This is a genomic window from Ruegeria sp. AJ12, from assembly GCF_056536245.1.
Genome location: NZ_JBQFJJ010000001.1, coordinates 743,721 through 797,812 on the forward strand (window position 1 = coordinate 743,721; position 54,092 = coordinate 797,812).

Genomic DNA, 54,092 nt, shown 5'->3' on the forward strand with positions numbered 1-54,092 from the left:
GCAGGTCCAAGCGAGTTGGATATCCTAATGGAAATCCGCGACGCGCTGAAAAGGTAGTTGGGCCCGGCAGCCTTTCGAGCCTCGCCGCGATGGCGGGCTCGAAATATGCCGAAGACATATCATCAATAGCACATAGGGAAGAGCGAAATGGATCAGGCAGTCGATATGGCCAACCAGTCGTGGCCGATTCTGTTGAATGCGGGAAAGGCCCTGATTGTTCTTGTTTTGGGCTGGATCGCTGCGAGCGCTATCTCCGGCGTCGTACGCAAGCGGATCAACAAAACGCCTCAGATTGACCCGACGCTTGGGAACTTTGCGGCCAGCGTGGTGAAATGGGTCATCCTCGCGATAGTTCTGGTCGCCGTACTGGGCATATTCGGGATCGAGGCCACCAGTATCGTTGCCATTCTGGGTGCCGCATCCCTGGCCATCGGTCTGGCGCTGCAAGGCACGCTGAGCGATCTGGCGGCTGGCGTGATGCTGGTGGTTTTCCGCCCCTACAAGCTGGGCCAATATGTCGACATTGGCGGCACCGCCGGTACGGTCAAAGACCTCAATCTGTTCACGACCGAGTTGGTGACCCCTGACAACGTTCAGATCATTGTCCCGAACGGTCAGGCCTGGGGTTCGGTTATCACAAACTATTCGGCTCATGACACCCGTCGGGTCGACCTCGTTTTCGGCATCGACTATGGGGACAGCGCGGATGAGGCGATGAAGATCATTCTGGACGTCGCCAATGCCGACAGCCGTATCATGGGCGATCCGGAACCGTGGGTGCGGGTCACCAATCTGGGTGACAGTTCGGTTGACCTGACGGCCCGCCTGTGGTGTGCGGCGGCGGATTACTGGGACGTGAAGTTCGAACTGACCAAGACGGTGAAAGAAGCCTTCGACGCCAAGGGTGTATCGATCCCTTACCCGCATTCGGTAGAGATTCAGAAACAGGGGTAATTTCTCCCGCCGGTCAATCGGGCATGAGATGCCCTCTTCCCGTTGGGCCTGGCGCCGCGCAAGTGCGCGGCGCCAGGCCCAACACTGTAACTGATCCTTGTAAAAGGGTCAGTTCAGGGGCGGGAGCCCTTATGTCTTGATGATGACATTTGGCGAAACGACGTCGATCCCCAACGCTTTGCCGACTGCATAGTAGGTCAATTGCCCGGCATGTACGTTCAAGCCCGCAAGCAGATGCGGGTCGTCCTGGCAAGCCTGTCTCCAGCCTTTGTCTGCCAATGCCAGCATAAAGGGCATTGTCGCGTTCCCCAAGGCGATGGTCGAGGTCCGCGCAACCGCGCCGGGCATGTTGGCGACGCAATAATGCATGATGCCATCCACGTCGTAGATCGGATCGGCGTGGGTTGTGGCCTTTGACGTTTCGAAACAGCCACCCTGATCGATGGCCACATCCACCAAAACGGCACCCGGTTTCATTGTGGAAAGCTGCGCGCGCGTCACCAGTTTGGGGGCTGCTGCGCCCGGTATCAGAACAGCACCGATGACCATGTCAGCGGTCTGTATCAGTTCCGCCGTAGCCCCGGCGGTCGAATACTGGTTCTTGAACTGACCGCCAAACACATCGTCGAGATAGCGCAGACGCGGCAGCGACCGGTCGAGCACGGTGACATCCGCGCCCATCCCGGCCGCGATTTTTGCCGCATGTGTGCCGACGACACCGCCACCGATCACGACCACATTGGCAGGGCCGACACCGGGCACGCCACCCATCAGAACACCGCGACCTCCATTGGCTTTCTGCAGGGTCCACGATCCGACCTGCGGTGCCAGACGACCTGCGACTTCGGACATCGGTGCCAAGAGAGGCAGGCCGCCATTTGCATCTGTGACGGTCTCATAAGCGATTGCTGTGCAGCCCGACGCCAAAAGGTCATGTGTCTGATCCGGATCCGGTGCCAGGTGCAGATAGGTGAACAGCAGTTGTCCTTCGCGCAGCATCTTGCGCTCGACCGCCTGAGGCTCCTTGACCTTGACGATCATATCGGCGGTCGCAAAGACCTCTTCCGCAGTGTCCACGATCCGGGCGCCGGCGGCGACATAGGCGTCGTTGTCAAAACCCGCGCCGATCCCTGCTCCGGTCTCAATCAGAACCTCATGACCGCGCGCCACCGCTTCCTGTGCGGCGTTGGGGGTCATGCCAACGCGGAACTCCTGGGGTTTGATTTCCTTGGGGCAACCGATTTTCATACATGGTCTCCGTTTATACATTGCCTAAATTATGGGCATATATTCGTGCAATTTCTGTGAAACATCACGTGCCAAAGGGCTTTTTTCCAGGAGAATCTCCTGTATTATATGGTTTTCTTGCAATGGATGTGTGTTGATGAGCACTGACACGACCGATCGAAAGATTCTGGCGGCGCTTCAGCGAAACGGTCGAATGTCGAATGCTGAACTGTCGGAACAGGTCAACCTGTCGCCGTCAGCCTGTCACCGACGGGTGCAGCGGCTGGAGGTTGAGGGCTATATCCGCAAGTATGTTGCGCTTCTGGATGCCCGCAAGATGAACGTCCCCACGACGGTGTTTGTCGAGATCACACTGCAAGGCCAGGCCGAAGAGGTTCTGGATGCCTTTGAAAAAGCGGTGGCACGGATACCCGATGTGCTGGAATGCCATCTGATGGCCGGAACCGCAGACTACATCCTGAAGGTTGTTGCCGAAAACACCGAAGACTTTGCTCGTATCCATCGACAATACCTGTCGCGCCTGCCGGGCGTGGCGCAAATGCAAAGCTCGTTTGCACTGCGTACCGTCTTCAAGACAACCGCTTTGCCGGTGTGATCCTCAAGCCGGGCCGGGATAGGTAAACAGGGTGAGGTGCACAAGGTTGAACCCGAAATGCATTGCCACGGGCACCCAGAGCCGACCGGTTGCGTAGTATCCCAGCGCGCATCCCAACCCCAGTATCGTGGCAAAGGCCACCAAGGCGGGACCACCTGCAAAATGCGCAAGGCCGAACAGAATGCTGGCTGCGGTGATCCCTACAGCAGTTCCGAGTTTGGATGAGATTGCAGACTGCAAATAGCCGCGAAAAAAGATCTCTTCGGTCAGGCAGGTCAAAAACAGGTTGGAAACCGCAAAGACCAGCCACCAGGGCGGCAGACTGAACTCTGGGCGAACGGCACCCGCCGAAAGGCCCAGTACAAATAGCAGAGGCAGAATCCCGATCCCGATCAGCAATGGCGTCCGCTTTACTGCCGTCGGGGTACTGAGAACTGCGGGCCAGGCCAGCAGAACCGCAAACAAGACAATAGGTTTGTCCACATTCAGGAACATCGTGAATGCGCTGCTGTCCGGCCCTGACTGTACCTCGTCCAACACCCGCAGGTTGTTGAATCCGGGCACAAGATGCGCACCCAGAGCCAAGCACCATAGGATCAGCGCCAAATGGCCGACGCCGGCGCGCCATCCGGTCAGTTGGGGCAGGCGGGATGCACCCAGCACGCCGGCGCCAGCAAATATCGCAGCCAAGGGCGACATCAGTCCGGTGATCACGGCGACACCGGCAAATACCGCAAGAAACGAGAGGCCCAGCCCGGTCCGGCCAGCGAGAGTGACTATTTGGGCAGTGATCAGGATCAGCCAAGGCCAGATCGTCGGCAATAGGTTAAGAAAGAGTATCACGCCCGCCTCCGTGCTTTGCTGCGGATGGTGTTGCAGTACAATTGTGTTCCGGCGCAAGATATCTTGGCGGCCTGCCGGGCCAAGCTGTTGGCATTGCGTCAATTCTATCGCTTGTATCCCGGGCGCGGCGTGTCCACATTCAGGGCAGGACCGCGTAGACGCCGGTATTGTGGTATGGTTACTGGCCCGTGAGGCCGCGGTGTAACAGCAGCGTTGGTTACCTCGATGACATTGGGCGTTTACACATGCCCGCTACGGTCCGAACCCGACGAATACGAAGGAGCTGACCTTGGACTATAAAAACGATACTCCCAAAGATTGGCTTGAGGCTGAACTGGAAGACACTCTGGACGAAGATTTCGAGATCGAATTCAGCGAGCCGATGCTGTCGATGGAAATTCGCAAGATCTACAAGGATCAGCATCCTGACATGTTGGACCGCAAGGTCTATTTCAGAAACCTCCTGCGTCTTCAGGCTGAACTGATCCGGGTGCAGGACTGGGTTCAGCATACCGGTGCCAAGGTCTGTATCCTGTTCGAAGGGCGCGACAGTGCCGGTAAGGGTGGCGTGATCAAACGGATCACTCAACGCCTCAACCCGCGTGTCGCCCGCGTCGTGGCCTTGCCAGCGCCTAGTCGGCGTGAGCAGAGCCAGTGGTATTTTCAGCGATACGTCCCCCATCTGCCTGCCGCAGGCGAGATCGTGCTGTTCGACCGGTCCTGGTACAACCGCGCCGGCGTTGAACGGGTGATGGGGTTTGCGACCGAGGATCAGGTTGAGCAGTTCTTTCAGGACGTTCCCGAATTTGAACGGATGCTGGTCCGCTCGGGTATCATTTTGCTCAAATACTGGTTCTCGATCACGGATGAAGAGCAGCAATTGCGCTTTCTGATGCGCATTCACGACCCGATGAAGCAGTGGAAACTGTCACCGATGGATCTGGAATCCCGCATCCGCTGGGAATCCTACACCAAGGCGAAAGAGGACATGTTCTTTCGCACCAACATCCCCGAAGCGCCCTGGTACATCGTTGAAGGCAACGACAAGAAACGCGAGCGGTTGAATTGCATCGAGCACCTTTTGACCAAAATCCCGTATGACGACGTTCCGCAGGAAAAGGTGAATCTGCCAGACCGGCGCTACAACCCGGACTACGAACGCCGGGTCCTGCCCGACGAGTTGCACGTGCCCAAGATCTACTGATTCCGCCGGGTGGCGCGCGCCATTGGCCGTCTACATATCGTCGATCAGGTCGAGCATTTCAGGCGGAAGCTGATCTTCGCGCAGCTCAAAGACCTGTCGTTCATCGCCGTCACCGGTCACGACGATGCGATAGGTCACCATATCCGCAGCGTGTTCTGAGACGGCCTTGGTTCCAAGCTGGTCGAGATGATCAGGGGCAAATGCGTCACAGATCTTTTGCGCCTGTTCAGGCGGTCGAGCGGACGCGTCAACGGTCTTGCTCACGCCTGCTGCGGCCAGTCCGCCGAACCCGCCGCTTGAGGTGATTTCGATGATCATCGCGCAGCACCCTGCAATTGCCCCTGTCATGTCTCGGACCTTTTACACCATTCAGACCGGGATGCCCACAAGCCGCCAAGCGCGGCGCAGCATCATGACCTCGTAACTTCCGACGCTGTGCAGGTCGATGGCCGCATCCATTGTCTGTGCGGCCCAATCCCCGAACGTCGCCATCGGATTGTTCAGGTTTTGCAGGGCGCGATACCAGATGTGTCCCGGTCGGTCCCAGGAGTTTCCGCCCAGATACATGCAATACAGATAGAAGGCGTGGTTCGGGATGCCCGAGTTGATATGAACGCCGCCATTGTCAGAGGTCGTATTCACATAAAAATCCATGTGGTAGGGCTGCGGATCCTGGCCCAGCAGACTGTCGGAATACGCCGTGCCCGGCGCCTTCAGACTGCGCAGCGCGACTCCGTTGATGCCCGGGCCCAGGATTCCTTTGCCCATCAACCAGTCGGATGCGTAAACATCCTGCCCCAGTTGGCGTTGCAGGGTCATTGCACCAAACACATCGGCGAAACTCTCGTTCAGCGCGCCGGACTGCCCTTGGTAGATGAGACCACCCGAAAACTGAACGACCCCGTGCGACATCTCGTGGCCGACCACGGACAGCTCGGTAAAGGTCTGGAATATCTGGCCATCACCGTCGCCATAGGCCATTTGCTGGCCATTCCAGAATGCGTTGTTGTAGTTGCGTCGATGATGAACGGTCGCAATCAACGGAAGGCCCTGACCATCCAGCGAATTGCGGCCGAATTCGGTGGAATAGAGATCAAAGACCTCTCCGGCGCCATCGTAGGCCTGATCGACTTCTGCATCACCGGTTGGCGGATCGCCTTCGGCCCGGGCAAGGGTCCCGGGCAAAGCAGCTTTTTCCTCGCCGTCATAAATACGGCGATCACATACATGTGGCACTGCGGCGGCTTGCGCCAAGGCCGTGCTGACAAAGGCTCCGGCCCGAGCCTCGTTTGGCACCATGCCGCCCGAGCTTTGCTCGGCGCGTTCCTCGCGCACTTCCTCATTCTGCTTCAGCATGCTCCGGGCCATCTTCTGAACCGAGGCGTCACCCCGAAGGGCAAGAACACGCAGCATATGGGGTGGGACAATACAATTTATGGGGTTGGGATGGTGCAGGCACATTGTCAAATTCCTTCACTAAAAAAGGAAATGATAGCACAAAATGCCTGATTTGTTTAGAACGCGCCCGTTCACCCCGCGCGACTGCCTAAAAAGACAAACCCCCGGGCGGGGCCTCGGGGGTCGTCAAATAGTGCCATCCAAAGCTGGAGGAGGAGTGCTTAGAGCAGACCTTCGCGCTGGGCTTTCTTGCGTGCCAGTTTACGGGCACGGCGGATCGCTTCAGCTTTCTCGCGCGCTTTCTTCTCGGACGGTTTCTCGAAATGTTGCTTGAGCTTCATTTCACGGAACACGCCTTCGCGCTGCAGCTTTTTCTTCAGGGCACGAAGCGCCTGATCGACATTGTTGTCGCGAACACTAACCTGCATGTGGTTGTCACCACCTTTCTAGATTCGAGTTGCAAGGAAATTGCAGGAGTTGGCCGTATAGCAAAGCCCACCTATCTTGTCTAGTACTGGCCCGAGAACCGGAGAACTGCCATGACCGTGACCTACGAAGACGCAAAACAGCAGCTTTTGGATGCAATGCTGATCCACGTTCCGTTCGACGGCTGGTCCGAGACGAGCTTTCGTGCTGCCATTGCCGATTGCGATCTGGATGACGGGCTGGCCCGGGCGGTCTGCCCGCGTGGGGCGGTTGACCTGGCCTTGGCCTATCACGCGCGCGGCGATGCTGCCATGCTCGAACGGTTGAAATCCGAGGACCTGAGCGATCTGAAGTTCCGCGAGAAAATTGCGGCCGCTGTACGCTTCCGGTTGAGTGCGGTCGAGGACAAAGAACTGGTGCGCCGCGGTTTGACCCTCTTTTCGCTGCCGACCCACGCGCCAGATGGTGCCAAGGCGATCTGGGGAACCTGTGATCTGATCTGGGACGCGCTGGGCGATACCTCCGAGGATGTGAACTGGTACACCAAACGCGCCACGTTGTCTGGCGTCTATTCTTCGACGCTTCTGTTCTGGCTGGGGGATGACAGTCCGGATCATCAACGCACGTGGGAGTTTCTGGATCGCCGCATCGAGGACGTGATGCAGTTCGAAAAACTCAAGGCGCAGGTGAACGACAACCCGCTGTTCAAGCCGTTTCTTGCGGTGCCGAACTGGCTGGCGTCACAGGTGCGCGCTCCGATGAAAATGCGGGCTGATCTGCCGGGGCTGCTGAATCCCAGAAAGTAGGTTCCCGTTCCCGCTGGGCCTTTCCGTGGATGCCTGCTAGGCATTGGCAAAAGGAGATGTGCCGATGACCCAGATGATGCGCGCCGTTGAAATCACCTCACCGGGCGGCCCGGATGTTTTGCAGATGACCGAACGCCCGATGCCGGTCGCGGGCCAGGGTCAGGTTGTCCTTAAAGTCGCTTATGCTGGTGTGAACCGGCCTGACGCCCTGCAGAGGGCCGGTGCCTATGATCCACCGCCCGGTGCAAGCGACTTGCCGGGGCTGGAGGCGTCGGGCGAGGTGGTGGCCGTGGGGCCCGGTGTTGATGGTGTGTCGGTCGGTGACAAGGTGTGTGCGTTACTTCCCGGTGGAGGGTATGCCGAATATGTTGCAACGCCTGCCGCGCATTGCCTGCCGGTCCCATCCGGTATGGGTATGAAAGAGGCAGCCTGCTTGCCCGAAACCTTCTTTACGGTCTGGTCCAACGTTTTCTCGCGCGGTGGCCTGAAGGCGGGTGAGCGGTTTCTGGTTCACGGCGGGTCCAGCGGCATTGGCACAACGGCGATCCAACTGGCGAATGCCTTTGGTGCCCGTGTGTTCGCCACCGCCGGGTCGGACGAAAAATGTCAGGCTTGCACAAGGCTCGGGGCAGAGCAGGCGATCAACTACCGCGATGAGGATTTCGTCGGTGTCATGCGGGCCGAAGGCGGAGCGAACCTGATCCTTGATATGGTTGGCGGCGACTACATCCCGCGAAACGTCAAGGCTCTGGCCGAAGACGGGCGGCTGGTGCAGATCGCCTTTCTCCAAGGGCCGGTGGTCGAGCTGAATTTTGCGCTGATGATGGTTAAGCGTCTGACACTGACCGGCAGCACCTTGCGCCCGCAAAGCGACCTGGCCAAAGCGAGAATTGCGCAGGACCTGTACGAGGCGGTCTGGCCGCTGCTTGAGGCTGGCAAGGTTGCCCCGGTCATGGACAGCGAATTTGAATTGTCCCAGGCCGCAGCGGCGCACACCCGCATGGAAAGCTCGGACCACATTGGCAAGATCGTTCTGAAAGTGTTCGGCTAACGCGTCCGGTTTGCGGAAGCGTCTTGGGGTCAGCGTGCGCTCAGGCTACGGCGCGGCGGTAGAGATGCCAGGTTGCGTGACCCAACACCGGCATCACCACGATCAGGCCCAGCAACATCGGAATTGCCCCGAGAACCAAAAGGGCCGCTACGATGAAGCCCCAGGTCAGGATCACGCCGGGGTTGTGGCGCAACACCCGGACAGAGGTGACCACCGCGACGGGCAATCCCACTTTGCGGTCGAGCAGCAAGGGAAAGCTGACGACACTGACCGCTAATGCGCAGAGCGCAAACAGGAACCCTACGGCGGTGCCGACAATGATCATGACCCAACCGGCTCCGGTGGTGAAGACCTGCGTCACAAATGCACCGGTGGACGAGGGCGGTTCTGGGCCGAGTGTCTGCACATAGATGCTCTGCGCAACCATCAGCCAGACCAAGAGCAACATGACCAGATAGAACCCCAGCGCGAGAATGGCTCCGAAGGATGGAGACCGGAACACGCCGAAGGCGTCCAGCCAATGGGCGGTCTCGCCTTGTTCGCGTTTGCGGCTGATCTCGTAGAGGCCGACGGCGGCCACCGGACCTATTAGAGCAAAGCCCGCTACCAAAGGCGCAAACAGCGGTATCAGGTTCATGTTCAGCCCTATGGCGAACATCAGGAGACCGGCGATGGGATAAATAAGAACCACGAAAATCGCATCGGCGCGGGTTTCCAGAAAATCGTTATACCCCGCCCGCAGACAGGCGCGCAGGTCCTGCAGGGTCAGCGTCTGCACCATCGGCAGGTGTTTGGTGTCGGAACTGCCGATCCGGGATACGCTTTCCGAGACGTGATCGCTTGTCGCGCCGAGGCTTTGGGCTATCCAACTTATTGGATTACCGATCGTTTTTGCCATTGTTCATCCCCTTCCCTGGCGAGTGTACGCCGCGGAACGGATCCGGCATCAGGTTGCCCGTGGCCGGACCAGCCGGCAACGCCTTGGCCAAGTATACCACAGTTTCGAAAACCGCCGAAGCCGGGCCGACAGGCCCGCCAATTGCCCTGCCGGTCAGGCATGGTAGCTTGGTACCAGGTAAGAGGAGGTCAGCATGCAGCAAACCGCGCGTACAGTTGTCATTCACGATTTCGGAGGTCCCGAGGTTCTAAGGATCGAAGACAGACCGCTGGGCGATCCTGGGCCGGGTGATGTCCGCATTCGACACCATGCCTGCGGATTGAACTTTATCGATGTGTATCAACGTACAGGGCTCTATCCGCTCGACCTGCCGCACGCATTGGGGATGGAGGCCGCCGGTGTGATCGAGGCCGTCGGCGAGGGTGTCACGCATTTGCAGGTTGGTCAACGCGCGGCCTACGCCGCCGCGCCCTCTGGCGCATATTGTGAGGCCCGTGTGATGCCTGCGGCGCAGGTCTGCCCCTTGCCGGACGATGTGACCTTTGAGGCCGCGGCCGCAATGATGCTCAAGGGTATGACCGTGGAATACCTGTTTCACCGGACGACGCCGCTGAAGCGCGGGGACACGGTCTTGTTTCACGCAGCCGCCGGAGGGGTTGGCCTGATCGCCAGCCAGTGGGCAAAATCCGAAGGCATCACGCTGATCGGAACGGCGGGGACCGATGAGAAATGCAGCCTGGCGCAGTTCAACGGCGCCGCGCATTGCATCAACTACCGGACCGAAAACTTCGCTGAACGGGTGGCCAAAATCACCGGTGGCAAAGGTGTGGATGTGGTGATGGACTCGGTAGGGGCCGATACGTTCGAGGGGTCTTTGGATTGCCTCAAACCCTTGGGCATGCTGATTTCATTCGGCAACGCCTCGGGGCCGGTCCCGCCGTTCAACATCGGTATTCTTGGGCAGAAAGGCTCGCTCAAGATTACCAGGCCGACGCTGTTCACACATATTTCCGATCACGCTGTTTGTCAGGCGATGGCGCGCCGTCTCTTCAGCAAGGTCACGGGTGGAGAGGTCAAGATCCATATTGACCAGCGGTTTCCGCTGGAACAGGTCGCGGATGCGCATCGCGCGCTTGAGGCGCGCCAGACGACCGGCAGTACCATTCTGGATGTCTGAAACGAAAGGACCCGGCGCTGAGCGCCGGGCCTCTTTCATGTCTCAATGCAGGCCTCAGAACCGGTAAGCCGCCCGGATCTGGAACGTGGTTGCATCCACATCGATTCCGGTTGAGTTGAAATTGTCGAATTCATGGTACAGCAATTCACCGGCGATGCTGACATTGGGAGCGACGATCTGCTCGTAGCCCGCACCGATGAACCAGCCATCATCACTGCCCAGAGTGTCGGTGCTTGCTTCGGCGTACCCTGCGGTTCCGTACAACAAGCCCTGAGGGTTCACCTTGTAACCCGCGCGTGCCTTGAGGCGCCAGACGTCTTCCACTGTGGCAGCACCGGACAGGTCCACATCGGTCCAGTCATAGTCAAAACCACCACCGACGACCCAGTCACCGAGGTCAACGTCATATCCGAGGATGATACCGCCGATCACGCCATCGCCGTCGATACCCGACAAGTTGGTATCAACATCGGCGTAACCGATTTGCGCACCACCATAAAACCCTGTCCAGTTGCCCGAGGACTGCGCCATGGCCGAGCCGGCCGCCAAGGTCGCGATAGCGGTGACAAGTGCAAATCTTCCCGTCATCTGATGTATCCTTTCGTTCGAAACGAGCGACCGCAGAGTCCAATCCGCCTGCGGTCTTGTATTGTTTTTACGGTCCGATCTTGCGACCGGATCACTTCAGATCCACTAATCCCGACCCGTATTGCGCGTTGCGGAACTGCTTTATGAGGCAACGCTGGTCCATTTGAGTTGGACGCTTGTTTGTTCTGAGAGATAGGTTGCGAATGCGCTGTTTTCAAACGACAAGCGGCGGCGGATCCCTCCGCCGCCGACTTGCCTAGTTTTTTCAGCGGATTATTGCTGCAATTCTGCCGGGTCCTTGTCGGCGATGTCGTCCCAGTTCGCGCTGGCTTTTTCGATAAAGCCCGGAATGTCGCCTTCCCAGCGCTGCTGGATGTCCTGAGACAGGTTCAGGTACAGCTTGTTGTCCACGATTTTCCAATAGGTGGGGTCACCGTCGAACTTGAAGCCCATCGCAGCACCAAAGGCACAATATCCGCCATAGGCCGGAAGATAAGCCTCGGGGTTGGCTTCGAATGCGGCTTTGTTGTCTTCCGATGCAAAGCGGTACATCGCGTCATTGTGCAGCGCGGTAATCTGCCAGTTGCCCTTGGTCGCTTCGCCCTCGGTGAAATAGGCGACCGGGTCGTAACCCTGCATGGCCAGACCGGTGGGGGTTGCGTTGATTTCAACGCCGGCTGCCATAGCCGAGCTTGCGATTGCGACGGACAGCGCGACACCGCCGAGGATGGATTTGAACTTGTTCATTGGTTCACCTTTCGTGAAATGGGCCACCATATGCCTTCGAAACTGAGACGAGCGTTCCCGAGATTATGTAATGTGCGGTCGGTAATTGGCCGTCACGAAATCCGAATTGGGAAGCGTTCGGATCACGTTCAAAGCAATCAATCGTGATTGTGCATGTATGAAGAGGCCGTGTTCATTCATGCACCGCTAGGGGTTCCGGTCCGGAGCCAGTGAGACCACGAACTCCGTGACTTTTTGAGCGGACATCTCGCAAGGCCGCAACAAGCACCCGCTGTTTTGTGTGTGGTACAGATTCAGGCTGATGTAATCTGTACCGCCTAGCTCATGTGCGACCAGCTTGTGCGACTTGCCGCCTGCCATCACCTGACGCGAAATGACATAGCGCCGGTCGCCTGCAGATCCTGTGAATGTGCCGATGGGCAAGGCAAAAAACGCATTCAGAAACCTATCTGGCGGATTCACGACTTGCCGATTTTTGGTTCGGTTCCAGCCTTGATGCGCGCGACGTTGGTGCTGTGGCGCCAGTACACAAGCACTGTCAGAACGATCCCCAAAAGGAACGCGGACCCGTCGCTCAGAACCACGACCCATGTGGTCGACAACGCGGCTGCTGCCAGGGCCCCAACCGACGAGATCCTCCAGATGGCGGCCGCAACCAGCCAGGTCAGGCAGCACGCAACGCCGACGCGCCAGTCCAGCGCCAGCCACAATCCCAGAAAAGTCGCAACGCCCTTGCCGCCCTTGAAACCCAGCCAGACCGGGAAGCAATGGCCCAGAAACGCCATCAGCGCAGCAATCTGCGCGGCATCATCTCCGGCAAAAGCCCGGGCCAACAAGACCGCCACTGCGCCTTTGGCACCGTCAAACAGCAAGGTGAGCGCCGCAGCCCCCTTGTTGCCAGTGCGCAGCACGTTGGTGGCGCCGATATTGCCAGACCCGATCTGGCGCAGATTGCCCAGCCCCATGACCTTGGCGACAATCATGCCAAAGGGGATCGACCCCATCAGGTAGCCAACGGCAGCCCACAGGATGAGCTGGGTCATGGTACTGTCGATCAGCGGCATCAGCTTCTCCGGTAGACTTCTTTTCCTGCCACATAGGTGGCAGTGACCTTACCTTGCATCCGCTGCCCGTCAAACGGCGTATTCTGCGACTTGGATTTCAGTGTGAACCGGTCCAGCACAAATGGCACATCCGGATCGAACAGCACCAGATCAGCAGGTGCGTCCTTGGAAAGGCGCCCACTGTCCAGCCCCAGACGTTTTGCCGGGTTGAGTGCCATGGCGCGAAACAGGGTTGGCAAGTCAAGCTGCCCCGCGTGGTACAAACGCAAGGCTGCCGGCAACAGGGTTTCCAGCGCGACCGCACCCGAGGCGGCCTCTTCAAACGGCAGGCGCTTGCTTTCTTCGTCTTGCGGGGTGTGCATCGAACTGATCGTGTCGATCAAACCGCTGCGCACCGCTTCGATCACCGCCTGCCGGTCATCTTCGGACCGCAATGGCGGCTTGACCTTGAAGAAGGTGCGATAGTCGGCCACGTCCAGCTCATTCAGTGTCAGATGGTGGATCGACGTGCCTGCTGTGATATTCAGCCCGTTGCGCTTTGCGCGTTCCAGCGCGGGCAGTGCACGCGCGGTTGTGATCTGGTCGGCGTGATAGGCAGCCCCGGTCATTTCCAGCAGGGCAATATCGCGGTCCAGCCCCATCCGTTCGGCCATTGGCGATACGGTCGGTAGGCCCCGCAGTGCGGCGAACTTGCCGCTGGTTGCGGCTGCACCGCTGCTGAGGCCCGGCTCCTGCGGATGGGCGATCACCAGCGCTCCGCAGGATCGCGCATAGGTCAGGGCGCGTGAAAAGACTTTGGTATTGGCGGCAACGTGGTCGCAATCGGTGAATGCAACCGCGCCCGCATCCAGCAAAAAGCCGATCTCGGTCATCTCGCGCCCTTCGCGACCCTTGGTGAGGGCGGCCATGGGCAGCACGTTGACCGGCGCATCTGCTTGCGCGCGCCGCGTGGCAAATTCCAGCGTTTCGGGCGTGTCAATGGCCGGGATCGTGTCCGGTCGGGTGACGATGGTGGTGACACCCCCGGCCGCCGCAGCAAGACCCGCCGATTTGTAGCTTTCCTTATGCCGCTCGCCGGGTTCGCACACCTTGACGCCGATATCGACAATTCCCGGGGCGAGGCATTTGCCACCACAATCGATGGTCCGCCCTTCTGTCGCTGGTGCGTCGCCGTCGCCCATCGCGGTGATGCGGCCGTTGGCGACGTGCAGCCAACCGATACTGTCCGTTCCAGTTTCCGGATTGATCAGGCGGGCGTTGGTGAAAATCATGTCGCTCATGGCAACGCCCTTTCAATGGCGGCTTTTGTGGCTGCGGGGTCTGCCTGGTATTTGATCAGGTGTTTATCGCCGCCCTTGGTAACGATCTGGACAAAGCTGCCCATCGTGTTGACCGCCGAAATCTGTTTGAGCGGTACGGTTCGTGGCCCGGGGCCGGTGAGCGTGTCGTCGCTCATTGTCCATCTGGTGGCAAGTTCTTCCGACGCCAGATACCATGCGCGCAGCCCGATGGCCGCCAGACCAGCCGGCGCACCGGTCCAGACATAAGGATTTCCGATCAACCACAGGACCAGCATGGCGGCCGCCATTGCTCCGGCAGCGATCCACGCATTTGTGCGAACATAGGCGCCTTTGTCGGGCACGAAGGTCACAGGATCAGCCACAGGGCACCTCCGATCACCAAGAGAATTACCAGTGCCAGCACGGCCGACCCGATGCGTCGCGGCTTGTCGCCGCCATCAATCGGGCCTTGCGGGGCGGAAAAGGGTTTGGCGCTTTCCGCCGCGATCACACCCCCGGTCCAGTTTGTGGCCTGTTCGGTGTAGAGACCTATGAGCTGCAGCCTTGCATCGAGCTCCAGCGTGACGGCCCTGCCTTTGAATGCGGCGCTGCGCACGACCATCACCCAGCCTTCGACACCCTCCAGGGCTGCGCGGTCCAACTGATCCTCTGACACACCGCAGCCATCGTTCAGGTACCCGAACAGTCCCAGATCCTCGAGGTCCGACACCGGAAAGATATCGATCTGTTCGTGGTCCAGATCGGGAACACCCAGAACCTGCTCAGCAGCGCCGGGTTCGCGCAGGAACTTTGCCTCTTGGGGACGCATATCCAAAGAGAAGACGCGTAGCACACCACGCTCATTCAAGGCGACGTCCATATCCCTCATGCCGCTTCACCCAGATTGCGGGCCAAGAGTTCCATAGCCGCCATACGCACCGCGACCCCCATCTCCACCTGTTCCTGAATGACCGACCGGTTGATGTCGTCGGCCAGCGTTCCATCGATTTCGACACCCCGGTTCATGGGGCCGGGGTGCATGACGATGGCATCGGGCTTGGCCAGGGCCAGTTTGGCCGCGTCCAGCCCGTAGCGATGATAGTATTCCCGTTCAGAGGGGATAAAGCCGCCATCCATTCGTTCCCGTTGCAGGCGCAGCATCATGACGACGTCGACGTCCTTCAGACCTTCGTTCATGTCGTCATAAACCTCGGCTCCGAACTCGGCGAAATGCGTGGGGACAAGTGTCGGCGGTCCGATCAGGCGGATGCGGTTCTCCATCTTGCCCAGCAGGATCAGGTTTGACCGGGCAACGCGGGAATGTGCGACGTCGCCGCAGATGGCGATGTTCAACCGATGCAGCCGACCCTTGGCGCGACGAATGGTGAGCGCGTCCAGTAGGGCCTGGGTCGGGTGCTCGTGACGCCCGTCGCCGGCGTTCAGTACGGCGCAGTTCACCTTCTGCGCCAACAGATCTACCGCGCCGGATTGCGGGTGCCGCACCACCAGCAGATCGGGATGCATCGCGTTCAGTGTCATCGCGGTGTCGATCAGCGTTTCGCCTTTTTTGATCGAACTGGCCTGCATCGCCATGTTCATCACATCCGCGCCCAGACGCTTCCCAGCAATCTCAAAGCTGGCCTGCGTGCGTGTCGAATTTTCAAAGAACATATTGATCTGGGTCAGCCCCGCCAGAACATCCGAGTGTTTTGCTGACTGTCGGTTTAGGTCGACGTACTTTTCGGCCAGATCCAGAATGGCGATAATATCGGATTGCGACAGGTGCTCAATGCCAAGAAGGTGACGATGGGCGAAACGCATGGGGCGGGCTCCTGTCTGACAGTCCGGCCGCTTATAGAAAGGACGGCGCGGCGGGGCAACCTAGGGGTCCGTGTCTTGAGGTAGTTTCTCGCACCCGCCTTCGGGCCGGCATTCCTCGCCCGGTCGACACCATGTGCCATATCCGCAGTCAATCGCTTTGACCGGCACGCATCCCTGATGCTTGGAACATTTGAAACCGGGTCGACATTGCGAGCCGGTCTCCTCGCACAAGAACCAACCGGGGCGCGCGCATCCGCCGCCCGGCAGGCAGGACGATCCCCGCGCACAAGTGCGCCCGTCTTCGCAGGTTGTCGGCGGGCTTGGGTCGAACTCGGGTGTGATCCGTTCACATTCGCCGCGCCCGTTACAGAAGCTGCCGCCCGGACAGTCCAAACGCGACGTGCACTTGTTCGCCCCCGCAGGCGCGCAGCGGATTCCGCCGGAGACGCATCGCTCGAAGGGGCCACAGGACCGACCGCCGCCGCAATATGTGACACCCGGGCGGATGCAATGACCGTCGAAACTGCATCTTTGACCCGCCGAGCAGCATCTGCTGCCGCATTTGAGCTGCCCCGCCCGACACTGGCCAGGCTTGTCGTGAAAAGTTGCCTGCGCCGGTTCGCCGCCAGCTACGGCAAACAGCAGTCCGATCAGAAGGAATCGCAGGGTTGGCAACATGAATGCCGCCATGGTCGGTGCGGCAGAGCGCCGTGGCAAGGTCTATTCGCTTTCCCTCAGCCCAAAGGTGAGTAGATTGAAGGGCATGGAATCGGCCTTGGACTTTCATACAGCGCGGGCTCTGCTGGAATGGCAGGTCGAACTTGGCGCGACCGACGCGATCGGGGATGCGCCCGTGGACCGGTATACGCTGCCCGAGACCGCCCCCAAGGCCAAGAAGCCTGTTCAGGTCCAGAACGCAGCCGAAAAACCGGAAGATGTTGACCCGGTTCGGATCGCGCAGAATGCAGCGCGCGGTGCCGGTTCGCTGGATCACCTGCGCGCAGCGATGGATGCGTTCGAGCATTGCGATCTGAAACGTGGGGCGAAACAGCTTGTGTTTGCTGACGGTACCCCCGGTGCACGCGTGATGATTATTGGTGAGGCGCCGGGCCGGGATGAAGACCGCGAGGGCAAGCCTTTTGTCGGGCGTGCAGGGCAACTGTTGGATCGGATGCTGGCGGCGATTGATCTGAACCGGGCCGAGAACGTTTACATTACAAATGTTCTGCCCTGGCGGCCGCCGCAGAATCGCGACCCCAAGCCGGAAGAGATTGGCATGATGAAACCGTTTCTCGAACGGCACGTCGCGCTGGCCAAACCGGAAATACTGATCGTTATGGGTAATATCAGCTGTCAGGCGGTACTGGGCAAACGCGGCATCACCCGATTGCGCGGGCACTGGGATCAGGCGATGGACCTGCCGGTTCTTCCGATGTTCCATCCTGCCTACCTGTTGCGCCAGCCTCAGATGAAACGACAGGCCTGGGCGGATCTGCTGGAGTTGAAAGCCCGGCTGGAGGCAAAAGGATGAGGATACTGGCTTTCTCTGACCTGCATATGGCCCGCAACCGGGCCGTCGATCTGGTCGAGGCCAGCGCCAAGGCCGATCTGGTGATCGGGGCGGGCGACTATTGCAACATGCGGCAGGGGCTGGACGAGGCGATGCAGATGCTGGCGGGGGTTTCCGCGCCTCTGGTTCTGGTGCCCGGCAACGCCGAAAGCGCCGGAGAGCTTACAGAGGCCGCCCCTGAAGGTGTCCATGTCTTGCACGGCGCCGGGATGACGCTGGACGGGTTGCGCATGTTCGGGCTTGGGTACGGTGTTCCCCTCACGCCTTTTGGCGACTGGTCCTGCGACCTGACCGAGGCTGAAGCCGCGGAAATGCTGGACCGTTGCAACAGTGCAGATGTCCTGATCGTTCATTCACCGCCAAAAGGGCATGGGGATAAGACGTCGCAAGGCGTTTCCGTGGGATCGGTGGCCGTCAGAGATGCAATCGAGCGTATTCAGCCAGGGTTTGCCCTGTGCGGCCATATTCATGACAGCTGGGGGTATCGAGGCACACTCGGTCGCACGCAAATCGCAAATCTCGGTCCGAAAGTGAACTGGTTCGAGGCCAAAGTATGATCGAAACCGTGACACTGCTGGCCTTTGTGCCTGCTGCTGTGGCCTTTAATTTCACACCCGGGGCGGATATGATGTTCTGCTTTGGACAGGGTCTGCGATCCGGGGCCAAACCCGCACTGGCCGCAAGCGCCGGAATTTCGGCTGGACTGCTTGTGCATGTTCTGGTGGCCGGGCTGGGTCTTGGCGCGGCCGTCGCAACCATGCCCTGGGTGTTTGATGTCGTTCGCTGGGTGGGGGTCGGGTATCTGCTGTATCTGGCCTGGGGCGCAATCCGGAATGGCGCCGTCTCGACAGAAGGTCCGGGCCAAGCCACTCGGTTCGCCTTTCGGGACGGCTTGGTGGTGAACCTGACCAATCCCAAGGTCATCCTGTTCGTTCTGGCCTTCATCCCACAATTTGTCGATCCGGCTGCGGGCTCGATATTGACGCAGTTTCTGATCTTTGGCGTCATCATCGCGCTGGGCGGATTTGTAGTGAACGGTTTGGTCGGCACATTTGCCGGCGGCGCCGGGCGGGTTCTGATTTCAAACCCCCGCGCCTCACGCATCATGGGTTGGGTCACCGGGGGTGTCTTCACCGCCCTGGCGATCCGGCTTGCCATCATGGAAAGGGCCTGAGCGGTATGTCGCGCATAGACGAAACCATGGAGTTCATTCCGGTCCGGATCGCCGTTTTAACCGTTTCGGACACCCGAACCTTGGACAAAGATCGCTCAGGCCAGACCCTGGTCGATCGGATTGAACGGGCGGGCCACACGGTTGCTGACCGAAAAATCATTCGTGACGAGCGTGTCCAGATCGCGGGTCAGCTGCGCAACTGGATTGCGGACCCCGAAATCGATGTCGTCATCTCCACCGGAGGCACCGGGCTGACGGGCCGGGACGTGACGGTCGAAGCCCATCGCGACGTATACGAAAAGGAAATCGAGGCGTTTGGAACCGTCTTCACAATCCTGTCGATGGAGAAGATCGGAACATCCGCGGTGCAGTCCCGTGCCACGGGCGGAGTTGCGGGCGGGACCTATCTGTTTGCGCTCCCGGGCAGTCCCGGTGCGTGCAAGGACGCATGGGATGGAATTCTGGAAAAACAGTTCGATTATCGCCATCGTCCCTGCAATTTTGTGGAAATAATGCCCAGATTGGACGAACATTTGCGACGGAAGTAGACTGGTCGTACGTTTAATGTCTCGTAACCGCTTTGTGGCTTGGCATATTTCCGGGTTCGGCTACATCTTGCGGCAGGCAGCCTAGTGCAACCGGGAAGAATGATTGATGCGATTTTTGCGACAGAGTCTTGTCGGTGTGTTTCTGGCGTCATTAACGCTGGCGCTGCTGTTTGTTGCGGCGCAGATGATCGTCGGCGCGGTGCAGGACGTCATCACCCGTGAAAATACACAGCCCGAAGCAAGGGAACGGGTTTTTGCGGTCACGGTGCAGACGGCCGAGTTGGAAACCGTCACACCCTATCTCGAAGCGTTTGGCGAGGTTCAAAGCCGTCGCCGCCTGGAATTGCGCGCCGCGCTGGGTGGCCGCGTGGTGGCCCTGGCGGAGGATTTTGAAGATGGCGGAACCGTCACCGCCGGCGAAGTTCTGGTCGAGCTTGATCCCGCAGACACCCAATCGGCACTGGACCGGGCCAAGTCCGATCTGCTGGACGCACAGTTCGAAGAACGGGACGCGGAACGCTCGTTGCTGTTGGCACAGGATGAACTGAAGTCTGCCGAGGCGCAGGCAGAGCTGCGCGAGCGGGCATTGCAAAGACAGCGCGATCTGGAATCCCGTGGTGTTGGCGCAACGGCCAGCGTGGAAGAAGCTGAACTGACGGCCGCGTCTGCCCAGCAATCGGTTTTGGCACGCAGGATTGCTCTGGCGCAGGCGGAATCGCGCGTCGATCAGGCGACGACCCTTCTGGCGCGCGCGCGCATTGCATTGGAAGCGGCGGAGCGGGATCTGGATGACATGACCATCCGTGCCGGTTTTGGCGGGACGTTAACGGATGTCACGCTGGTCGAAGGACGGCTGGTATCAGCAAACGAGAAACTGGCTGAGCTTGTGGATCCCGACGCGCTGGAGGTGGCGTTCCGGGTCTCGACCGCACAGTATGTGAGGCTGCTGGACGAGGATGGCGAACTGATCAACGCCCCGGTTTCCGTGTCTCTTGAAGTGACAGGTGCCGACCTGCTGGCCACAGGTCGGATCAGCCGCGACAGCGGTTCGGCCGGCGAGGGCCAGACCGGGCGTTTGATTTTTGCCCGGCTGGACGACGCATCGGGGTTCAAGCCGGGGGATTTCGTCACTGTCTCGGTACAGGAGCAGGCGCTGGCCAATGTCGTGCGTTTGCCCTCCTCGGTGCTGGATGCAACGGGTACCGTTCTGGTTCTGGGTGCGGATGACAGACTCGAGGCGGTGCCGGTGCAACTGATCCGCCGCCAGGGGGATGAAGTCTTGCTGCGCGGCCCCGCTCTTGAGGGGCGTGAGGTCGTGATCGGGCGCACGCCATTACTGGGCTCGGGCGTGCGGGTGCGCCCATTGCGGCTGGAAGCCAGCGCAGCGGCGGAACCGGACATGGTCGAACTGACAGATGAGCAGCGCGCGGAACTGGTGGCGCAGGTCGAGGCAAGCGATCGCATGCCTCAAGACGTCAAGGCCCAGCTGCTTGGCCAGCTTGACGAAGCGAAGGTTCCGGCCTCACTCGTGCGGCGTATCGAAGGTCGCTTGGGAGGCTAGATGCCATGATGCGCGAGATACCCGGCGCGGCGGGCGGCATCCTGAGTTACTTCACGCGGCACCGGACGGTGGCCAACCTGCTGCTGCTCGTGATGCTGGTGCTGGGCGCGGCGGCGATTCCGAATATGCGGGCGCAGTTCTTTCCTGATGTCATTCTGGAGCGGGTCGATGTCAACGTCGAATGGGAGGGCGCAGGCCCCGAGGACGTCGACAACGGGATCGTTCAGGTGCTGGAGCCGGCGTTGCTGGCGGTCGAAGGCGTGGCCAGCACCGATGCGACATCCCGCGAAGGCTCGGCGAGCATCCGCTTGGAATTTGAGCCCAACTGGGACATGTCCCGTGCGGTTGAAGAAGTCAGAACCGCTGTCGACGGCGTGACCAACCTGCCCGAGGATGCCGAGGAACCAAGCATCCGGCGCGGTGCCTGGCGGGATCGCGTTACCGATGTTGTGGTGACCGGGCCGGTTGCACCAGATCAACTGGCAAAGTTCACGGATGAACTGATCAACCGGTTGTTTGCTGTCGGCGTCACGCGAACCACGATCCGTGGTCTTGCGGCGCCGCGCGTCGTGGTCGAAGTGCCGACCGCACAGCTGATCGCAAATGATATCGCGCTGTCGGAGATTGCATCTGCCATTGCTGCCGAAGTGAATGCCAGCCCGGCAGGGGATGTAACCGGGGCCAATGCCCGTATTCGCACCGGTGCGGAAAAACGCACGCCCGAGGAAATCGAGGGCATCGCACTGCGCAATTTTTCCGATGGATCCAAGCTGTTTGTCGGCGATGTGGCGCAAATTCGGGTTGAGGGTGTCAACCGCAATCGCAGTTATTTTGTCGGCGATGATCCGGCCATGTCCATCCGTGTGGATCGCTCGAACCTGGGGGATGCCATCGACATCCAGCACACGGTCGAGGATGTCGTGACCGAGATGCAGGCCAGCCTGCCCGACGGTGTCACGGTCGAACTGATCCGAACGCGGGCGCAGGCCATCACTGACCGTTTGGATATACTGATCGACAACGGCCTTGTCGGCCTGGGCCTTGTTGTCTGCCTGTTGTTTCTGTTCCTCAACGCACGGATCGCGTTTTGGGTTGCGGCAGGTATTCCCGTGGCAATGTCGGCCGCCATTGCGCTGATGTATCTCGGCGGCCTTTCAATCAACATGGTGTCTCTGTTCGGCCTGATCATTACCTTGGGCATCGTCGTTGATGACGCCATCGTTGTGGGGGAACATGCCGACTTTCGTGCCCGTCGTCTGGGTGAGGCGCCCATGGTCGCCGCAGAGCGCGCCGCGCGCCGCATGGCGATGCCTGTCTTTGCGGCAACTGTCACCACTGTAATCGCATTTTTTGGCCTGACCCTTGTCGGAGGCCGGTTCGGAGAACTGATCCGCGATATTCCGTTCACGGTCATCGCGGTTTTGATCGCATCTTTGATCGAGTGTTTTCTGATCCTGCCCAACCACATGGCGCACGCGATTGCGCATTCGGCCAAGGAACATTGGTACGATCTGCCCAACCGGGTTGTAAATCGCGGCTTCCGCTGGGTGCGTGATAACCTGTTCCGCCCCTTCATCGCCTGGGTTGTCTGGGCGCGGTACGTGGTTGTCGCGCTGATGGTCGTGATCCTGGCCAGCCAAATTGCCCTGTTCATTCGGGGGGATGTGAACTGGCGGTTCTTCAACGCGCCCGAGCGCGGCTCTGTCACCGGAAACTTCATCATGGCCGAAGGCGCCACCCGTGCCGACACGCTTGAGATGATGCATCAGCTGCAGCGCGCTGCTGACGAGTTGGGTCAGATTTATGAAGAGCGCCATGGTCGAAATCCCATCGACTATGTCTTGGCTGAGGTTGGCGGCAGCGCCGGGTTTGGTCTGGCCGCAGCCGAGGGCAAGGACGAAGATCTGCTCGGCGGTATCTCCATCGAACTGATCGACGCTGACCTGCGCCCCTATTCCAGTTTCGAGTTTGTGGGTGAGCTTCAGGATTTTGTTCCACGCCATCCAAAGGTCGAGTTGTTAACCTTCCGGGGTTGGCGGTCTGGTCCGGGGGGTGACGCCATTGACGTTCAGTTCTACGGCGCTGACGTGAACACGCTAAAGGCCGCGTCCGAGGACCTTCAGACGGAACTTTCGAAATACACCGAAGTGTCGGCGCTTGAGGATAATCTGGCGTATGACAAGGAAGAGTATATTCTGGATTTGACTGCGCAGGGGCAAGCGCTGGGCTTTCGGATTGAAACGCTGGGCCGGGTGCTGCGCGACCGTCTGAACGGGATCGAGGCTGCGACCTATCCGGACGGACCACGCAGCGCCGAGATCCGTGTGGAACTGCCCGAGGGTGAGCTGACGGCGGACTTCCTCGAACGCACGTTGATGCGCACGCCGGATGGCGTCTATGTGCCGCTGGCCGATATTGTTTCGGTCGAACGAAAAGCCGGTTTTTCGACGGTGCGGCGCGAAAACGGTCTGCGGGTGATCTCGGTGAATGGCGACATTTCCGAGGATGATCCGGTGCGAGCGGCAGAAATCGAACGCGCTCTGAACGAAGAGATCCTGCCCAATATTGCAGCCGAACGGCAGGTCGAGTGGCGCATGTCGGGCCTGAGTGAGCAAGAGGACGAATTCCTGTCCGAGGCCCGGACGGGTCTGATCCTGTGTCTGACAGGAATCTATCTGGTGCTGGCCTGGGTCTTTGCGAGTTGGAGCAGACCGTTGGTGGTCATGGCCATTATCCCGTTTGGACTGGTTGGGGCCATCTGGGGCCACTATATCTGGGAGGTGCCGCTCAGCATGTTCACCGTCGTGGGCCTGTTGGGTATGACCGGGATTATCATCAACGACTCTATCGTGCTTGTGACAACCATCGACGGGTACCAGCAAGAGCGTGGATTGGTCCCATCCATTGTAGAAGGCACGGCCGACAGGTTGCGTCCTGTGATGCTGACAACGCTGACAACGGTTCTGGGACTGACCCCGCTTCTGTACGAAGGGTCTCAGCAGGCGCAGTTCCTCAAGCCGACAGTGATCACGTTGGTCTACGGCCTTGGCTTCGGGATGTTGCTGGTGCTGGTTCTGGTGCCCGCGCTGTTGGCCATTCTGAATGACGTATCCCGCCCGATGACGGCCATGCGCCGTGCGATGCGGGCCCCGGACCGGGTGGTGCAGGGGGCGCTGGTCGTCACCGGCTTGGCCATGATGATATGGTTCGCGGTGACAATGATCTGGCCAGCCGTTTTTGGTACACCAGTTGGATTGTTGTCGAGCCTTTATCCCGGTAACGACGGCTTCGCGGTGCTCCAGATGGGGCTGGGGGCGTTTCTTGCGGGTGCGATTCCAATTGTGGTTCTGAGCGTTCTGTTCTCCGGACTGCTCTATGTCCGCTTCAAAGCGAGGGTTGGCGCCTAACGCGCGTTCAGCGCGGTTTCGAGGAGGTCCGGGACCCGCGCGCTCATCGGCAGGTCGCCCAGCCGTATCTGGTCCACCGGAAACCATCGGGCATCCAGCGCATCATCCCCGGCAACCGGCTCGCCCGATTGGAACCGACAGGCCACGCCCACCAGCAAATAATGGGACACCACGTCACCACTGTCATTCCGGCGCAAAAGGTCCAGATTGTTCAGATAGTGTGACGGGTGCGCGGCCACCGACGTTTCCTCCATCAGTTCCCGCTGGGCGGCCTGCAATACGGTTTCGCCCCATTCGACATGACCACCGGGAAAACCCCAGAGCCCGGCATCCGGCTGCTTGCTGCGTTGAACCAGCAAGACCTGATCCTGATGCAGGACAACCGCCAGCGCGCCGATCTTTGGGGTTTGGATCATGCGATCAGCCAGCGCTGCAGCCCCTGATGTCAACGGCGTGATTGGACCCCAGAACCGTGATCCGGATCTCGGATCGGTCAAGCGCAAAGGGTGCACCCGAGGCATTGATGATTTCGGAGCGCGCGATCAGAGTATCGCCTTGCCGGACAGTTTCGGGCTGGGAAGCCCAGAGAACCGGATTGCCCGGCTCGATCACCGCTACTTCATGACCACCGGCCGACGGCATGGTTACACGGGCTTCAATCTGCATACCATCTGATGTGGGCGTGAGACGGCAACTGGCGTCGGTCACGTTGGCCTCGCGGGCAGAAAAGGGCCGCTGGGCCAGCGCCGCAGCGATGGCGGGATTGCGTTCGGCATCGGCGTCGAGCGTGTGATCAAAATCCAGCCGCTCGGGAATGCAGACGTCTTTGCATACGCCAAGATCCATCTCGCCCCGAAGTCTTACGGGCCTGGCCGGGTTCTTAGGCGTGATTTCGACCGGCAGCACCAGTTGATCCTCATAGCCTATTGATTGCAGGCCGTTTTGATCAAATATCTCCGGTGCCGGCCACGTGATTGAAACATCGCCAACATTTCCAGACCCGCTCCAGTCGAATTGCGGAGGAATACCCGCGTCTCCGGGCGCGCGCCAGTAGGTTTTCCATCCGTCCTTCAGAGTCAGCCGCAACGCGCCCAGATATGTGCCGCTGGCCGTGCGACCGCCGTCCAGAACATCCAAGTTCACGACACCGTTCAGGTCCTGCGCCGGGGCAGGTGCAGCGAAGGCTATGCAGGCCGTTAATACGGCAGCGGAAGATCTCATGAAACGCATCATACGCCATAAATGCGCGGTGTGCTCGTGGATTCCAAGTCACGTTCAGGTCACCAAGATGAAATCTCACGAAATATCGGCTGATCCCTTGCCAATTCCCACACTGCAGGGTCATTGTTGATGGGCGCAGAGAAAGAGTTATTCACACATGGATCTGACCGGAAAACTGTTGATTGCGATGCCCGGCATGGGTGATCCGCGCTTCGATCATTCGGTCGTCTACATGTGCAGCCATGGCGATGACGGTGCGATGGGCTTGATCGTGAACAAACCATCGGATTTGCGGCTCAAGACACTGTTGGGGCAATTGAATATTCCCTGCCGTATCCCGGTGATGGGTGAAAGGCTGGTGCATTTCGGAGGGCCCGTCGAAATGTCCCGGGGTTTTGTCCTGCACAGCGCGGATTATGAGGCGAACCTGCATTCCATGCAGATTTCCGACGATTTCAGCATGACGGCCACGCTGGATGTGCTGGAAGATCTGGCCTCGGGCCAGGGGCCGCTGAACTCGATGTTGGCGCTGGGGTATTCCGGCTGGGGTCCCGACCAGCTTGAGGACGAGATTGCCATGAATGGCTGGCTGACGACGGAGGCAAGCTCGAAACTGGTATTCGATGTGCCGGATGATGAAAAGTGGGAGGCCGCCCTTGCGACGCTGGGCGTCGACCCGCTGACCCTTTCGGCCAGCGCCGGCCGCGCCTGATCAGCTGTCGCGGGGGGCTGCGGCGCGGTTCAAACGATCATTGATGGCTGCGCCGATCCCATGGCTGGGAATCGGGGAAACGGCAATTGGTCGGCCGGTCGCATTGAGCTGATGCAAAGCGGAAAACAGGTTCGCGGCTGCCTCGATCAGGTTGCCATCGGCGGACAGGTTCAGATCACAGTGGACCGGACCAAATCCCAGCAGGATTTCGTCGCCTTCACGGGACACGGCGTTAAGCCGAACGGGCGCATCGGGGGCATAGTGCGATTGCAGTTGTCCCGGTGCCGTCAGCACGTCGTTCGCTTGGTGCATGTGCAACCGCGTGTTCAGGACCTCTTCGACCTGCTCCAGCGCGACGCCCCCTGGCCGAAGCAGCGTGGGCTTTCCTGCCAGGCCGATGATGGTCGACTCCAGCCCAACCTGGCAGGGTCCGTCGTTTAGAATCGCCGCGATGCTCTGTCCCAGGCCTGAACGGACGTGCTCGGCTGTGGTTGGGCTGATCTGTCCGGACGGATTGGCCGAAGGCGCGGCCACCGGGCCATCAAAGGCGGTCAGCAGCGCCCGCGCAGTGGCATGTGCGGGTACCCGAACCGCCAAAGTGTCCAATCCTGCGGTCACAAGAGAAGACACGCCATGCCCGTCGCGCAGCGGCAATACCAGTGTCAGGGGACCGGGCCAAAAGGCATCGGCGAGTTGCCCGGCGTGATCGGACCATTCTACAAACCTTTGCGCGGCCTCGACGGATGCGACATGGGCGATCAGCGGGTTGAAGCTGGGCCGTCCTTTTGCCGCGAAAATGCTGGCAACGGCCTCGCCATTGCAAGCGTCCCCTCCCAGGCCGTAAACCGTCTCGGTTGGAAAGGCGACCAGCAGCCCCTGCCGCAACAGGTCCGCCGCGCGGTCGATCCCGGCCGGGTCTGCGGACAGATCAAAAGGAGTGGGGATCATAGCTGGTGACGCCGCGTTTTGGTTGCTTGCAACATAAGGAAGGATAGTTAATTCATCCAAGCCCAGATGCATACCGGCGCAGGCCGGAGAATCCAAGCCCACCTGCGCATACCGTTCAGACAGACCCCGAGGGAAGCCATGCCATATCGCGCCCCAATCTCCGACTATGAATTCCTTTTGAAAAATGTCGTGGGATTCGACCAGATCGCGGCGACCGAGACTTTTGCCGATGCCAGCCCCGATGTGGTCAGCGCGATCCTTTCTGAGGCCGGAAAGATGTGCGAAGAGGTTCTGGCCCCGCTGCAGCGCCCCGGTGATCTGGAACCCGCGCGACTGGAGAATGGCATTGTGCGCACGCCGCCCGGATACGGCGCCGGATGGAAGGCAATTGCCGAAGGCGGCTGGATCGGCATGAGCGGTAATCCGGACTATGGCGGTATGGGGCTGCCAATGACCGTGACGTCCGCCGTGAACGAGATGATGAGCGCCGCCTGCCTGTCGCTGCAGGTGGCCCCGCTGATGACTCAAGGGCAGATCGAGGCGCTGGAACTTCATGCCAGCGAAGACCTAAAGGCCCTGTACCTGCCCAAATTGATATCCGGTGCCTATGCAGGCACGATGAACCTGACCGAACCGCAGGCGGGTTCGGATGTGGGCGCGTTGACCTCAAAGGCCGAACCAAATGGCGACGGCACTTTCGCGGTGACCGGGCAAAAGATCTACATTTCCTGGGGGGACAACGACTTTTGCGAGAACATCTGCCATCTGGTCCTGGCACGCCTGCCGGATGCAGGGCCGGGGACCAAAGGGATTTCGCTGTTTCTGGTGCCGAAATATCTGCCGGACGAAAACGGAAACCCCGGTTCCGCCAATGACCTCAAGGTGGTGTCGCTGGAACACAAGATGGGTTTGCACGGCTCTCCGACCTGCGTGATGCAGTATGACGGGGCAACCGGCTGGCTGGTCGGCAAGGAAAACGGCGGCATGGCTGCGATGTTCACCATGATGAACAACGCGCGGTTGGGTGTTGGCGGTCAGGGTATCGGGTCGGCGGAAGGTGCCTACCAACACGCATTGGCCTACGCGTTGGACCGCAAGCAGGGCAAAACGCCGTCGGGTACGATCATCGATCATGCGGATGTACGCCGGATGCTGACCGAAATGCGGGCTGATATCTTTGCCGCGCGGGCAATCATGCTGGCCAACGCCGCAGCAATCGACATGGCGCATGCCACCGGTGATACGGACTGGACGGCGCGCGCAGCGCTGTTGACACCGATTGGAAAAGCATTCGGCACACATACAGGGATGCGCGTGGCTGAAACCGGTGTGCAGGTGCACGGGGGCATGGGTTTTGTCGAAGAGACCGGTGCAGCGCAGTATTACCGCGACGTCCGGGTGACCGCGATCTACGAAGGAACCAACGGCATTCAGGCCATGGACCTTGTGGCCCGCAAGATGATGGACGGGGGTGATGCAGCGTCGCGCCTTCTGGACGAGATCGAAGATCACGCCGAGCGCGCACGCACCACAATGCCGGATCTGGCTGGTCCCGTTTGGGAGGCAAGCGAGTCGCTGCGCGAAACCACGGAATGGCTCGTGTCGCAAGACAACATGAATGACCGATTTGCTGGCGCGGTCGCCTATCTGCACGCCTTTGCGCGCGTTCTGGGGGGGCATTATCACTTGATGGCCGCGCTGGCCGATCCGGACGGGCCGCGCGCAAAGCTTGCGCGCTATTACATCAATGCGCTGCTGCCCGAGCACACCGGCCTGCTGGTGCAGGCGCAGAATGGCGCTGACGATCTGTTCGCGCTCAGCGCTGACGATCTGGCCGCGTGATGGACGGCGAGCACGCTTCGTCAATCCGGTATCCCTGGTCCCAGCCACCGGCACCGGGCGAGGCTATCGAGATTGCTGATGGGGTTCTGTGGATGCGCCTGCCGCTGCCCATGGCCCTGGATCACGTCAATATCTATGCGCTGGACGATGGTGACGGCTGGACGGTGATCGACACCGGTGTGTCCTCGAAAAGAACACGTGGCATCTGGAATACGCTGATGGCTGGGCCGCTGTCGGGCAAGCCCGTGACCCGGGTCGTGGTGACCCATCATCACCCGGACCATGTCGGCAATGCGGGATGGTTTCAGTCCGATCACGGTGCCGAGCTGGTCTCCAGCCGCAGCGCTTGGCTGTTCGCGCGGATGCTGACTCTGGACGTTCAGGAAAGCTGGCCTCAGGAAACGCTGGATTATTATCGCAGCGCGGGAATGGGTGCTGACATTTTGATCAAACGCATGGCGGATCGCCCGTTCAATTTTGCCGATGTTGTTTATCCGATGCCCCTGGGATTTACCCGGATCAAACAGGGCGATGTGATCCGGATGGGCGGGCGTGACTGGGACGTTCACATGGGCAATGGCCATGCGCCCGAGCATGCAACATTCTGGAGCCGCGACGACAACCTCGTCCTGACCGGGGATCAGATCCTCAGCTCGATCAGTCCGAATCTGGGTGTGTATGCCACGGAACCCATGGCCGACCCGGTGGCAGATTGGCTTGAGGCCTGCGAGCGGCTGCAACACCTGGCCCGGCCCGATCAGCTTGTTCTGGGCGGGCACAAGTTGCCTTTTGTTGGATTGCCGACGCGCATGCGGCAGCTCATTGAAAACCACCACGGCGCGTTGGAGCGTCTGTTGGATGATTTGAACACGCCAAAAGCTGCGGCGGAGTGCTTTGCCCCGCTGTTCAAACGGTCGATCAAAGAGGGCGAGTACGGGCTGGCGCTGGTCGAAGCGGTTGCACACCTGAACCATCTTTATCACATTGGGGCTGTAACCCGGACGCGGCGGGCGGACGGGGCTTGGGTGTATCAGCGCAAGGGATGAGGAATGCAGGACAAGATCGAAACCTCAGCCGAGGCTGCCGAAGCAGCCGCATTGCCGCGCTGTCACGAGGTGCATTGCAATCCCGAGGCCGAGTCCGGGACGAAGGATTTGCCCGAAACTCTGCAAAAGCCGGTTGCAAGCAAAAGCCCGGCGCAATGGGCTTATGAACGCCTGATCCTATACATTCAGAATTTCGAAGAGACACTGGATGGCGACCAGGAAGTTGCCATGGGATTTACCGGCGGAGATGCGGGTGTGATGCGGATCGAAGGGATGGGATACTTCGATCCCGATATCATCACCTTTTATGGCTCGGACGGGACCGGTGCACGTACCCAACTGGTGCAGCATGTCAGCCAGTTGAACGTCATGCTGCGCGCCCTGCCCAAGTCCGTCGAGGACAAACCGGCCAACCGCATTGGGTTCCGTCTTGCGGCGGATCTTGAGGACAGCTGACCGCGCGACTTGCATTTGACGCTCGCCCGGCCTTGAATGACCGGATCGTTTCGGAGGCCCGCGCGTGACTTATTTCTCAACCGTTACAACTGCCTACGCAAGGGCGTGGGCCCGGCGTCGCGTCTTTTTGCCAATCTATGTTGCGGTACGATTGCTGCTTGTTGCCTTGATCGCACCGGGCGTCGCAATGGCGGTCAATCTGGCGGTGTCCCTGTCAGACCAGTCGGCGCTGACGGATCAGGACATTGCGATGTTCCTCTTTTCGCCAGTTGGGTTCATAGCGGCCCTCGTTGTGCTTGGGCTGTTTTTGATGGCCGAAGTCTTTGTCTTTTCCGTCATGGCGGGATCATTGCGAATGACCAAAACGGACCCGTGGCGCGCGGGGAGCGCAGCTATCGCTCTGATCCTGTCGCGCCTGCCGGCCCTGTTTGTTTTCGCCGTTCGCTTCATATTGCGCCTGTTGGCCCTTGCGTTGCCCTTTCTCGCTGTGGCGGGTGTGATCGCGTGGTGGACGCTGACCGAATATGACATCAACTACTACCTGACGTTTCATCCACCCGTCTTTTGGGTCGCGAGCATTCTGATCGGTATTCTGGTTCTTGCCTTGGCCTGGGTCCTGATCCGTCGATTGTCGGGTTGGGCACTGGCCCTGCACCTTGTCCTTTTTGAAAACTGCGCGCCAAAATCGGCATTCCAGACCAGTGTCGCGCGGATGGACGGCAGGCGCGGTCGCCTCAAGATCGAACTGGCTTTGTGGCTGGGCCTTCGTTTTGTGATTGCGGCACTGATTGCCTCTGTAGCCGGGCTGTTGTTTGCCCTTGTGCCGCTGCAGGACGGTGTGAACCTGCGATTTGCTTTGACGCTCAGTTTGATCGTCGCTGCGGTCTGGTCTTTGGCGGGCCTTGTCCTTGCTGCGACAGCCTTGGGCGCATTGGCCGTTTTGCTGGATGGATTTTTTGATACGGATCCCAAAAACCTGCCGCATCCCGAGCCGAGGAAGCTGAATGCCCCGGTTCTCGCCACCGTCGGCGGGGCCGTGGCTGCTCTGTTGCTGGGATTGTGGTTCGGACAGAGCCTTTTGGAGCGCGTGCAGGCACCGGATCATGCGGATGTCATCGGCCACCGCGGGGCAGCCGCTCTGCGCCCCGAGAACACGATGGCTTCGGTGCTCAAGGCCATTGAGGATGGTGCAGACTGGGTCGAGATCGACGTTCAGGAAACCGCAGACGGCGTGGTGATTGTTGCCCATGACAGCGATTTCATGAAGCTGGCCGGGGTGGATCTGAAGGTTTGGGATGCCACGATGTCAGATGTCGCTGAAATCGATATCGGCAGCTGGTTCGGACCTGACTATGCCGCTGAGCGCACGCCGACCCTGCGGGACGTCCTGTTGGCAGCCAAAGGCAGTGCCAAGGTCGTCATCGAACTCAAGTATTACGGCCATGACGTCGATCTGGAAAACCGCGTTGCTGACCTGGTTGAGGAGTTGGGAATGCAGAACGACATCTCCACCATGTCGCTGAAGTACCCGGCCGTTCAAAAGATGAAAGCCTTGCGCCCGGACTGGCGCGCGGGGGTGCTGGCAGCAACCGCGATCGGCGATCTTGCCGGGCTTGAAGGAGATTTCGTTGCCGTCAATGCTGCCATGGTATCGCCGGGTCTGATCCGTTCCGTGCAAGACGCGGGCAAGGACATCTATGTCTGGACAGTCAACGACCCGCTGCAAATGTCGGCCATGGCCTCGATGGGCGTGGACGGCCTGATCACGGACCGCCCCGCGATGGCGAAAGAGGTTCTGCGCGTGCGTGCCGAAATGGGACCGGGTGAAAGACTGCTGCTGTGGCTTGCAACCACTTTTGGCATGAAGGTTGACACCGAGGCGATGCGCGATGCGAGTCCCTAGCCTGATCCTACTCCTGACGGTGGTCTGCGCCCCGGCGTCGGCACAGGACCTGATGCGCAGTTTTGAGTTGCCTGCACATCGCGCCTTGATTGCGCAGCGCGGTACCGCCGAGTTGACACCGTTTGAATCGGATGGGTGCTCGGGCGGCTTGTCGGCCAGTTGGCGCTGGGTTGCAGATACGTTCCCGCAGATTGAGGAGCTGTATGAGGCGCAACCGCCGTGGGAGGGGTGTTGCGTGATTCACGACCGGGCCTACCACAACGCAGGTGGCGCGTTGCGCGCCGAGGACAGCTATGTCGCCCGCCTGTCCGCCGATGAGACGTTGCGGACCTGCGTCAAGGCACATGGCAATGACCACGCGGCGGAGTATGCGCGCAGGTATGACATGACGCCGGATCAGGTGCGCATGGTCCATTCTTTGACCGCCGATGCCATGTTTGGCGCCGTGCGTTTTGGTGGCGGGCCTTGCAGCGGCCTGCCGTGGCGATGGGGGTTTGGGTATCCGGGGTGCTCGGTCCTTGGGGCACGTGAACCTGCGCGCGAATGACGTGGTGACAGGCCCCGTGTTTTCCATTATTCAACCGATAATCACGCGAATTGGGAATCTTTGAGACATGGCTGATCACGAACACGGCGAAATGGATATCGACGTTCAAACCAAAACCTTTGACGGGTTTATCAAGGCCACCGTTTGGTGCGTCGTCGCCATCGCCTTTATCTTGCTGTTCCTGGCTGTCTTCGCCTCCTGAGTGGTCCGAGGTTGAGCGTGTTCAGGATTCTGATTGCTTGCCTTTTGGCGGCAACCGTCGCGGGCTGCGCGGTATCCAAACGGCCGCAAGCGGATCAGGCTGAGATTGTATCTCGGTCTTACAGCAGTCCCGGCCCGTCGACCCTGACGCTCTATACGATGATCAACACCCGGACCGGATCAGGGGCACACACGTCGCTCATGATCAGCGCACGGGAACGCATCATTTTTGACCCTGCCGGGTCCTTTCAGGCGGATATCGTTCCGTCCAGAGATGATATTCTCTATGGCATCACACCAGCAGTCGAACGTGCGTATCGCAGCTCGCATGCTCGCGAAACGCATTATGCGCGCATCCAGACAATCCAGGTGACACCTCAGCAGGCTGAAATCGCCTATCAACTGGCCAAGCAGACAGGGCCAGTTCCGGGAGCGTATTGCGCCAACTCGACGGCACGAATACTGCAACAGGTGCCCGGGTTCGAGGAGATCGATGTCACGTTCTTTCCGGTTAAGCTGTCCGATCAGTTCGGACAGATTCCCGGTGTGATCACTGAAGAATACCGGGAAAATGACGATGCGGACCTGCAAAAGGGACTGGCAGCCAACAACGCGCGCCTGAACCAGCTGGACGCCACCTCATCCCAGTAAGAACAGCAATCCGTACAGTGTGATGGCCCCGGTAACGATGGCCGCTAGTACATTCTTTGTGATCACCCCGACGGACAGCGCAACCGCTGCCGAGGCCATACGGGCCAGGTCCGGCTGACCTTCTGTCGCTGATGGCCAGACAACCAGCGGCGCGATCAGAGCTGGCAGGATCGCAACGGCCGTGTATCGCAGATGACGCAGCAGCCAGGGGGGCATCGGTCGGTCCCCGACAAAGCCAATGAATACAAACCGCAGGGCAAAACTGCCGATGGCCAGCCCGACGATGATCAACCACATCGTTGTGGGATCGATCTGTGTCATATCCGGGCCTTTCTGCGTTCCAGCACCAGTTCTGCCTGTGCACCTGCCATCATGCCCACTGCGCCGGCGATCAGCAGGCCAAGGTTGAAGGGGACAGCAACGGTCAACAGAGAGAACACAATAGCCACCAATGCGGCGATGACATGCGGCAGGGTCCGCATCATTGGGCCGACCATGGCAAGAAAGGTGATCGGCAAGGCAAAATCCAACGCCCAGCTTTCCGGTATCTGGGTGCCTAGAACGGCCCCTAGGTAGGTGGCCAGGATCCATGACGGCGTTATCGGGGTCACGGAGCCAAAAAAGTAGGCCATCCGCTGGGGCAAGGTCATCCTTGGTTCTTTTTCGAACTGAACGATTGAGCAGGCATAGGATTGATCAACCGTGAAATAGGCGGCGCAGGCCCGCTGCCAAAGCGGCGCGGCGCCCAGAAAAGGTGTCAGAGACGCTGAATACATCGCAACCCGCAGGTTTACGGCCAATGCCGACGCCAGAACTATCGCTGTTGGGGTCTGTTCCTGCAGCAATTGCAGCGCGGTGAACTGTGCGGCACCCGCAAAAACGGTCGCGGAAAAGGCAATGGTCTGCACGATGTCCAGCCCGGCTTCAGTGGCGAACACGCCGAACAACAAGCCGAACGGGACAGCCACGAAGACGAATGGCGACCCGTCGCGAAAACCCTTCCAGAAGTACGACTTGGATGTGGTGATTGCCATGGCTAAATCCTATGGTGTTGGCAGCAGCAGTAGCTGTCTTGGGAAAGGGTTGCAATTGGCCAAGGAACTGGATGTCTCGGATTTCATCATCGCCCCGGATCCGCGCGCGCCGCGCCTGACCCGCGCGGTCGAAGGGGTGGATCAGAACGGCGCACTCAGCGAGATTTCCGTGGTCGAGGAAAGGCCGCTGACAATCTTCCTCAACGCGCAGGAGATTGTGACGGCCATGACCATCGGCGATTATCCCGAGTATCTGGCGCTGGGATTTCTGCGCAATCAAGGCATGCTGCTGGCAGATGACGACATCACGCGCGTCGATTATGACGACGATCTGGAAACCGTGGTGGTCCGAACCGCGCGGGAGACCTCGTACGAGGACAAGCTGAAGAAAAAGACCCGGACCAGCGGCTGTGCCGTCGGCACCGTTTTTGGCGACATGATGGAAGGGCTGGAGGACGTGTGTCTGCCGCAATTGCCGGTGCGTACCTCTTGGCTCTACGAACTGGCGGCCAAGATCAACCGCACCCCGTCGCTGTATCTGGAAGCAGGCGCAATTCACGGCACTGTGCTGTGCCACCAAAACCGTCCATTGGTTTACATGGAAGATGTGGGCCGCCACAATGCGGTCGACAAGATTGCGGGCTGGATGCTGTCTGAAGGCGAGGGGGCGGAGGACAAGATACTCTACACAACCGGTCGTCTGACCTCGGAGATGGTGATTAAGACCGCGATGATGGGTATCCCGGTGCTGGCGTCGCGATCCGGGTTCACGGCATGGGGTGTCGAGATTGCCCGCGAGGTCGGGTTGACACTGATCGGACGAATGCGGGGTCAACGCTTTGTGTGTCTGTCGGGCGAGGATCGTTTGGTCCGGGACGTCGACCCCGCCTCGGTACCCGTCGAAGACAAAAAACACAGACGAAAGAGCTCGGAAGCCTGAACTTTTCTGCTGCTGTCTCCGGGAAGCTGCAGTTGCCGGAATTGTCCTGAAAATCTTTGGGATGAGCCCTTTTGCAGTCATTTTGACAGGGTACGCATTTGCCTAGACCAAGCTTGTGTACGAGGACACGTCCGACGCTCTGGTTCAGTTTGCTGTCTACGTCCTGATCCCGGCGATCATGTTCTACCTGATCGGCCAGGAAGAGTTCGAAAACCTGCTCAACTACGGCTTTTACATCGCCTAGGGCGGGGCCCTGACTCTGTTTTTCGCGGTGTTGTATTTGGGTTTCTAACACATTCTCAGACTGCAGGTTGGGTCAGCGACCATTGCCGCTTTCGCTGCAGTTGCCTCGAACACCGCACTTGTCGCATTGCCCATCCTCCACTCGATCTTTGGGGCCAGCGGAGCGCTTCCGGCGGTGTTGGCGAACCTCGTGGTCGTCATATTGCTGTTGATCCTGACCATAATTCTGGAAACGTCTGCCGGGCACAATGCGCCGGAAAAAACACCGGTTTCGAGTATTGTCCTGAACGTGCTGAAAAACCCGATCGTCGCTGCAACGGTATTGGGTGTGGCCTATTCCTTCACCGGTCTGGGGTTTGCCGATTCAGTCTCGGATTATCTCGAACTGCTCAGTCAGGCGCTGGCTGCAGTTGTCCTGTTCGCGATTGGGTTCACCAGCCGCGTGCGCGCGATTGTACAAACCGGCCCGATGATCCTTTTCCTGACATTGACCAAGCTTATTGTCGCACCGGGGCTTGTTATTTTGGCGGCGCATCTGATCGGGTTGGACCCGCTATGGACAATTGCGGCGACCATATCGGTCGCTGTTCCGACAGCAAAGAACATCCTCCTGCTGGCCACGTACTACAATCAGGAACCCGAGCTTGCGGCGCATACTGTCTCGGCGACCTCGTTTCTGGCAGTTGGCACTCTGATCATGTGGCTGTTTGTCCTGCATCATCTTCATCCAACCGCGTTCCAATTGAACTGAGTTCGACGTAAGAAGGGCGGGAACCAACGCCATTCAACTGAAAAAGATCAGGAGCTGGAATGACGCGTCCCGTAGGGGTCATACTCGCAGGCGGACTTGCAACCCGCATGGGCGGCGGGGACAAAGGAATGCTGCACCTGGGCGGGCAAAGCCTGTTGTCGCGCGTGGTCGACCGACTGAACCCGCAGGTGGACGGTCTGGCTCTGAACGCCAATGGGGATCCGGAGCGATTTGCCCACCTGAACCTGCCCATCATTGCGGATTCGATTGAGGGGTTTGCCGGTCCTTTGGCGGGCGTGCTGGCCGGTCTGGACTGGGCCGCCGAACAGGGGGCCGCAGCCATCGTCACAGCGGCAGCCGACACGCCATTTTTTCCACTCAATCTGGTCGACCATCTGATGCAGGTGGCACAAGGGCAGGTGCATCCGCTGGTCATGGCGACCACGCCCCGCACTGATGAGGCCGCATTGAAATCCGGTGGCGGCAAGCGAGTCAATCGGCATCCCACCTTTGGTCTCTGGCCTGTCGCGCTGCGGGACGACTTGCGGGCCGCGCTGAACGATGGCCTGCGCAAGGTTGTGCTATGGACCGACAAGCATGACGGTCGGGAAGCGCTGTTTCCGGCTCAGCCATTTGATCCATTCTTCAATGTCAACACGCCGGAAGACCTGCAACGGGCCCAAGAGCTGCTGGAGCGTGCATGAGAATATACGGCGTGACCGGTTGGAAGAATGCAGGCAAAACCGGATTAATGGAGCGTCTGGTGGCCGAGATCAGCGGGCGCGGGTTTTCCGTCTCGACGGTCAAGCACGCGCACCACGCCTTTGACGTGGACCAGAAAGGCACGGACAGCCACCGGCATCGGATGGCGGGCGCTCGCGAGGTGTTGCTGGCCTCGGGTCAGCGCGTGGCGCTGATGCAGGAATTGCGTGGAGCCTCAGAACCCAAACTGGAGACCTTATTGGCGCGTCTGACTCCCGTCGATCTGGTGCTTGTCGAAGGCTACAAGCGCGAACGGCACCCAAAAATCGAGGCATTTCGAGCCGAAGCGGGCAATCCACTGATTGCGACCGGGGATTCAACGATCCGGGCCGTTGCCAGTGACACGCCAATGGATCTGGACCGCCCGGTTCTTGATCTGAACGACACTTCTGGGATCGCGGATTTCGTTCTGCAAGAGGTCGGACTCGGGGTAGCGTGATCCGAATCCGATTGTCAAAGGTCTGAATGGACCGGACGATCAACGCCATCAAAACAAGGGGAAGATCAGAAATTGAGTAAACCGCATGCCACGCCGGACATTTCCCCGCCGCCGCTGCGCAACGACTGTTTCGCGTTGCCAGCCGGGGTGGATTGGACGCCTGTTGATGATGCGCTGGCGCTGTTGCGCGACAGGTTGACGGTGGTTGCAGGCGTCGAAACCGTCGCGCTGACGCAGGCTGCGGGGCGCATTTTGGCCAGGGATGTCGTGGCGAAACGGTCGAACCCGCCGCAACCCAATACTGCGGTGGATGGATACGGTTTCGCCGGACCAGCGCCGGAAGGTGCTCGGGTCATGCCCCTGATTGCGGGCCGCGCGGCTGCGGGCATCCCGTTCGACGACGCTGTACCCGAGGGTCGGGCGCTGCGCGTCCTGACAGGAGCGGCGCTGCCAGAGGGTGTGGATACGGTCATTCTGGAAGAGGATGTAACTGTCCAAGATGGGCACATCGCGTTTCGCGGCCCCTTGAAACAGGGTGCGAACACGCGGCGCGCCGGCGAAGATGTGGTTGAAGGCGACGTTGCCTTGTCGGCCGGGCGCAAGGTGACTCCGGCTGATCTGGCCTTGCTCTCGGCGGTTGGTACTGACCGGATCGAGGTACGCGAACCGCTGCGCGTTGCGGTCCTGTCCACCGGAGATGAACTTGTGGAACCCGGCGAAACCGCCGGACCCGGACAGATATTTGACGCCAACCGCCCCATGTTGTTGTCCCTGATCGAGCGGATGGGATATGTGCCGGTCGATATGGGCCGGGTCGGCGACGATCGCCACGCGCTTCGCGCGCGATTGGACATGGCGGCGCAACGGGCGGATGTGGTTCTCACCAGCGGTGGCGCGTCCGCCGGGGATGAAGACCACGTCTCGGCCTTGCTGCGTGAGGCCGGGGCCATGCAGGAATGGCGGATTGCCCTTAAGCCCGGGAGGCCCCTTGCACTGGGAATGTGGTCGCACACACCGGTCTTTGGCCTGCCGGGTAACCCAGTGGCAGCGATGGTGTGCACCTTGGTTTTCGCGCGCCCAGCCCTTGGACTGATGGCCGGGCAGGGGTGGAGCGAACCCCAAGGGTTCGACGTGCCGGCCGCATTCGAGAAACGCAAGAAGCCGGGCCGCCGAGAGTATCTGAGGGCCCGCGTGCGCGACGGCCGGGCAGAGGCATTCCATTCTGAGGGTTCGGGTCGTATCAGCGGGCTCAGCTGGGCCGAGGGGCTGGTCGAGATCGAAGATGGGGCGCGAGATATCAAGCCCGGCGACCCAGTGCGGTTTATTCCGTTCGGGAGCTTCGGCCTGTGACCGTCACCATCTCGCGTGGGTTCGATGACACAGAGCGGCCCCAGGCCGCAGCGCTGTTCTGGCACGCGTTTTCCGCAAAGCTGCACAAGGTCATGGGGCCAGATGAAAAAGGTCTGGCGTTCTTTGAGCAGAGTTTGAACCCCGAATTCGCGCTGGTTGCACGGGACCCATCGGGCCTCATGTTGGGGCTTGCCGGGTTCAAGACCCAAGAGGGCGCCTTTAGCGGCGGCAGCCTGTCCGATCTGAGTCGCGTATACGGGTGGTTTGGCGCGATGTGGCGCGCTTTGATCCTCAGTGTTCTCGAGCGCAACCTGAAGCCCGGCGTTTTTCAGATGGACGGTATTTTTGTCGCCGCAGAGGCACGCGGGAAAGGTGTTGGAACATCGCTTCTGACAGCCATCAAGGATGAGGCACGGCGTTTGGGTATGTCAGAGGTTCAGTTGGACGTGATCGACACGAACCCACGCGCACGTGCCTTGTACGAACGTCAGGGGTTTCGGGCTGTGGGTCAGGAACAGACCGGGCCATTCAGGCATATCTTTGGGTTTGGAAGCGCCACAAAGATGAGCTGGGCGGTCACTCCAGATTAGTCAAACGTACCTGCCACGCGCCCCAACAGCATAAAGGCGCGCGCGGTCCGGGTATCGCCCAGGGCCGTCAGTTCGGCATCGCTTGCGTTGGGTTCGAATGCAACGATCATGGTATCAAAGCGCCGAAGGAAATGATGTGCCGCATCCCGGAAAATCGGATCCTGCTTCATCCGGGCCGCGGTCAGTGCAAGAGATGACCGGTCGCGAATACCCCCCAACGCCGCAACTGCGCGACCACGCGCACCTTGCGCAAACTGACGCCAGATTTCGGGCCTTGCCATATCGGGGCGCAAGTCGTCCATGTAGATGCCTTCCTGGCTGAGCAAGGTCAGAACGTCCTCTGATGCCTGCACCAATTGCGCGGTTTTGCGGTCCTTCAGCGCCATTCGCAGGGCGTTGAACCCTTCGGTGTCGTTCTCGGTTTCCGGGAAGTTCAGGGCCCGGATGAAGATGCCGGTCTCAAGCGGCGGCGCGATCGCTTCGGCGGGCGTGCCAAGTTCCAGCGATGTCTGGTCATTCCGGCTCGGAGGTTGCGCAGAACCGGCCCCGGTCTCTGCACGCTTGGATGAGAACGTGGCGAGCGCATGCTCGGCCTTTTTGGCCGTGGCGGCGATTTCTTCAAGCTTTTTGCTGACGGCTGACTCAGTGGTGCTTGCGGCGCGCTGTTGCTGAACAACATAGGCATTGCGCATTGCGTCGATTGCAGTTTGCAGCCGGGCGCTTTCCTCGCGCATGATCCGGCTGGCACGCATCGCCATGGCGGCAACCCAGATCATCGCCACGGGCATGAATACCGCAAGGAACGTCACGACAAAGCCGCCGCCCTGTTCAGCGTCCGGCATAACCAGGAACACGACCGAGACCACCAGCCAGACTACGCTGAGCACAAGGGCGGCAATCTCGATTCCGGTCACGGACGGGCGTTTCGGGCGATCATAAATCCCAAGCGAGGTTGGCCGTTCGGTCTCTGGATCAGGATTTTGCGACGTCATGGCATACGCTCCTGTCAGGCGTATTCGATACTCAGAACTTCATAAGAGCGTAGTCCGCCGGGTGTGCGAACCTCAACGCTGTCGCCTTCATCCTTGCCGATCAGGGCACGGGCGATCGGCGATTTTATGTTCAGCAGGCCGTTTTCGATATTGGCTTCGTATTCACCGACGATCTGCCAGGTCTTTTCCTCGTCGGTGTCCTCATCCACCAATGTGACCTTGGCGCCAAACTTGATCGCGCCGTTCAGTTTGCTGGGGTCGATCACGTCCGCAAGGGACAGAATCCCCTCAAGCTCTTTGATGCGACCTTCGATAAAGCCCTGTTTTTCGCGCGCCGAATGGTATTCGGCGTTTTCTTTCAGGTCACCGAGCTCACGTGCCGTAGCAATCGCTTCTATGATCGCCGGACGCTCGACGGATTTGAGGTTTTTCAGCTCAGCCTCGAGCGCGGCATTGCCCGCGGGCGTCATGGGAATCTTTTCCATTTTTTCTTCGTCCACGCAAAAATTGAGTCGCCCCGCCGCACAGGAAGCGTCGGGGCGAAGGATGGGTCGTTGAATACCTGACCTAAATGGCGCGGAAATTGCAAGAGGCCACAATATTTCGGTTGTTCAACTTGCGGCTTGGCGCCGCTCGGGCTGGGGAGGGTGCCGACGATGGCGATGGTCGGCATGTCGACCTGTGCGCCATCGATTCGGAGGCGTGCAGAGCCACAACATCTCAATCATATTGAACCACCTCGAACTCGATGCCGTCGTCGTCGTCAAAGTAAAAGCGTTTTCCCGGCTCGTAATCGGCGTGATTATGAGGGGTGAACCCGGCTTCGCGGACCTTGGCTTCGGTCGCGTCGATATCTTCGACCAAAACACCCACGTGATTCAGGCCTCCCACGATGTCATAGCTGCTTTCGCCAGCCGGTTTCGGGTCGCCGGGCGCGTACAGCGCCAGATAAGTGTGTGCGCTGCCGACATGGACCGTGTAGCCTCCGGCAATGGCCGGTCCTTCCCAGCGGGTTTTCCAGCCAAAAACCTTTTGCATCCACGCCGCCGATGCCTTGGGATCGCGTACGGTAAAATTGGTATGTTCAAGCGATGCCATCATGGGCTCTCCTTTTCGTCTTGAGGTTTGTCCCGACTCACCGTAATTTCTAAACCTAACTTTAGGTCAAGCTATTTTTTGGGAGGATGGCATGGCGGTGTCTGAAGGGCTGGCGATTGGCGCATTGGCGAAACGCACCGGGCTGGCCGTGTCGGCAATTCGATATTACGAAGCGCAGGGTCTGATCTCGCCCTGGCGTAACGCTGGAGGACAGCGGCGATATCAGCGCGCCGACATCCGACGCCTGAGTTTTGTCATGATCGCGCAGCAGTTTGGTCTGACCTTGCCGGAAATTCGTGAGGTACTCAGCGGCCTTCCGGGAAACCGCACGCCAACGCCGAAAGACTGGCAGGACATCAGTGTTCTGTTGCGCGCGCATCTGGACCAGAGAATCGACACACTGACCCGATTGCGCGACGATCTGGATGGTTGCATCGGGTGCGGATGCCTGAGCTTGCCGAAATGCGCCCTCTACAACCCCGATGATCGCGCTAAATCTCATGGTAGCGGCCCCAGATACCTGATGGGTGATGCGCCCGATGGCTGATTTGCCGCATTGCGGCGTTGTTACGCCGTGTTTCGATTGACCAATGTCTTTCCAGCCATGTAATCAACCGTGAAACAAAATTGCGCAGACCATGCGGTGAGAGCGCCAATTCGGAAAGTTAGCTAAGGAGCCCGCGATGGCCGAAATTGAACGCGAAGCGATGGAATATGACGTGGTGATCGTGGGCGCAGGTCCCGCAGGCCTGTCAGCGGCCATCCGTCTGAAACAGCTGGATGCCGACCTGAATGTCGTTGTTCTGGAAAAGGGCTCTGAGGTTGGCGCACATATCCTGTCTGGGGCCGTCTTGGACCCGTGTGGCTTGGATGCGCTGATCCCGGACTGGAAGGAAAAAGGCGCGCCGCTGAACACACCGGTGACCGAAGATCACTTCTACATGTTGGGGGAGGCCGGTCAGATCCGTGTCCCCAACTGGCCGATGCCGCCGCTGATGAACAACCATGGCAACTACATTGTGTCGATGGGCAATGTCTGCCGCTGGATGGCCGAACAGGCCGAAGAGCTTGGGGTTGAAATTTTCCCGGGCATGGCCTGTTCCGAGATGGTTTATGGAGAGAACGGCGAGGTCAAAGGCGTCGTGGCCGGTGTGTTTGGTCTGGAACCCGATGGTTCCTATGGTCCCAACACGGAACCGGGTATGGAACTGCACGGCAAATACGTCTTCCTGTCCGAAGGTGTGCGCGGGTCGCTGTCCAAGGAAGTGATTGCCAAATACGATCTGCAGGCCGGAAAAGAGCCGCAGAAATACGGCCTTGGCATGAAGGAAATCTGGGAGATCGACCCGGCCAAGTTCAAGCAAGGCTCGGTTACCCACACCATGGGCTGGCCACTGGGCGGCAACGCGGGTGGCGGGTCGTTCATCTATCATCTTGAAAACAACCAGGTCTATGTGGGTTTCGTGGTGCATCTGAACTACAAGAACCCGTACCTCTACCCTTACATGGAGTTCCAGCGCTTCAAGCATCACCCGATGGTGGCTGACCTGCTGAAAGGCGGCAAACGCGTGGCTTACGGCGCGCGGGCGATCACCGAAGGCGGTTATCAGTCGATGCCGAAGATGGTTGCGCCGGGCGTTGCACTGCTTGGGTGCTCGGTCGGTATGGTCAACGTGCCGCGCATCAAGGGCAACCATAATGCGATGCTGTCCGGCATCGCTGCGGCCGAGGCAGCGCACGACGCCATCAAGGCCGACCGTTCCGGAGATGAACTGACAGCCTATGAGGCGGAGGTGCGTGACGGCGCCATCGGCAAGGACCTCAAGAAGGTGCGCAACGTCAAACCGATGTGGTCGAAATGGGGTCTCATCCCCTCGCTGGCTTTGGGTGGTCTGGACATGTGGACCAATACGCTGGGCTTTTCGCTGTTCGGCACGCTGGGCCATGGCAAGACCGACGCCGAGGCGACCGAGGATACCAGCCAACACACGGAAATCGACTATCCCAAACCCGATGGCACGCTGTCCTTCGACCGTCTGACCAACGTTTCGTTTGCGATGACCAATCACGAGGAAAGCCAGCCCTGCCACCTGCATCTGGGCGATCCTGACATCCCGGTCAAAGTGAACCTGCCCAAGTTCGATGAACCGGCGCAGCGCTATTGCCCGGCAGGCGTTTATGAGGTGGTCGAGGATGACGAGGGCCCGCGATTCGTCATCAATTTCCAGAACTGCGTTCACTGCAAGACCTGCGACATCAAGGATCCGAGCCAGAACATCAACTGGACCACGCCTCAAGGCGGGGATGGCCCAAACTATCCAAATATGTAGGCGGGAACCGGGGCACTGGCGGGGTCGTGAAGGCTCTGCCATTGCCTCTTTCAGGCCAAAGCCCTAGCTTGTCTGTCAGTCAACGACAGCAAGGCAGGATATCGGTGGTTTCCCTGGTTCGACGCGCGGCGCTTGCCGTGTTGCTCTCTTCTTCGCTCGCCATGCCCGTGTATTCGGAGACGGCGGCCGGATCTTATCTGGCTGGACGTCAGGCGATTTATGAAAGTGATTACTCGGCCGCTGAAAGATACTATGCCCAGGCGCTGAAATTCGATCCTCAGAACGAGCAATTGTTGGAAAGCGTCCTGTTGGCGCGTGTCGCACTTGGCGAAATCGAACGTGCATTGCCGATTGCACAAACCATCGAAGATGCGGGATTGCCCAATCAGGCGGCGCGCATGGTGATTTCGGCAAATCTGATTGCGGGGGAAGATCTGGATGGCCTTCTGGCGCGCGACCCCGAAACACAAGGCGTTGGTCCGCTTGTAGACGGGTTGATGACCGCTTGGGCCTATATGGGTCAGGGCGAATTGACCAAAGCGATGGAACAGTTTGACACTGTGTCCACTCAGGAAGGCCTGAAAGAGTTTGCGTTCTATCACAAAGCGATGGCATTGGCCTCGATCGGAGATTTCGAAGGGGCCGAGGCGATTTTCGCGGCGGATGACGGTGTCGTCTCCCAGTTTTCGAGGCGCGCGGCATTGGCGCGGACCGAAGTCCTGTCACAGCTGGATCGCAACGAAGAAGCAATTGCTTTTCTGGATGACGTGTTCGCTGCGGGCAATGATCCGTCCATTGAAGATTACGTGGGTCGTTTGACGGCTGGCGAAACTCTGCCCTTCACGCATGTACGCTCAGCAACCGACGGAATGGCCGAAGTGTATTTTTCTGTCGGCGCGGCACTCAATGCCGAAGCCTCGCATGACTATGTATTGCTTTATGCGCGAATAGCGACGTTTCTGCGCTCGGACCATGTGGACGCAATCCTGCTGACCGCCGAGTTGCTGGACCAACTGGATCAGTACGATCTGGCCGTGGCGGCATACCGCATGGTTCCGCCGGGCAGCACCGACTACCACGCGGCGGAACTGGGTCGGGCCGAGGTCTTGGGACGATCCGGAAAAACCGACGCCGCCACCGAAGTTCTCCAGACACTGGCCGCGCAGCGACCAGACTTGCCCAGTGTTCATGTCGCTCTTGCCGATTTGCAGCGTCGCCAGGAAAACTATGAGGCGGCGGTTGCCTCCTACGATACCGCCATTGGATTGACCGACAGTGCGGCCAGCGGCAATTGGTTTCTGCACTACGCCCGGGGCATCTCGCATGAGCGTCTCAAAAGCTGGGATGAGGCCGAGGCCGATTTCCGCCGTGCGCTGGAACTGAACCCCGATCAACCGCAGGTGCTGAACTATCTTGGCTACTCGTTGGTTGAGCGTCGGGAGAAATTGGATGAGGCGCTGGACATGATCGAACGGGCTGTCGCGGCGCGACCCGACAGCGGTTACATCGTTGATAGTCTGGGCTGGGTTTTGTTTCGCCTTGGCCGCTATGATGAGGCGGTGGACCACATGGAGCGCGCGGTCGAACTGATGCCGGTCGACCCGGTGGTCAACGATCACCTGGGAGATGTCTACTGGGCCGTCGGACGTGCGCGCGAGGCCGAGTTTCAGTGGAAAAGAGCGCTTTCGTTTGTGGATCCCCAAGACACAGACGGAGAGGCCGACCCGGAACGCATTCGCCGCAAGCTGGACATTGGTCTGGATGCTGTTCTGGCCGAGGAAGGTGCAGATCCCTTGAAGGTTGCCAATGGCAACTGAGGCCTTCGCGCCGGCCAAGATCAACCTGACCCTGCATGTGACCGGCCAACGGGACGATGGCTATCATCTGTTGGATTCGCTGGTTGTTTTTGCGGATGTCGGCGACAGATTGCAGTTCACGCCGGGTCGTGAGTTGTCGATTTCAGTCACCGGAGAACACGCCGCGGGTGTACCTGCAGACAGTCGCAATCTGGTGTGGAAAGCCGCTGAGGCTGTGGGCTGGACGGGGTATATCGATTTGAACAAGGTGTTGCCGCATGGAGGAGGAATTGGCGGCGGATCATCTGATGCGGCGGCGACTCTTCGGGCACTATCAGGTCAAGGACTCGCCATTTCGGCCGAGGTTCCACTTGCGCTGGGTGCTGACGTCCCGGTGTGTTTGGCAGCCAAGCCGACAAGGATGCAGAGCATAGGTGATCAACTTGATTCAGTGACCCTGCCAACTCTGCCCGCCGTGCTGGTCAATCCCGGAGTTGAGGTCCCCACAGGTTCTGTATTCAAGGTTTTGGCAATTCGGGATAACCCGCCCATGCCCGAGGTCATTCCGGAATTCGAAACTGCCGAAGACTGCGCCTGTTGGCTCAGGGAGCAGCGCAATGACCTGGAAGTTCCAGCCATGGGAGTCGCGCGTGAAATCGAGCTTCTTCTGAATGAACTCAGAGGAACCAACAGTGCATTGATGGCTCGTATGTCCGGGTCAGGTTCGACCTGTTTTGCGCTATATCCGTCTATGAAGGCGGCCCATTTTGCAGCTTATGAGATCGGCGCGGCACATCCAGACTGGTGGTGCCGCGCAACCCAGCTTAATTGAGCCGCGACACCACGTAATCCGCCAGATCGCGCAGCAATGTGCGGATCTCGTGATCCGGCAGAAAGTCCAGTGACGCTTTGGCCTTGTTGGCCCAGCCAAGCGCATCCTGCCGGGTCGCTTCGAGCGTCTGGTATCTGTTCATCAGCCCAAGGGCGTGCTCCAGATCGCCGTCTTGCTGACGGCCTTTTTCGATTGTGCGCTGCCAGAACGCACGTTCTTCAGGCGTGGCCTGTGCCACAGCCTTGATCACTGGCAACGTCAGCTTGCGTTCGCGGAAGTCGTCGCCGACGTTCTTGCCGGTCGCTTTGCTATCGCCCTGATAGTCCAGCAGATCATCGGCAATTTGAAAGGCAATCCCCAGCGCGTCACCATAGTCAAACAGCGCCTTGACCTGCGTATCAGACGCGCCTGCGATCACGCCACCGACCTCAGTTGCGGCAGAAAACAGCGCTGCTGTTTTGCCACGCACGACCTGCAGATACACGCCTTCATCCGTACCCAGATCGGTTGCTGCGGTCATTTGCAGCACCTCACCCTCGGCAATGGTCGCCGAGGCGTTGGCCAGAATGTCCAATACGCGAAGCGAGCCGGTTTCCACCATCAGTTGGAAGCTGCGGGAAAACAGATAGTCACCGACCAACACACTGGATTTGTTATCCCACAGCAGGTTTGCCGTGGGCCGACCGCGGCGTTGGGCGCTCTCGTCCACCACGTCGTCGTGCAGCAGGGTGGCGGTATGGATGAACTCGACCGTTGCGGCCAACCGCACATGGTGGTCACCCGAATACCCAAACAGGCGGGCGGAGGCGAGGGTCAGCATCGGACGCAGACGTTTGCCTCCGGCTTCGACCAGATGTGCCGTTACCTCGGGGATTCGCGGCGCGTGTTCGGACGCCATGCGGGTGCGGATCAAAGTGTTTACGGCATCCATTTCACCGGCCAGGATGTCGGCCAGCCGCTCATGCGGTTTCGAGATTGTGCTGACGGTCATCAAACTCCTGATACAAGGCTCGACTTCTGCCACGCCTTGCCCTTACATCCATCCCCATGAAAGAACTATTGCGCAGCACCGATCCGACAATCCTGGCCTTTGCATCCGCTCTTCTTGAGGGCGAGGATATAGACTGCTTTCAGATGGACGTAAATATGAGCATCCTCGAAGGCGGCATCGGAATCTTCCCCCGGCGCCTGATGGTTCGCGCAGACGATCTGACGCGGGCGGAACGCGTGATGCGCGACAACGAGATTCCCCTGGGGCGATGACCCGGTTCGATGACAGTGATCTGACCTGCAACGACTTTCTGGGTGGGCAGTTGCGATTGTGGCAACCCCGATCAGGATACCGCGCAGGTGTGGATCCGGTCCTGCTCGCCGCGTCTGTCCCTGCGACGCCCGGCCAATCCGTGCTGGAACTTGGATGCGGCGCCGGGGCAGCGATTCTGTGCCTTGCTGCCCGGGTCCCGGACCTGCGCCTGATCGGGGTTGAAATTCAGCCAGAATATGCAGAACTTGCCCGCCGGAACGCGGCAGAGAATGGTGCCACACTGGATGTCATCGAGGCGGACTTGAACGGCCTGCCGCACGATCTGCGCCAACGGCAATTCGATCATGTCATCGCCAACCCGCCCTATTACCGGGCCGGTGCGCATAGTCCCGCACATGATGGTGGACGACAAATTGCGCTGGGCGAACGGACGCCACTGTCAGATTGGATTGAAGTGGCCGCCAAACGCCTGACCCCCCGCGGATATTTGCACATGATCCAAAAAGCCGACCGGCTACCGGATATGCTTGCGGCGTGTTCAGGTCTATTGGGCTCGATCGAGGTCCTGCCGCTGAGCCCGCGCAGATCACGCAGCGCAGAACTGGTGATCCTGCGGGCCCGCAAGGGCGGAAAGGGCGCATTTCAACTGCACGCACCGTTGGTTCTGCATGCCGGAGACACCCACGAAAAGGACGGCGAAAGCTATGCGCCCGAAATCTCCTCCGTTTTGCGACAGGGTGCCGCGCTCCCCGGTTTCAGCGCGGTATAAGCAACGACCAGCCGAAATTGTCGGATTTATGACAGAATCTGTGCGTCTGCGGCGTGACAGGGTGGAAACGATGTGATCAACTTCTTACGTGACACTCAGACACGTAAAGAAGGAGGATCGCCATGAGCGTGAGCGCACATCTGACGGAACTGAAGAAGAAACACGAATCTCTCGGTCTTGAAGTAGAAGAAGCCCAACGCTCGCCAGGCATCGATGATCTCCATATCGCCCAGCTCAAAAAACAAAAGCTCAAGCTAAAAGAAGAAATCGAACGCCTGTCCACCTAAGGTCTCAGGCTGGCGCGTGCCGCAATTGCGGCACCGCCGGTAATCAACAGCGCCGCAATCGCCAAACCCCAGGACGGGGCGGCGAAACCGGCCAGCACCAGCGCCAGTGTCGACAGCAAAGGGGCCGCATAGGACGCGGTTCCAAGGATTTGGATGTCGCCGCGTTTGACCCCGATATCCCAGACATAAAACGCCAGACCGACCGGTCCGAGCCCAAGCGCGAGCACTGAAATCCACCCGATTGTGTCGGCCGGCCAAACCGTTTCCTCCAGTCCCAAATGCAACGCTCCCGAGGCTATCGCGGCGGCAATGCAAAAGATTGCAACGGAACTGGTTGGCGTATCGCCCAAACGGCGGGACAATACCGAATAACCGGACCATGTCAGGGCGCACAACAGGGCCAGCGCATAGCCCGGCAAGTGCTGAATCTGAAAGCCGGCTCCGCCGCCTCCGGCGATGATCACGGCGGCCCCGGCGAACCCCAAACACGCCCCTAGGAGGTGTCCGATACGAAGATGTTCTCCGGGCAACAGGCCGGAGAACAACACGATCAGCAGCGGCCAGAGATAAGCGATCAGCCCGGCCTCGGCCGCAGGCGCCATCCGCAGCGCGGAGAAATACAGCGCGTGATACCCAAACAATCCCAGCGCGCCGAACAGGTATGTCGTCCATCTGACGTGCCGCAGTTGCCCAAGCCCGCCCGATGATCCCGCCCAGATCAGGCCAAGCGTTCCACCGATGGAAAAGCAGATGGTGTTCAGCAACAGGGGGGGCGTTGGCGCAGACCCGACGGTGAACAGTGCCAGCAGAGACCAAAGGAGAACGGCGCCAAAGCCGATCGCTGTCGCGCGTGTTTTGGTCACTGTCCAGACACCTCTTCAATCGGCACGATTCTGAACTCATCCGATATGTGGGCGGTTTTTTCAATCTCGGTCATGAACCAGTCTTTGAAGGCCGCGATCTGAGGTCGCTTTTCCGCCCCGGGCAGGCACAGAAACCGAAAACGGGCTTTGGTCTCGATGGCGGTTTTGAACGGGGCCACCAATCGGCCTTCGGTCAGATCCTTGAGGATCATCGCGCGACGGCCCAGCGCGACGCCAACACCGGCCACCGCTGCATTGATCGCGTGGTCCGCGTTTGAAAAATGCGCGCCGTGCGTCGGAACGAACTCGATCCCCACCGCCCTGAACCACGCAGGCCAATCACATGGGGGTGTCAGATAGCTGATCGAGTCATCATGTATCAACGGTGCGTCTTTCAGGCTGTCGGGTGTCCGGAATTGCTCGGCAAGCTCCGGGGTCATCACCGGTGTCAGCCATTCTTCTCTGACGGGGACCGAAAACAACCCGTCATCCTGCCCATAGCCAAACCGAATGGCGACATCCACATCATCCCGCTCCAGGTCCATATTGCGGAGTGTGGCTGAAAACTTCAGGTCAATCTCGGGATGGGCCCGGGCAAAATCGTAAAGCCGCGGCGCGAGCCACTTTGCGGTCAGTGCAGGCCCTGCGGTGACGGTTAGGCTGGTGTCATCGTCCTGGCGCAAAACGGCGCGCCATGCGGCCTGCAGGGCCGCAAACCCTTCGGCGGCCCCGGGGGCCAGGGCCCGCCCGGCTTCGGTCAGTTCAACCGCGCGATTCAACCGATGGAACAGGGGGCGGCCCAGATGTTCCTCAAGCGATTTGATCTGAAAGGACAGGGCGGCCGGGGTGACATGCAACTCCGCGGCCGCTTTTGCAAATGACATATGCCGTGCGGCTGCATCAAAGGCGCGCAGAGCAGTCAAAGGGGGCAGGTAGTCGCTCATTTTTCACATAAGTTATTCTTAATTGAACATCCAAAAAGCTCGTTTGTCGATTAACGATTTAAGGCGCATATTCGGGTCAAGTCAAACGAAACTGATCTGAAAGGAACACTGCCATGATCGAGGTCACCACCAACCCCGCTGCTGCCCGCGCCTTTCAGCGCGCGCATATTGAACGGTCCAGAGTGATCACTCGCGCGCTTAACTGGTTGTTCGGTTCCCGCTGAACACAGCGCGCGTGTTCTTACGGGATACAGAAAGGGCCGGTCCTGCTGGACCGGCCCTTGTTCGTTTGCTGTGGTCGATCAGGAGAAGAACTGTGCGCCGTTCGCCGAAATGGTCGAACCATTGATGAACTGCGAGTCGTCCGAGGCCAGAAAGGCCACGCAGCGTGCAATTTCCTCGGGCTCACCCAGACGTCCGGCAGGGATTTGCCCGATGATCGCTTCACGGACTTTTTCCGGCACGGCCATGACCATCTCGGTTGCGATGTAGCCGGGGCAGATTGCGTTTGCGGTGATGCCAGCGCGGGCACCTTCCTGTGCCAGCGACTTGACGATCCCCAGATCGCCAGCCTTGGTCGCGGCATAGTTGACCTGCGCGAACTGACCTTTCTGACCGTTGATCGAACTGATCACGATGACGCGTCCGAATTTACGCTCGCGCATTCCGGGCCAGACCGGGTGAACCGTGTTGAAGACGCCGGTCAGGTTGGTGTCGATGACCTGATGCCATTGCTCCGGTGTCATCTTGTGGAACGGCGCGTCCCGGGTGATACCCGCATTGGCCACGACGACGTCGATTGGGCCGACCTCGGCTTCGACTTTCTCGATTCCGGCTTTGGATTCGTCATAGTCTGCGACGTTCCATTTGTAAGTGGCGATGCCGGTTTCTTCGGAAAACTTCGCTGCGGCTTCGTCATTCCCCGCATAGGTGGCGGCAACATTGTATCCTTCGGCCTTGAGCGCCTTGGAAATTGCGGCGCCGATGCCGCGGGAACCGCCGGTGACGAGTGCTGTACGTGCCATTTAGGAATCCTCCAAATTAAGTCGGCTTGGTAATGCTGTTACTCTGAGAGCAGCAGATGCGCAATATTGTTTCGCGGTGTTTCTTTGCTTTCGGGGTGACAATATCGTCGCATCTGTTTGATAGGGTTGAATTGTAACAAAAAAGGGCGCCACTGGGGCGCCCTTTTTGAGTCGGGACTCAGCGCATTCAGTCACGCTCCACGCACAGGGCCACGCCCATGCCGCCCCCGATGCAGAGGGTAGCAAGGCCCTTCTTGGCGTCGCGGCGTTTCATTTCGAACAGCAGCGTGTTGAGAACCCGACAGCCCGAGGCACCGATGGGGTGGCCGATCGCAATGGCGCCACCGTTCACATTTACAATCGACGGATCCCAGCCCATGTCCTTGTTCACGGCGCAGGCCTGTGCAGCAAAAGCTTCGTTTGCTTCGACCAGGTCCAAATCGTCAATCGACCAACCTGCTTTTTCCAGCGCTTTGCGCGAGGCGTAGATCGGGCCGACACCCATGATCGACGGATCAAGGCCAGCCGTTGCATATGAGGCGATGCGCGCCAACGGTTCGATCCCGCGCTTTTCGGCGTTTTCAGCCGACATGAGCAGGGTCGCTGCGGCACCGTCATTCAGGCCGGATGCGTTTGCAGCGGTCACAGACCCCTCTTTGGCAAAGGCAGGGCGCAGTTTGGCCATCGCTTCCATGTTGGCGCCGTGGCGGATGTATTCGTCCTTGTCCATCACGATGTCGCCCTTACGGGTCTTGATGGTGAAGGGCACAATCTCGTCCGCGAACTTGCCGGCTTTCTGCGCGGTTTCGGCTTTGTTCTGGCTGGCAACGGCGAATTCGTCCTGCTGGTCGCGGCTGATCTGCCATTTCTCGGCAACATTCTCGGCGGTTTGACCCATATGGTAGCCGTTGAACGCGTCCCACAATCCGTCGCGGATCATCGTGTCGATGTATTTCATGTCGCCCATCTTGTGGCCCGCGCGCAGTGCGGCAGCGTGGGGTGACAGGGTCATATTCTCTTGTCCGCCGGCTGCGACGATGTCCGCATCGCCCAGTTGAATGTGCTGCGCGCCAAGTGCCACGGCACGCAGGCCCGAGCCACAAACCTGATTGATGCCCCAGGCCGCACTTTCCTGCGGCAGACCTGCATTGATATGCGCCTGGCGGGCGGGGTTCTGGCCCTGAGCCGCGGTCAGCACCTGGCCCATGATGGTTTCGCTCACTTCGCCCTTTTCGACCCCGGCGCGTTCTACGACTGCTTCCAGAACGGCAGCGCCCAGATCATGTGCGGGGGTGTTCGCAAACGAGCCACTAAAGCTGCCGACGCCCGTGCGTGCGGCGGATGCGATTACTACGTTGGTCATATGGTCAGTCCTTTACCGTCATGGTCCTGAGGGAAATCTGACGGCGCAGGCAGTGGAGACGCGTTCTCCTGAAACAAGAGCGCCCTGTGATCCCCCGCTCCAGCACTACCTGCCATAGCCTAATGCTGCATCTGCAGCAACGGACAGCTTGTCTCATAGTTTGAACCGGCGATTTGCCGCGACATACTGGGGTGCGTTAAGTCCCTGTTTTCGAGCTTGTTTCCTGCTTCCACGGGGGCGAAACCGAAGGTGCGCCGAACAGGAAACCCTGCAGGCAGTCGACACCGCAGGAGGACAGAAACTCGGCCTCCTCCTGGGTTTCAACCGATTCGGCGGTCACGAGGATTTCGAACTCCCGTGCCACCGCGATCAAAGCGCGCACCAGGGCCTGATTGTCCGGGTTGCCGTTGATGCCCCGCACGAACTGGCCGTCGATCTTGGCGGCGTCAAACAGGAACTCGCGAAAATGCCGAAAGCTGAAATTGCTCGCGCCGAAATCATCGAGCGCAAAGGCAATGCCTTTTTCCTGCAGT

At 59.6% G+C, this 54,092-nt stretch carries 63 protein-coding genes (2 of these 63 cut by a window edge); 35 read left to right on the forward strand and 28 right to left on the reverse strand.

Annotation, left to right across the window (positions count from 1 at the left end; translation table 11 throughout):
• Together mscL and ACR3E0_RS03665 are read left to right on the forward strand one after the other, a co-directional pair.
• On the forward strand, positions 1-57 hold the final stretch of the coding sequence (gene mscL, locus ACR3E0_RS03660) for a large conductance mechanosensitive channel protein MscL (protein ID WP_480476265.1). It extends 372 nt beyond the left edge of the window; only the last 57 of its 429 coding nucleotides appear in the window; its start codon lies beyond the left edge, outside the window; it ends in the stop codon at positions 55-57.
• A 90-nt stretch (positions 58-147) separates the two neighbouring features.
• Positions 148-954, forward strand: coding sequence for a mechanosensitive ion channel family protein (locus tag ACR3E0_RS03665; RefSeq protein ID WP_480476267.1), 807 nt, complete (start codon positions 148-150; stop codon positions 952-954).
• A gap of 129 nt (positions 955-1,083) precedes the next feature.
• On the opposite strand, the gene ald is transcribed toward ACR3E0_RS03665, so the two are convergent.
• Complete coding sequence (gene ald, locus ACR3E0_RS03670) at positions 1,084-2,202, reverse strand: alanine dehydrogenase (protein WP_480476269.1); 1,119 nt, start codon at positions 2,200-2,202, stop codon at positions 1,084-1,086.
• 136 nt (positions 2,203-2,338) lie between these two features.
• Here ald and ACR3E0_RS03675 point away from each other — a divergent pair, with 136 nt between their 5' ends.
• Positions 2,339-2,797: an Lrp/AsnC family transcriptional regulator gene (locus ACR3E0_RS03675; RefSeq protein ID WP_480476271.1), complete on the forward strand. Its 459-nt coding sequence runs from the start codon at positions 2,339-2,341 to the stop codon at positions 2,795-2,797.
• Between the two features lie 3 nt (positions 2,798-2,800).
• Here the strand turns inward: ACR3E0_RS03675 and ACR3E0_RS03680 are convergent, their stop codons facing one another.
• Positions 2,801-3,640 (reverse strand): CPBP family intramembrane glutamic endopeptidase, encoded by an 840-nt coding sequence (locus ACR3E0_RS03680; protein WP_480476273.1) that lies wholly within the window; start codon positions 3,638-3,640, stop codon positions 2,801-2,803.
• 289 nt (positions 3,641-3,929) lie between these two features.
• On the opposite strand from ACR3E0_RS03680, the gene ppk2 reads away from it, so the two are divergent.
• Positions 3,930-4,844, forward strand: a complete 915-nt coding sequence (gene ppk2, locus ACR3E0_RS03685) for a polyphosphate kinase 2 (RefSeq protein WP_480476275.1) — start codon at positions 3,930-3,932, stop codon at positions 4,842-4,844.
• 30 nt (positions 4,845-4,874) lie between these two features.
• On the opposite strand, the gene ACR3E0_RS03690 is transcribed toward ppk2, so the two are convergent.
• The 3 genes from ACR3E0_RS03690 to rpsU form a co-directional block, all read right to left on the reverse strand.
• A complete protein-coding gene (locus tag ACR3E0_RS03690) occupies positions 4,875-5,192 on the reverse strand; it encodes a protealysin inhibitor emfourin (protein WP_480476277.1) in 318 nt (105 codons plus the stop codon).
• A gap of 21 nt (positions 5,193-5,213) precedes the next feature.
• Positions 5,214-6,257, reverse strand: a complete 1,044-nt coding sequence (locus ACR3E0_RS03695; protein WP_480476279.1) for a M4 family metallopeptidase — start codon at positions 6,255-6,257, stop codon at positions 5,214-5,216.
• A gap of 206 nt (positions 6,258-6,463) precedes the next feature.
• Positions 6,464-6,670 carry a 30S ribosomal protein S21 gene (rpsU, locus tag ACR3E0_RS03700; protein ID WP_005614280.1) on the reverse strand — a complete coding sequence of 69 codons (207 nt, stop codon included), beginning with the start codon at positions 6,668-6,670 and terminating at the stop codon, positions 6,464-6,466.
• A gap of 111 nt (positions 6,671-6,781) precedes the next feature.
• On the opposite strand from rpsU, the gene ACR3E0_RS03705 reads away from it, so the two are divergent.
• Positions 6,782-7,474 carry a COQ9 family protein gene (locus tag ACR3E0_RS03705; RefSeq protein ID WP_480476281.1) on the forward strand — a complete coding sequence of 231 codons (693 nt, stop codon included), beginning with the start codon at positions 6,782-6,784 and terminating at the stop codon, positions 7,472-7,474.
• Between the two features lie 64 nt (positions 7,475-7,538).
• Complete coding sequence (locus tag ACR3E0_RS03710) at positions 7,539-8,525, forward strand: NAD(P)H-quinone oxidoreductase (RefSeq protein ID WP_480476283.1); 987 nt, start codon at positions 7,539-7,541, stop codon at positions 8,523-8,525.
• Positions 8,526-8,565: 40 nt separating this feature from the next.
• Here ACR3E0_RS03710 and ACR3E0_RS03715 read toward each other — a convergent pair whose 3' ends face one another.
• A complete protein-coding gene (locus ACR3E0_RS03715; RefSeq protein WP_480476285.1) occupies positions 8,566-9,423 on the reverse strand; it encodes a DUF2189 domain-containing protein in 858 nt (285 codons plus the stop codon).
• Between the two features lie 193 nt (positions 9,424-9,616).
• Between ACR3E0_RS03715 and ACR3E0_RS03720 the strand changes: the two genes are divergently transcribed.
• Complete coding sequence (locus ACR3E0_RS03720) at positions 9,617-10,600, forward strand: quinone oxidoreductase family protein (RefSeq protein WP_480476287.1); 984 nt, start codon at positions 9,617-9,619, stop codon at positions 10,598-10,600.
• Positions 10,601-10,654: 54 nt separating this feature from the next.
• Here the strand turns inward: ACR3E0_RS03720 and ACR3E0_RS03725 are convergent, their stop codons facing one another.
• From ACR3E0_RS03725 to ACR3E0_RS03755, 7 genes are all read right to left on the reverse strand, one after another.
• On the reverse strand, positions 10,655-11,188 hold the full coding sequence (locus tag ACR3E0_RS03725; protein WP_480476289.1) for an outer membrane protein: 534 nt from the start codon (positions 11,186-11,188) through the stop codon (positions 10,655-10,657).
• Between the two features lie 273 nt (positions 11,189-11,461).
• The gene (locus ACR3E0_RS03730; RefSeq protein WP_480476291.1) at positions 11,462-11,935 is read right to left on the reverse strand and encodes a YHS domain-containing (seleno)protein; all 474 of its coding nucleotides are present in this window, start codon (positions 11,933-11,935) and stop codon (positions 11,462-11,464) included.
• Between the two features lie 458 nt (positions 11,936-12,393).
• Complete coding sequence (plsY, locus tag ACR3E0_RS03735; protein ID WP_480476293.1) at positions 12,394-12,999, reverse strand: glycerol-3-phosphate 1-O-acyltransferase PlsY; 606 nt, start codon at positions 12,997-12,999, stop codon at positions 12,394-12,396.
• On the reverse strand, positions 12,999-14,279 hold the full coding sequence (gene pyrC, locus ACR3E0_RS03740; RefSeq protein ID WP_480476295.1) for a dihydroorotase: 1,281 nt from the start codon (positions 14,277-14,279) through the stop codon (positions 12,999-13,001). Before pyrC ends, plsY begins: the two co-directional genes overlap by 1 nt.
• Positions 14,276-14,662 carry a hypothetical protein gene (locus ACR3E0_RS03745; protein ID WP_480476297.1) on the reverse strand — a complete coding sequence of 129 codons (387 nt, stop codon included), beginning with the start codon at positions 14,660-14,662 and terminating at the stop codon, positions 14,276-14,278. The genes pyrC and ACR3E0_RS03745 overlap by 4 nt, the downstream gene beginning before the upstream one ends.
• The gene (locus tag ACR3E0_RS03750) at positions 14,647-15,168 is read right to left on the reverse strand and encodes a hypothetical protein (protein ID WP_480476299.1); all 522 of its coding nucleotides are present in this window, start codon (positions 15,166-15,168) and stop codon (positions 14,647-14,649) included. The genes ACR3E0_RS03745 and ACR3E0_RS03750 overlap by 16 nt, the downstream gene beginning before the upstream one ends.
• On the reverse strand, positions 15,165-16,100 hold the full coding sequence (locus tag ACR3E0_RS03755) for an aspartate carbamoyltransferase catalytic subunit (protein WP_480476301.1): 936 nt from the start codon (positions 16,098-16,100) through the stop codon (positions 15,165-15,167). The genes ACR3E0_RS03750 and ACR3E0_RS03755 overlap by 4 nt, the downstream gene beginning before the upstream one ends.
• A 763-nt stretch (positions 16,101-16,863) precedes the next feature.
• Between ACR3E0_RS03755 and ACR3E0_RS03760 the strand changes: the two genes are divergently transcribed.
• The 6 genes from ACR3E0_RS03760 (at position 16,864) to ACR3E0_RS03785 (ending at position 24,360) form a co-directional block, all read left to right on the forward strand.
• A complete protein-coding gene (locus tag ACR3E0_RS03760; RefSeq protein ID WP_480480940.1) occupies positions 16,864-17,631 on the forward strand; it encodes a uracil-DNA glycosylase in 768 nt (255 codons plus the stop codon).
• Positions 17,628-18,227, forward strand: coding sequence for a metallophosphoesterase family protein (locus ACR3E0_RS03765; RefSeq protein ID WP_480476303.1), 600 nt, complete (start codon positions 17,628-17,630; stop codon positions 18,225-18,227). The genes ACR3E0_RS03760 and ACR3E0_RS03765 overlap by 4 nt, the downstream gene beginning before the upstream one ends.
• The gene (locus ACR3E0_RS03770; protein WP_480476305.1) at positions 18,224-18,844 is read left to right on the forward strand and encodes a LysE family translocator; all 621 of its coding nucleotides are present in this window, start codon (positions 18,224-18,226) and stop codon (positions 18,842-18,844) included. The genes ACR3E0_RS03765 and ACR3E0_RS03770 overlap by 4 nt, the downstream gene beginning before the upstream one ends.
• Positions 18,845-18,849: 5 nt before the next feature.
• Positions 18,850-19,392, forward strand: coding sequence for a molybdenum cofactor biosynthesis protein B (gene moaB / locus ACR3E0_RS03775; RefSeq protein WP_480476307.1), 543 nt, complete (start codon positions 18,850-18,852; stop codon positions 19,390-19,392).
• A 106-nt stretch (positions 19,393-19,498) separates the two neighbouring features.
• On the forward strand, positions 19,499-20,953 hold the full coding sequence (locus tag ACR3E0_RS03780; RefSeq protein WP_480476309.1) for an efflux RND transporter periplasmic adaptor subunit: 1,455 nt from the start codon (positions 19,499-19,501) through the stop codon (positions 20,951-20,953).
• Positions 20,954-20,958: 5 nt separating this feature from the next.
• Positions 20,959-24,360, forward strand: a complete 3,402-nt coding sequence (locus ACR3E0_RS03785; protein ID WP_480476311.1) for an efflux RND transporter permease subunit — start codon at positions 20,959-20,961, stop codon at positions 24,358-24,360.
• Here the strand turns inward: ACR3E0_RS03785 and ACR3E0_RS03790 are convergent.
• Both ACR3E0_RS03790 and ACR3E0_RS03795 read right to left on the reverse strand, forming a co-directional pair.
• On the reverse strand, positions 24,357-24,776 hold the full coding sequence (locus tag ACR3E0_RS03790) for an NUDIX hydrolase (RefSeq protein ID WP_480476313.1): 420 nt from the start codon (positions 24,774-24,776) through the stop codon (positions 24,357-24,359). The two genes, ACR3E0_RS03785 and ACR3E0_RS03790, sit on opposite strands and share 4 nt — an antisense overlap.
• A 4-nt stretch (positions 24,777-24,780) precedes the next feature.
• A complete protein-coding gene (locus tag ACR3E0_RS03795) occupies positions 24,781-25,581 on the reverse strand; it encodes a protein-disulfide reductase DsbD domain-containing protein (protein WP_480476315.1) in 801 nt (266 codons plus the stop codon).
• Positions 25,582-25,738: 157 nt separating this feature from the next.
• Between ACR3E0_RS03795 and ACR3E0_RS03800 the strand changes: the two genes are divergently transcribed.
• Positions 25,739-26,293, forward strand: coding sequence for a YqgE/AlgH family protein (locus ACR3E0_RS03800; protein WP_480476317.1), 555 nt, complete (start codon positions 25,739-25,741; stop codon positions 26,291-26,293).
• Here ACR3E0_RS03800 and ACR3E0_RS03805 read toward each other — a convergent pair whose 3' ends face one another.
• Positions 26,294-27,241, reverse strand: coding sequence for an L-threonylcarbamoyladenylate synthase (locus ACR3E0_RS03805; RefSeq protein ID WP_480476319.1), 948 nt, complete (start codon positions 27,239-27,241; stop codon positions 26,294-26,296).
• A 138-nt stretch (positions 27,242-27,379) separates the two neighbouring features.
• Here ACR3E0_RS03805 and ACR3E0_RS03810 point away from each other — a divergent pair, with 138 nt between their 5' ends.
• The 7 genes from ACR3E0_RS03810 to ACR3E0_RS03840 all read left to right on the forward strand — a co-directional run bounded on the left by ACR3E0_RS03810 (position 27,380) and on the right by ACR3E0_RS03840 (position 33,887).
• On the forward strand, positions 27,380-29,083 hold the full coding sequence (locus ACR3E0_RS03810) for an acyl-CoA dehydrogenase (protein ID WP_480476321.1): 1,704 nt from the start codon (positions 27,380-27,382) through the stop codon (positions 29,081-29,083).
• On the forward strand, positions 29,083-30,129 hold the full coding sequence (locus tag ACR3E0_RS03815; RefSeq protein ID WP_480476323.1) for an MBL fold metallo-hydrolase: 1,047 nt from the start codon (positions 29,083-29,085) through the stop codon (positions 30,127-30,129). The genes ACR3E0_RS03810 and ACR3E0_RS03815 overlap by 1 nt, the downstream gene beginning before the upstream one ends.
• Positions 30,130-30,132: 3 nt before the next feature.
• The gene (locus ACR3E0_RS03820) at positions 30,133-30,585 is read left to right on the forward strand and encodes a DUF6173 family protein (RefSeq protein WP_480476325.1); all 453 of its coding nucleotides are present in this window, start codon (positions 30,133-30,135) and stop codon (positions 30,583-30,585) included.
• Between the two features lie 64 nt (positions 30,586-30,649).
• On the forward strand, positions 30,650-32,488 hold the full coding sequence (locus ACR3E0_RS03825; protein WP_480476327.1) for a glycerophosphodiester phosphodiesterase family protein: 1,839 nt from the start codon (positions 30,650-30,652) through the stop codon (positions 32,486-32,488).
• Positions 32,475-33,035: a hypothetical protein gene (locus ACR3E0_RS03830; protein WP_480476329.1), complete on the forward strand. Its 561-nt coding sequence runs from the start codon at positions 32,475-32,477 to the stop codon at positions 33,033-33,035. Before ACR3E0_RS03825 ends, ACR3E0_RS03830 begins: the two co-directional genes overlap by 14 nt.
• Before the next feature lie 67 nt (positions 33,036-33,102).
• A complete protein-coding gene (locus ACR3E0_RS03835) occupies positions 33,103-33,237 on the forward strand; it encodes an aa3-type cytochrome c oxidase subunit IV (RefSeq protein ID WP_480476331.1) in 135 nt (44 codons plus the stop codon).
• A gap of 17 nt (positions 33,238-33,254) precedes the next feature.
• On the forward strand, positions 33,255-33,887 hold the full coding sequence (locus ACR3E0_RS03840; RefSeq protein ID WP_480476333.1) for a hypothetical protein: 633 nt from the start codon (positions 33,255-33,257) through the stop codon (positions 33,885-33,887).
• Here ACR3E0_RS03840 and ACR3E0_RS03845 read toward each other — a convergent pair.
• A complete protein-coding gene (locus tag ACR3E0_RS03845) occupies positions 33,876-34,208 on the reverse strand; it encodes an AzlD domain-containing protein (protein ID WP_480476335.1) in 333 nt (110 codons plus the stop codon). The two genes, ACR3E0_RS03840 and ACR3E0_RS03845, sit on opposite strands and share 12 nt — an antisense overlap.
• On the reverse strand, positions 34,205-34,921 hold the full coding sequence (locus tag ACR3E0_RS03850; protein ID WP_480476337.1) for an AzlC family ABC transporter permease: 717 nt from the start codon (positions 34,919-34,921) through the stop codon (positions 34,205-34,207). The genes ACR3E0_RS03845 and ACR3E0_RS03850 overlap by 4 nt, the downstream gene beginning before the upstream one ends.
• Here ACR3E0_RS03850 and ACR3E0_RS03855 point away from each other — a divergent pair.
• The 7 genes from ACR3E0_RS03855 (at position 34,920) to ACR3E0_RS03885 (ending at position 39,996) form a co-directional block, all read left to right on the forward strand.
• Positions 34,920-35,861, forward strand: coding sequence for a formate dehydrogenase accessory sulfurtransferase FdhD (locus tag ACR3E0_RS03855; RefSeq protein WP_480476339.1), 942 nt, complete (start codon positions 34,920-34,922; stop codon positions 35,859-35,861). The genes ACR3E0_RS03850 and ACR3E0_RS03855 overlap by 2 nt on opposite strands.
• Before the next feature lie 115 nt (positions 35,862-35,976).
• A complete protein-coding gene (locus ACR3E0_RS03860; protein WP_480476341.1) occupies positions 35,977-36,105 on the forward strand; it encodes a hypothetical protein in 129 nt (42 codons plus the stop codon).
• Between the two features lie 60 nt (positions 36,106-36,165).
• A complete protein-coding gene (locus tag ACR3E0_RS03865) occupies positions 36,166-36,855 on the forward strand; it encodes an AEC family transporter (protein WP_480480942.1) in 690 nt (229 codons plus the stop codon).
• Positions 36,856-36,914: 59 nt separating this feature from the next.
• Positions 36,915-37,559, forward strand: coding sequence for a molybdenum cofactor guanylyltransferase MobA (mobA, locus tag ACR3E0_RS03870; protein WP_480476343.1), 645 nt, complete (start codon positions 36,915-36,917; stop codon positions 37,557-37,559).
• A complete protein-coding gene (gene mobB / locus ACR3E0_RS03875) occupies positions 37,556-38,056 on the forward strand; it encodes a molybdopterin-guanine dinucleotide biosynthesis protein B (RefSeq protein WP_480476345.1) in 501 nt (166 codons plus the stop codon). Before mobA ends, mobB begins: the two co-directional genes overlap by 4 nt.
• 72 nt (positions 38,057-38,128) lie before the next feature.
• Positions 38,129-39,406 carry a molybdopterin-binding protein gene (locus ACR3E0_RS03880; protein ID WP_480476347.1) on the forward strand — a complete coding sequence of 426 codons (1,278 nt, stop codon included), beginning with the start codon at positions 38,129-38,131 and terminating at the stop codon, positions 39,404-39,406.
• Positions 39,403-39,996, forward strand: coding sequence for a GNAT family N-acetyltransferase (locus ACR3E0_RS03885; RefSeq protein WP_480476349.1), 594 nt, complete (start codon positions 39,403-39,405; stop codon positions 39,994-39,996). Before ACR3E0_RS03880 ends, ACR3E0_RS03885 begins: the two co-directional genes overlap by 4 nt.
• Here the strand turns inward: ACR3E0_RS03885 and ACR3E0_RS03890 are convergent.
• The 4 genes from ACR3E0_RS03890 to ACR3E0_RS03905 are packed head-to-tail and all read right to left on the reverse strand — an operon-like array spanning position 39,993 to position 42,089.
• Positions 39,993-40,988, reverse strand: coding sequence for a hypothetical protein (locus tag ACR3E0_RS03890; RefSeq protein ID WP_480476351.1), 996 nt, complete (start codon positions 40,986-40,988; stop codon positions 39,993-39,995). The genes ACR3E0_RS03885 and ACR3E0_RS03890 overlap by 4 nt on opposite strands.
• A gap of 14 nt (positions 40,989-41,002) precedes the next feature.
• On the reverse strand, positions 41,003-41,473 hold the full coding sequence (gene greA / locus ACR3E0_RS03895) for a transcription elongation factor GreA (RefSeq protein WP_480476353.1): 471 nt from the start codon (positions 41,471-41,473) through the stop codon (positions 41,003-41,005).
• Positions 41,455-41,661 (reverse strand): hypothetical protein, encoded by a 207-nt coding sequence (locus ACR3E0_RS03900; protein WP_480476355.1) that lies wholly within the window; start codon positions 41,659-41,661, stop codon positions 41,455-41,457. Before ACR3E0_RS03900 ends, greA begins: the two co-directional genes overlap by 19 nt.
• Before the next feature lie 47 nt (positions 41,662-41,708).
• Positions 41,709-42,089, reverse strand: coding sequence for a VOC family protein (locus tag ACR3E0_RS03905; RefSeq protein ID WP_170427775.1), 381 nt, complete (start codon positions 42,087-42,089; stop codon positions 41,709-41,711).
• A gap of 88 nt (positions 42,090-42,177) precedes the next feature.
• On the opposite strand from ACR3E0_RS03905, the gene soxR reads away from it, so the two are divergent.
• The 4 genes from soxR (at position 42,178) to ACR3E0_RS03925 (ending at position 47,044) form a co-directional block, all read left to right on the forward strand.
• Positions 42,178-42,633 carry a redox-sensitive transcriptional activator SoxR gene (gene soxR / locus ACR3E0_RS03910; RefSeq protein WP_480476357.1) on the forward strand — a complete coding sequence of 152 codons (456 nt, stop codon included), beginning with the start codon at positions 42,178-42,180 and terminating at the stop codon, positions 42,631-42,633.
• 136 nt (positions 42,634-42,769) lie between these two features.
• Entirely contained in the window at positions 42,770-44,416 is a 1,647-nt protein-coding gene (locus ACR3E0_RS03915) for an electron transfer flavoprotein-ubiquinone oxidoreductase (RefSeq protein WP_480476359.1), read from the forward strand.
• A gap of 161 nt (positions 44,417-44,577) precedes the next feature.
• Entirely contained in the window at positions 44,578-46,233 is a 1,656-nt protein-coding gene (locus ACR3E0_RS03920) for a tetratricopeptide repeat protein (RefSeq protein WP_480476361.1), read from the forward strand.
• A complete protein-coding gene (locus tag ACR3E0_RS03925; protein WP_480476363.1) occupies positions 46,223-47,044 on the forward strand; it encodes a 4-(cytidine 5'-diphospho)-2-C-methyl-D-erythritol kinase in 822 nt (273 codons plus the stop codon). The genes ACR3E0_RS03920 and ACR3E0_RS03925 overlap by 11 nt, the downstream gene beginning before the upstream one ends.
• Here the strand turns inward: ACR3E0_RS03925 and ACR3E0_RS03930 are convergent.
• Complete coding sequence (locus ACR3E0_RS03930) at positions 47,037-48,035, reverse strand: polyprenyl synthetase family protein (RefSeq protein WP_480476365.1); 999 nt, start codon at positions 48,033-48,035, stop codon at positions 47,037-47,039. The two genes, ACR3E0_RS03925 and ACR3E0_RS03930, sit on opposite strands and share 8 nt — an antisense overlap.
• A gap of 56 nt (positions 48,036-48,091) precedes the next feature.
• Here ACR3E0_RS03930 and ACR3E0_RS03935 point away from each other — a divergent pair, with 56 nt between their 5' ends.
• From ACR3E0_RS03935 to ACR3E0_RS03945, 3 genes are all read left to right on the forward strand, one after another.
• Positions 48,092-48,307 (forward strand): putative signal transducing protein, encoded by a 216-nt coding sequence (locus ACR3E0_RS03935; RefSeq protein WP_037316655.1) that lies wholly within the window; start codon positions 48,092-48,094, stop codon positions 48,305-48,307.
• The gene (locus ACR3E0_RS03940; protein WP_480476367.1) at positions 48,304-49,077 is read left to right on the forward strand and encodes a tRNA1(Val) (adenine(37)-N6)-methyltransferase; all 774 of its coding nucleotides are present in this window, start codon (positions 48,304-48,306) and stop codon (positions 49,075-49,077) included. Before ACR3E0_RS03935 ends, ACR3E0_RS03940 begins: the two co-directional genes overlap by 4 nt.
• A 122-nt stretch (positions 49,078-49,199) precedes the next feature.
• A complete protein-coding gene (locus ACR3E0_RS03945) occupies positions 49,200-49,364 on the forward strand; it encodes a DUF465 domain-containing protein (protein ID WP_170427814.1) in 165 nt (54 codons plus the stop codon).
• Here the strand turns inward: ACR3E0_RS03945 and yddG are convergent.
• The 5 genes from yddG to ACR3E0_RS03970 all read right to left on the reverse strand — a co-directional run.
• Positions 49,361-50,227, reverse strand: a complete 867-nt coding sequence (gene yddG, locus ACR3E0_RS03950) for an aromatic amino acid exporter YddG (protein ID WP_480476369.1) — start codon at positions 50,225-50,227, stop codon at positions 49,361-49,363. The genes ACR3E0_RS03945 and yddG overlap by 4 nt on opposite strands.
• Positions 50,224-51,171: a transcriptional regulator GcvA gene (locus ACR3E0_RS03955; RefSeq protein ID WP_480476371.1), complete on the reverse strand. Its 948-nt coding sequence runs from the start codon at positions 51,169-51,171 to the stop codon at positions 50,224-50,226. The genes yddG and ACR3E0_RS03955 overlap by 4 nt, the downstream gene beginning before the upstream one ends.
• A 302-nt stretch (positions 51,172-51,473) precedes the next feature.
• Positions 51,474-52,196 carry an acetoacetyl-CoA reductase gene (gene phbB, locus ACR3E0_RS03960; RefSeq protein WP_480476373.1) on the reverse strand — a complete coding sequence of 241 codons (723 nt, stop codon included), beginning with the start codon at positions 52,194-52,196 and terminating at the stop codon, positions 51,474-51,476.
• Between the two features lie 187 nt (positions 52,197-52,383).
• On the reverse strand, positions 52,384-53,559 hold the full coding sequence (locus ACR3E0_RS03965) for an acetyl-CoA C-acetyltransferase (protein WP_480476375.1): 1,176 nt from the start codon (positions 53,557-53,559) through the stop codon (positions 52,384-52,386).
• Between the two features lie 196 nt (positions 53,560-53,755).
• A protein-coding gene (locus ACR3E0_RS03970) for an EAL domain-containing protein (RefSeq protein ID WP_480476377.1) crosses the window boundary here: on the reverse strand, positions 53,756-54,092 show its 3' end. The gene runs 497 nt beyond the window's last position; the window shows 337 of its 834 coding nt (coding positions 498-834); the start codon falls outside the window, past its right edge; the stop codon is at positions 53,756-53,758.

Excerpts from the sequence above, each read along its gene's own strand:
- ACR3E0_RS03930 (WP_480476365.1), bottom strand. The coding sequence starts at position 48,035 with ATGACCGTCAGCACAATCTCGAAACCGCATGAGCGGCTGGCCGACATC.
- ACR3E0_RS03690 (WP_480476277.1), bottom strand. The coding sequence starts at position 5,192 with ATGACAGGGGCAATTGCAGGGTGCTGCGCGATGATCATCGAAATCACC.
- ACR3E0_RS03770 (WP_480476305.1), top strand. The coding sequence starts at position 18,224 with ATGATCGAAACCGTGACACTGCTGGCCTTTGTGCCTGCTGCTGTGGCC.
- ACR3E0_RS03855 (WP_480476339.1), top strand. The coding sequence starts at position 34,920 with ATGGCTAAATCCTATGGTGTTGGCAGCAGCAGTAGCTGTCTTGGGAAA.
- ACR3E0_RS03785 (WP_480476311.1), top strand. The coding sequence starts at position 20,959 with ATGATGCGCGAGATACCCGGCGCGGCGGGCGGCATCCTGAGTTACTTC.
- ACR3E0_RS03925 (WP_480476363.1), top strand. The coding sequence starts at position 46,223 with ATGGCAACTGAGGCCTTCGCGCCGGCCAAGATCAACCTGACCCTGCAT.
- mobB (WP_480476345.1), top strand. The coding sequence starts at position 37,556 with ATGAGAATATACGGCGTGACCGGTTGGAAGAATGCAGGCAAAACCGGA.
- ACR3E0_RS03755 (WP_480476301.1), bottom strand. The coding sequence starts at position 16,100 with ATGCGTTTCGCCCATCGTCACCTTCTTGGCATTGAGCACCTGTCGCAA.
- ACR3E0_RS03920 (WP_480476361.1), top strand. The coding sequence starts at position 44,578 with ATGCCCGTGTATTCGGAGACGGCGGCCGGATCTTATCTGGCTGGACGT.
- ACR3E0_RS03905 (WP_170427775.1), bottom strand. The coding sequence starts at position 42,089 with ATGATGGCATCGCTTGAACATACCAATTTTACCGTACGCGATCCCAAG.
- pyrC (WP_480476295.1), bottom strand. The coding sequence starts at position 14,279 with ATGAGCGACATGATTTTCACCAACGCCCGCCTGATCAATCCGGAAACT.
- greA (WP_480476353.1), bottom strand. The coding sequence starts at position 41,473 with ATGGAAAAGATTCCCATGACGCCCGCGGGCAATGCCGCGCTCGAGGCT.
- ACR3E0_RS03760 (WP_480480940.1), top strand. The coding sequence starts at position 16,864 with ATGGAATCGGCCTTGGACTTTCATACAGCGCGGGCTCTGCTGGAATGG.
- ACR3E0_RS03750 (WP_480476299.1), bottom strand. The coding sequence starts at position 15,168 with ATGAGGGATATGGACGTCGCCTTGAATGAGCGTGGTGTGCTACGCGTC.
- ACR3E0_RS03820 (WP_480476325.1), top strand. The coding sequence starts at position 30,133 with ATGCAGGACAAGATCGAAACCTCAGCCGAGGCTGCCGAAGCAGCCGCA.
- ald (WP_480476269.1), bottom strand. The coding sequence starts at position 2,202 with ATGAAAATCGGTTGCCCCAAGGAAATCAAACCCCAGGAGTTCCGCGTT.
- ACR3E0_RS03940 (WP_480476367.1), top strand. The coding sequence starts at position 48,304 with ATGACCCGGTTCGATGACAGTGATCTGACCTGCAACGACTTTCTGGGT.
- ACR3E0_RS03780 (WP_480476309.1), top strand. The coding sequence starts at position 19,499 with ATGCGATTTTTGCGACAGAGTCTTGTCGGTGTGTTTCTGGCGTCATTA.
- ACR3E0_RS03835 (WP_480476331.1), top strand. The coding sequence starts at position 33,103 with ATGGCTGATCACGAACACGGCGAAATGGATATCGACGTTCAAACCAAA.
- ACR3E0_RS03890 (WP_480476351.1), bottom strand. The coding sequence starts at position 40,988 with ATGACGTCGCAAAATCCTGATCCAGAGACCGAACGGCCAACCTCGCTT.
- ACR3E0_RS03810 (WP_480476321.1), top strand. The coding sequence starts at position 27,380 with ATGCCATATCGCGCCCCAATCTCCGACTATGAATTCCTTTTGAAAAAT.
- ACR3E0_RS03945 (WP_170427814.1), top strand. The coding sequence starts at position 49,200 with ATGAGCGTGAGCGCACATCTGACGGAACTGAAGAAGAAACACGAATCT.
- ACR3E0_RS03730 (WP_480476291.1), bottom strand. The coding sequence starts at position 11,935 with ATGAACAAGTTCAAATCCATCCTCGGCGGTGTCGCGCTGTCCGTCGCA.
- ACR3E0_RS03665 (WP_480476267.1), top strand. The coding sequence starts at position 148 with ATGGATCAGGCAGTCGATATGGCCAACCAGTCGTGGCCGATTCTGTTG.
- mobA (WP_480476343.1), top strand. The coding sequence starts at position 36,915 with ATGACGCGTCCCGTAGGGGTCATACTCGCAGGCGGACTTGCAACCCGC.
- ACR3E0_RS03675 (WP_480476271.1), top strand. The coding sequence starts at position 2,339 with ATGAGCACTGACACGACCGATCGAAAGATTCTGGCGGCGCTTCAGCGA.
- soxR (WP_480476357.1), top strand. The coding sequence starts at position 42,178 with ATGGCGGTGTCTGAAGGGCTGGCGATTGGCGCATTGGCGAAACGCACC.
- ACR3E0_RS03815 (WP_480476323.1), top strand. The coding sequence starts at position 29,083 with ATGGACGGCGAGCACGCTTCGTCAATCCGGTATCCCTGGTCCCAGCCA.
- ACR3E0_RS03955 (WP_480476371.1), bottom strand. The coding sequence starts at position 51,171 with ATGAGCGACTACCTGCCCCCTTTGACTGCTCTGCGCGCCTTTGATGCA.
- ACR3E0_RS03720 (WP_480476287.1), top strand. The coding sequence starts at position 9,617 with ATGCAGCAAACCGCGCGTACAGTTGTCATTCACGATTTCGGAGGTCCC.
- ACR3E0_RS03935 (WP_037316655.1), top strand. The coding sequence starts at position 48,092 with ATGAAAGAACTATTGCGCAGCACCGATCCGACAATCCTGGCCTTTGCA.
- ACR3E0_RS03765 (WP_480476303.1), top strand. The coding sequence starts at position 17,628 with ATGAGGATACTGGCTTTCTCTGACCTGCATATGGCCCGCAACCGGGCC.
- plsY (WP_480476293.1), bottom strand. The coding sequence starts at position 12,999 with ATGCCGCTGATCGACAGTACCATGACCCAGCTCATCCTGTGGGCTGCC.
- ACR3E0_RS03900 (WP_480476355.1), bottom strand. The coding sequence starts at position 41,661 with ATGCCGACCATCGCCATCGTCGGCACCCTCCCCAGCCCGAGCGGCGCC.
- ACR3E0_RS03795 (WP_480476315.1), bottom strand. The coding sequence starts at position 25,581 with ATGAGATCTTCCGCTGCCGTATTAACGGCCTGCATAGCCTTCGCTGCA.
- ACR3E0_RS03710 (WP_480476283.1), top strand. The coding sequence starts at position 7,539 with ATGACCCAGATGATGCGCGCCGTTGAAATCACCTCACCGGGCGGCCCG.
- ACR3E0_RS03705 (WP_480476281.1), top strand. The coding sequence starts at position 6,782 with ATGACCGTGACCTACGAAGACGCAAAACAGCAGCTTTTGGATGCAATG.
- rpsU (WP_005614280.1), bottom strand. The coding sequence starts at position 6,670 with ATGCAGGTTAGTGTTCGCGACAACAATGTCGATCAGGCGCTTCGTGCC.
- ACR3E0_RS03800 (WP_480476317.1), top strand. The coding sequence starts at position 25,739 with ATGGATCTGACCGGAAAACTGTTGATTGCGATGCCCGGCATGGGTGAT.
- ACR3E0_RS03845 (WP_480476335.1), bottom strand. The coding sequence starts at position 34,208 with ATGACACAGATCGATCCCACAACGATGTGGTTGATCATCGTCGGGCTG.
- ACR3E0_RS03725 (WP_480476289.1), bottom strand. The coding sequence starts at position 11,188 with ATGACGGGAAGATTTGCACTTGTCACCGCTATCGCGACCTTGGCGGCC.
- ACR3E0_RS03715 (WP_480476285.1), bottom strand. The coding sequence starts at position 9,423 with ATGGCAAAAACGATCGGTAATCCAATAAGTTGGATAGCCCAAAGCCTC.
- ACR3E0_RS03850 (WP_480476337.1), bottom strand. The coding sequence starts at position 34,921 with ATGGCAATCACCACATCCAAGTCGTACTTCTGGAAGGGTTTTCGCGAC.
- moaB (WP_480476307.1), top strand. The coding sequence starts at position 18,850 with ATGTCGCGCATAGACGAAACCATGGAGTTCATTCCGGTCCGGATCGCC.
- ACR3E0_RS03805 (WP_480476319.1), bottom strand. The coding sequence starts at position 27,241 with ATGATCCCCACTCCTTTTGATCTGTCCGCAGACCCGGCCGGGATCGAC.
- ACR3E0_RS03915 (WP_480476359.1), top strand. The coding sequence starts at position 42,770 with ATGGCCGAAATTGAACGCGAAGCGATGGAATATGACGTGGTGATCGTG.
- ACR3E0_RS03790 (WP_480476313.1), bottom strand. The coding sequence starts at position 24,776 with ATGATCCAAACCCCAAAGATCGGCGCGCTGGCGGTTGTCCTGCATCAG.
- phbB (WP_480476373.1), bottom strand. The coding sequence starts at position 52,196 with ATGGCACGTACAGCACTCGTCACCGGCGGTTCCCGCGGCATCGGCGCC.
- ACR3E0_RS03830 (WP_480476329.1), top strand. The coding sequence starts at position 32,475 with ATGCGAGTCCCTAGCCTGATCCTACTCCTGACGGTGGTCTGCGCCCCG.
- ACR3E0_RS03695 (WP_480476279.1), bottom strand. The coding sequence starts at position 6,257 with ATGCTGCGTGTTCTTGCCCTTCGGGGTGACGCCTCGGTTCAGAAGATG.
- ACR3E0_RS03965 (WP_480476375.1), bottom strand. The coding sequence starts at position 53,559 with ATGACCAACGTAGTAATCGCATCCGCCGCACGCACGGGCGTCGGCAGC.